Genomic DNA, 57671 nt, shown 5'->3' with positions numbered 1-57671 from the left:
ACCACCTGGATTGAAGCAGAAACGGTAAACTACAATAACCACGGCTATACCGTGAGTCTGAGCCAGCCACTCTTTTCAGCGTCTTCCTGGTTTACCTATCAACAGGGTATCGCACAGTCTGAAGTTGCCAGCCTGCAGTTCGACCAGGCTCAGCAAAATCTGATTCTGCGGGTAATTGACAGCTATCTGGGGGTGCTGCGGGCACAGACCACGCTGGAAACATCTCAAGCACAGGAGCGCGCAATCAAACGTCGCCTGGATCAGGTCAACGCGCAGTTTGATGTCGGCCTGATCGCCATTACCGATGTTCAGGAAGCTCAGGCGACCTATGACAATGCTAAGGTTGCCAGAATTCTGGCTGAAGGTGATCTGGACAACAGTTTCCAGGGACTGGAGCGACTCACGGGACAACCTGTGGGCACAATCGATCCACTCTCTAAAGAGTATCCGATTGAAAACATCTCCCCCATTGAGCCCCAGGCCTGGCTGGAAAAAGCCATGGCCGGAAACCTGTCGTTGAAAGTCGCGGAAGCGAATACTGAAGCTGCCCGGCGTCAGGCACAGGCTGCCTCAAGCGGACATCTTCCAACCCTGTCGCTAACCGCCAGCTATGACCGCGACAAAGGTAAACCAACCGGTAACAGTGGTTGGGAAGAGACCAACCAGATTGGCCTGACCCTGTCGGTACCCATTTTCTCCGGCGGTGCGACCAGCTCTAAAAGCCGCCAGGCTGAATATGGCTTTGCTCAGGCACGTTTTAATCAGGATGACGCCCTCAGAGGCGTGACCCAGGAAGTGCGTAACCTGTTGCGTAATCTGCAGACCAACGTCCTCAGCGTCGCCGCCCGTAAGCAAAGCATCCTCTCCAGCGAGACAGCCTTGCGAGCCACAGAAGAGGGCTTCAATGTCGGTACACGAAATGTTGTCGATGTGCTGCAGGCGGAGCAGCAGCTCTATTCTGCTCAGCGGGACTATGCCAATGCGCGATTCGACTATATCCAGAACCTGTTCAGCTTTAAGCAACAGATCGGCACCCTCAGCCCTGAAGATGTTATCGGTCTGGACCAGTGGATGCAGGCAAAATAAGCAAACCCGGAGTAGCAAAAAGGCTGATGGTTTAAACCATCAGCCTTTTTTGTTGCTTGATTGCGTTGTTGATTAGCAGAAACCTGCTCGTTACTCGGTAACCACGATCTCACTTAAGCCATTTTTTTCTGCAAACTGGTAAAGCTTGCCGGTTTTCTTCATCTGCAGCAAAAAAGCATCAACCTCTTCTAACCATGCCATCTCTCCTTTAGGCACAGCATAGGCGTAATAGGTTTTAGCCAGCGGCACTGGGGGAGCAAATAACACCGCCCATTCGGTTAAAGCGGTCATTCGCTTACCGTAGGGGTAATCGGTCATAAAGACATCCCCTCTGCCACTCAGCACCTCCTGCTCTCGCGCTTTAAAGCTGTCCACGACCGCCACTTCAGCATGCTTAAACGCTTGCTTAACCACAGGCTCCATATAGGTACCTTTTTGCACCACGGCGATAACGCCCACCTGGTCAATATCTTCCCAGCGGGTCACTTCAGCATTGTCTTTCGTGCCAACAGCGTAGATTCCACTGGCGAGATAAGGCTGGGAAAACTCCATGTAAGGCTTGCGGCTATCTCTAATACCGACACCGTGCATAGCGATATCACAGGCATCTTTTTCCAGATTAGAAACCAGTTGCGAAAAAGAGCTCTCAATAAATGTCAGCTTAACCCCAAGACTACTGGCCAGCTCATGGGCCATATCAATATCGATCCCTTCCAACTGCTGCGTACGGGGATTGCGATAGCTGATGGTGAAGTAATCGGGCCATATACACACTCTGATCTCACCGGTACGCTTAATTTTTTCTGCCCGTTCACTGGCGATGGCACTGTTCATTAACGCCACCAGAAGAGATAATGCTACGCAAAACAGAGTTTTTAATTTGTTGTTCATCGTTTTTAGATCCGGCTTAAACTGTCTGAAATCAATTAACTTCTAAGCGCTCATGTATTTCAAGTGTTTATCTGAGATATGATCGTATTTGTTCCGCTTCTTTGATACGAGTTGTAATTTGATGCGAAGTAGTCACCCAAAGAAGCCCCCCTCTTTTGCCAGATGGATCTATGGGGGGTTGTTAGCAACCACCCTGTTATTTATCACCGTACTCTGGTTTAGCTTTACCCAGAGTATCAATGAGCGAAATCAACGCTCGGCGCTGTATGCACGCATGATCGAGGGTACTATAAGCCGAACGCTGGAAGGCCTCGAGATCAGTCTCATTTCATTATCTGAAGACCTCAACGAAGGTGATCTGGGGCCGGGCCATGTGATCAGAATCCGCGATAAAGCGCTGAAAATGCTGAAGTTTGCCCCCCAGCTCAGACAGATTACCGTGGTCAGAGGGGAAAAAACCCTCATCGATACTCATAACACCATAGCGAAAAATATTAACCTCAATATCTTAGGGCTTAATCAGCCCGGCCACCGTTCTGCTTCATTAGGGCTGATAATCGGTAACGCATTGAAGGGGCGCTTCCTGCCTCTGCAGGGCACGTTTCCAGATGAAGCGAGTTTGCGTGAACTGATACCTGTTGCGATTGCAACCCGATCTCTTACGGGCGAGAGGTTGCTGATTATTGCAACCTTTAATCCGAACTATATTAACCGCTATATCGACGATCTTGACCTTGAGCAAAGTGACAGAGTCTACCTGACGGACCTTAGCGGTAATACGCTTATTCAACGAGGTTTATACGGCCCTAACAGACAATATATTATCCCCGAACTGCAGACAATCTTATCAACCGGCGCCGATGAGGATCTGGTCAACCACTCATTTGGCCCCATCCCCTTAAATACAACAGCAATCAGACTACTCAACAAGTACCCCCTGGCGGTTGCTATCGTGGTCAATCATCAGGGGTCTTTTCGACTTTGGCTGGAACAAAAGCGCAGCTTGCTACTGATTTTGCTTGTGTCCGTTATTATTCTGATTGTCGGCTCACTCTTTACCGTTCGTAACGGACGAAAGGCGTTGCAGATGAAAGCCGAGGTAGATCTGCTGTCAGAAGTGGTCGAACACAGCCCCACGGTTATTGTCATTACTAATCCGGATGGCGTGATTGAATACGTCAATAGCTGTTTCGAATCCGTGACGGGCTATCGTAAAGATGAAGTCATCGGACACAATCCCCGACTGCTGAAGTCGGGCGAAACATCGGACGCCGAGTATGCCAGAATGTGGCAGGCCCTCACCGCCGGTGAGACCTGGAATGGTGAATTTCACAATAAACATAAAGACGGAAGCTTATATTGGGAGCGGTCATCCATCGGCCCGCTGGTTGATGAGACGGGAGAGATCACCCACTATATCGCCCTGAAACAACCGATAACCGATGAGAAAAATGCGCAGGAGAAACTGCGACTGGCATCTGCAGTATTCAGTGTTGCGGCAGAGGCTATTGTGGTGACAGATAATCAAAATCGCATTCAGATGGTTAACGAATCATTCGAGCAGATAACCGGATACACAGAAGCCGAGGTACTGGGCAAAACACCGTCAATATTGAAGTCAGGTGAACATAGCCCGGCATTTTATCGGGAGATGTATCGCAAGCTGGAGGAGTATCGTGGCTGGGAAGGCGAAATCTGGAATAAGCGTAAAAATGGAGAGATCTATCCCCAATGGCTAACGATCTCCTCCCGCTATAGCCCCGCAGGAGTACTTGAGGGCTATGTTGCGCTGTTCAGTGATATAACCCAGCGTAAGCATAATGAAGCGATTATCATCCACCAGGCAAATTATGACGCCCTGACCGGGTTGCCCAACCGACACCTGTTTGAAGACCGCTTAAAACAGGCGCTGGCACTCTCTGATCGCAGCCGGACTCAAAGCGCCCTGCTGTTTATCGACCTGGACCGGTTCAAGTATGTCAACGACACCTTTGGTCACCTTGCCGGTGACCTGTTACTGAAGCAGGTGGCGCAACGGATTGGAGCCTGTCTGCGAAAGAGCGATACGGTTTCCCGTCTCGGAGGAGACGAGTTTGCCGTGGTCATCAACGAGCTACACAACCTGTCTGCCATAGAGCATATTGCCCAGAAAATTCTGCAGAGCCTGGCCAGGCCTTACCTGCTTGAACACAATGAAGCCTATATCTCCTGCAGTATTGGTATCGCCATCTATCCTGATAATGGCGCAGACTCAGAACGTCTGCTGCTTAATGCCGATAATGCCATGTACAAAGCCAAAGAAAGAGGCCGGAATACCCGGGAGTATTTTAACCAGCAACTCAATGAAGAGTCACAACGTCGCAGCCTGTTAGAGCAAGACCTTTACAAAGCTATCGAACGAGACGAGCTCTATCTTGTATACCAGCCAATCTGGTCGATCGACGGCTCACGAATTGAGTCTGTAGAAGCACTGATCCGCTGGCAACACCCTGAACGCGGTATCATCTCCCCCTCAGAGTTTATTCCCATCGCGGAAGAATCAACGCTGATACACACGATCGGTAAATGGGTGATCAGGGAAGCCTGCCGGTTTACCCGAACGCTTGCCGATAACGCGGGGAATCCGCCCAGGGTCAGTATCAACATTTCCAGTTGTCAGTTTCTCAGAGGCGACGTTGAGGTACAGCTGACTGAAGAGATTACCGCTCTTAAACTGGCGGGCACAGCGCTGATTGTTGAAATAACTGAAAGCATTCTGCTACTCGAAGAGCAGAAGATATACCAGCAACTGCAGTCGATAGTGGCGATGGGAATTGATATTGCAGTAGACGATTTTGGCACGGGTTATTCGTCGCTCAGCTATCTGAAGAAATATCCGGTGCAACGGCTGAAAATTGATAAGTCCTTTATTGATGACCTGGAATCCAACGAAGATACCCGTTCACTGGTATCAGGAATGATCTCACTGGCTGACTCACTATCCCTGAAAACGGTCATCGAAGGGGTTGAAACCCAGGGGCAGCTTGAGCTGCTGCGTCAGTTCGGTTCACCGATGATACAGGGTTATCTGTTAGCCAGACCGATGACCGGAGATAAGCTGTTAACCCTGCTGCAAAAGAAGGCGACAGCGGGACAATCGTAGATTTACCCTCAGATTCAATTGTTCAGGCTATCCCGAATCACATCGAGACGCTCTTTCAGCTCTTCTTGATCCTGCATCTGATTAAGTTCAACCGTGCTTTTGGCCGAGTGGGACTCGGCGCGTTGCAGCGCATTATTCAGATCGTTAAGACTAACCTTAATTGCCTGGTAGATTTTCAGGTCTACGGTGTCCAGCGTGTCCAGGGCATCAGCCGCCTGCATCATCAACGCAGGCAGTGTTTCCAGCAGGGTATGCTCAATTGATTTTTCTTCCAGTTGCGACTGCAACCGGGATCTGTCGGCCAGCCAGTTTTCCAGTTGCTGTCTCTCATCGGGGGTGAGTGCCGCAGCTACATGGGGTGCTAACCGGTCAACCTGAGCATGAAAGGAGGTCACCAGCAGCCGCTGCTCTTCGCCGGTATCGGGATCATTAAATACCCGAACACATTTTATCGTCTCTCCCAGTGTAATAAATTCCATTACTTACCTCTTTTAATATGCGCATTATTGAGATCATCTAAACAGACCTTTATGGCTGCTCTCATCGCTTTCGCTGTAGCGTGACCAAACCTGCCCATAGACAGACTCAGATTAGCAATTTCGCCAGCCCCAGGAAGGAAAAGAAACCGATAGCATCAGTAAAGGTTGTCAGTACTACACTGCCTGCAACAGCCGGATCAATAGACATGCGTTGCAGAATCAACGGAATGAAAACACCACCAATTACGCCGGTTACCAAAACGATCAGCAGGGCCATACCAAACACCGCGCCCAGCATCGGATCACCAAACCAGTATAGTGCGATAGCCGCCACCACAAGCGCCCAGACAACGCCATTCAGAAATACCACAGAGGCCTCATGGGCAATCAGCTGGGCGATATTGGTGCGGCCAATCTGATTCAGAGCCAGCCCCCGGGTAACCAGGGTCAGTGTTTGTGAACCGGCCACCCCGCCCATACTGGCAACCACTGGCATCAGTACCGCCAGGGCGATCAGTTGTTCAATTACCGCTTCAAATAAACCGATAACCCAGGCGGCAACAAAGGCAGTAATCAGATTGATCCCCAGCCAGTAACCCCGCTTGTAAGCACTGGTTAAAACCGGAGAAAACATATCCGCATTACTTTCCAGACCCGCCGAACGCAACATCTTATCGTCGGCCTGCTCCTGAATCACATCAACCACATCATCGATGGTGATACGGCCTAATAAGCGATAGTTATGATCGACCACCGGAGCGGAGAGCAGATCACAATCCTGAAATATCCGCGCCACTTTATCCTGACTGGCATCGACGGGTATCGCCTGATAGTTTTGCTCCAGAATATCAGCCACGAGGGTGTCAGTCGGCAGAGAAACCACTTCACTGAGGGGTAACACCCCTAACAGTTTATTAGTTCGATCCACGACCATTAAACTGTCTAACTGCTGGGGCATCTCGCCCTCTTTTTTCCGCAACAGTCGCAGATAGCGCAACACCGACAAGATCGACACATCGGCTCTCACCGCCGTGGTATCGGTATCCATCAAACCACCGGCGGTGTTATCAGGGTAATGTTTAACACTGTTATAGCGACGCTTACGCAGCTCGTTCATGGCGGCGATCATCGCATTGATAACCGTGCCGGGAAGGTCCTCATCAATATCGGCCAGCTCATCCGGCTGTAGCAGGAATAAACTCTCTAACAGCTGATCCTCTGGGGTGTTATCGATGAGAAACTGGCGCACTTTCCCGTGTACACTCTTGAGTACACCGGCACGTTTCTGTACATCGAGGCAGGCCCAGATATCGCAGCGATTTTCTGGCGTCGTTGCCTCAATCAGACGGGCAGTTTCACTGCTGCTGACCTCAGCCAGCAAGTTATTAAGCGTAACATCGTCCTGTCGCTCTATCGCTTCATGGATCTGATCAATACGCAGATTCACCTGAGACATTCACCCTACTCCCGTTTCATAAACGCCCTGAACGATCCAGTCAGCGGACTAGCCAGCAACATCGGCCGCCGGCTAATAATTATCCGTAACGGTGTGCTGAACACTGTACCGCGCAGCCTGCGGTAAAGATCTCTATTTTTACCTTTATTGATAATATTTTCACCTCCTGAGAGGCAGCCGTTGCCTGCGATATCGCACAACGGCATAACGGATTTAGTTGAGCCGAGGAGCAGGATAACCTGCCAGACAGATCGCCCGACCGTGATCATGCACCTCCACCAGCGCTTTATGCAGACTCTTCACTGCACAGGCATAGTCGGCCTCGTCAATCACAAACTGCATATCAACCTGCCGCATCGACTGGTGAATCGCCAGCACACTGATATTGCCTTCAGCAATCGCAGATACCGCTTTGGCGAGAATACCTGGCACTTCCATATCACTGCCAATAGCAGAAACGATGGATACCTTTTTCTGATCCAGCTCGGCCTCGGGAAAACGCTCCTCCAGCGCAGTGCGAATACGTTTTACGGTTTTCAGGTTGGTCGACAGGTAGTGAGTAATGGTGTTGGCATTGACATCTTTAGAAACAATAGGCGCACGAAAGCGTTTAATCAGGGCTAAAATTTCCCGGTCATAGTCTTCAATACTGCCCGCCATATCCTGGTCAAATAGCTCAAGCGCATAGACACCCTTGCAACCAGCAATGATCTCAACCCGGGGCGTGCTGCTAACATAGTCTCCGGTAATCAGGGTTCCGGTATGCTCCGGCTCGAAGGTGTTTTTTACCCGCAATGGTACATTATGCTGGCGCAGGCCTTTCGCAGCTTTCGGGTGGATCGCCTCCATCCCCAGATTGGCCAGCTGATCGGCGACATCATAATTAGTCCGTCCAATCGGTACCGCATTCTCCTCTCCGACAATACGCGGGTCAGCACTACTGAGGTGAAACTCTTTATGAATAACCGCTTCCCGGGCATGGGTCAGCACCGCCAGGCGGCTGAAAGTCATCTCGCTATAACCACGATCAAACGAGGACATCAGACCATCGGCACTGTGAGCATAACCGGTCACCACCGGTAGTTGCGCATCCAGATTAATATTCTGAAAGGCGGAACGGATCCGGTCATCCAGCGACACATGGCGATTAGTGTCCCAGCCGGTCAGATCGATGTAACAGGCATTCACCCCATCTCGCTTCAGCAGCTCAACCATATTCCAGGCACTATGCGCCTCACCTATGCTGGCCAGCATCTCCCGCACCGTTGCCAGATGCGCATCCAGCGCAAAGTGACCATGCATGCACAGGCTGTGCAGATCAGTGAGACATTTCTGCGCCTCCTGCAGCCGTTCATCAATAAAGTTATTCGCCCGGATCACCTGCTCGCCTTTGCCGAACAGCTGCAGGTTCAGGTCATACATCTCACATTTAAGCTGTTCCAGCGCCTGTAACCAGCTTTTATCTTCGATGCTGCTGGCAAACAAACCGTACACCCCCGGGCGTCCGCTTTTTTTATGTTCCAGCAGCTTATCCGTCATTCCACCATAGGCTGAAACAACAAATACCCGCTGATACAGGGTGTCGGGGTCAGAGGGTTTAAAAATGATATTATCCCGGACCGACACATAATCAGACATCGATGTGCCGCCGATCTTTTCTATAGTATGCATAACTCTCAAATTTTCAGGTTATAAGATGGTTGCAGACATAAATTGCCTGTTTAACGTGAGCCGTACAGGCGGCTCACAGATTAGTCGACAACCGGAAGCGCGATAATACGTTCGCGACTGCAGATATACTCTGGACGGGGAGGCTGGTCACAAAATGGCTCAACAACCCGATTGCTCAGTGCGTTATAAACAAAGAAAACGTTAGAACGCGGCTCAGGGGTGATGTTACCGTTTGATCCATGCATGACATTACAGTCAAACACAATAACACTGCCCGGTTTACATTTAACGCTGACAATTCCGCCAGATGCAGCCATCTGTTTCAGCTGATCATCCGAAGGGACACCGTATTCCTGCTTTTTCAGTGAGGCTTGAAAATGATTTTCAGGAGTCTCTCCGGCACAGGCGGCATATTTCTGGTGCGACCCCGGCAGCAGCATTAGCGGTCCGTTATAGTCGAAGTTTTCCGTCAGTGTGATCGACATACTCAGCGCCCGCATCCGCGGCATGCCATCCTCCACATGCCAGGTTTCAAAATCCGAGTGCCAGTAGAACTCCTTACCACGCAAGCCTGGCTTGTAATTCAGGCGGGACTGATGGATATACACCTCATCATTGAGAATATAGCGAGCCAGATCTGCCAGACGAGGGTCCGCCGCCAGCTTTTTAAACAACGGGCTGTTCTCATGCACCTGAAACACCGAGCGTACTTCACCACTTTCGGGTTCAGTAATGGTTTCGCCGGACTGCTCCACAGTACTATCATTGCGCAGCCGCTCCAGTTCCTGCTGAAACAGCCTTACTTCAATGGGGGAGAACAGCTCTTCCAGCACCATATAACCCTGCTCAGCATACTCATTTATCTGCTGCTCAGGGAGCGGTGCAACTCTGCCCTTAGGCGCGTAAACCGTAGGGTCCTGTCGTGGGGTAAACTGATGAACGCCCTGTCGTGAGGGGTAGGCATCTTCATGCTTTTGCTGAGCCGACATAAACATTCCTTTCATATTCATAATCAGGCCGTCACTGCTTCTGCACTCAGCTCATAAGCACCTTCCGCGTTATGCACCTCTTTGCCATTTAGTGGCGGGTTGAAGACACAGGCCATCTGCATCTCTTCAAATGCGCGTAATATGTGTTTATCGTTCTTATCCAGGACATACAGCGTGCCCGGTTTAATCGGGTATTTCTTACCCTCTGGTACGGTTTCTATCTCGCCTGCACCGGAGATGCAGTAAACCGACTCCAGATGGTTTTGATAATGCATACCAAAATCGGCATATTTATAAATAGTGGTGATATGGAAAGAGAACCCCATATTGTCATCTTTCAACAGCATCCGCGTGCTTTCCCAATTACCATCGGGCGATACGATACGACGATTACTCTGCTCGGCGGTGGCTAAATCACGTACAATCATTTTGTTTCCTCTTTATTCAGTTATTCTGCGTTTCTGTTTCGGGCGTCAGGGCGATAACCATATCTTCACTACCAGACACCGTGACCATCTCATCTGCCGGTATCAGCAAACTCTGGGCTGACGTCAGCCGATAGCGCCGGGAACGGGACACCACCCGGATCAGCCCCGAACCACTAAGACAGTGAAGCCTGTAGTTACACGCCTGCTGACGTTCGGGGAGCAGTAGCCGCTCCCTGCGGCGCCATCTTTAGCTGGCCAGACCGACCTGATCAAAGTATTTCTTCTGTTCCATAAAGCCATCCTCTTTGGCACAGACTTCACGAATAGCGTTCTCCAGAATATCGATACCGGCTTTCAGATTGTCCATGCTGATAATCAGAGGGCAGAGAAGTTTGATGACCTGGTCATCCGCACCACTGGTTTCGATCATCAGACCATTCTGGAACGCTTTAGAGGTGATCTTGTCTGCCAGTTCACCACTGACACAGTTGATACCCTGGAACATTCCCCGCCCCCGGGTAGAGAAGTTACCATCGCCATACTCTGTGGCTATCTGTTCCAGGCGTTCTGTGACATACCGGCCTTTCATCTGCACATCTTTAGCAAAGGAATCATCGGACCAGTAACAGTCAATCGCCGCTTTTGCGGTAATAAAGGCAAAGTTGTTACCCCGGAAGGTGCCGTTATGCTCACCCGGTTTCCACTGATCCAGTTCCGGACTGAACAGCACCACAGCAAATGGAAGCCCATAGCCACCCAGAGATTTTGACAGGGTAACGATATCCGGTTTGATTCCCGCCTCTTCAAAGCTGAAGTAGGTACCGGTGCGGCCACAACCGGCCTGAATATCATCGACAATCAGCAAAACATCATGCTTGCGACATACTTTTTCCAGCTGTTGCAACCAGCTGAAACTGGCAGCATTGATGCCCCCCTCACCCTGAACAGTTTCAACAATAACGGCAGCAGGCTTATCAATACCGCTACTGGAGTCGCTCAGAACCTTATCCAGATACAGGGTGGTATCAATATCATCGCCCAGATAACCGTCATAGGGCATCCGGCTGACACCGCTCAGGCTGACACCCGCTGCACCCCGATGATGCGAATTACCGGTCGCCGCCAGCGCGCCCATCGTGACACCGTGGAAGCCATTGGTAAAACTGATCACATTTTCACGGCCAGTGATATTACGCGCCAGCTTCAGCGCCGCCTCGACAGCATTCGTTCCGGTAGGGCCGGTAAACTGCATCACATAGTTAAGACCGCGGGGTTTAAGAATTTTTTCATTAAACGCTTCAAGAAACTCGCCTTTAGCCTTGGTATGCAGATCCAGGCCGTGGGTGATACCGTCGGAATGGATATACTCCAGCAGTTTCTCTTTAAACATCGGGTTATTGTGACCGTAATTAAGCGTTCCGGCGCCGGCGAGAAAATCCAGATAGCGGGTGCCATCTTCATCATAGAGATATTCTCCCTGCGCCTTATTGAAGACACGTGGAAACGAACGGGCATAGGACTGAACTTCAGATTCAATCTGTTCAAAAATTTTCATAAAAGCACTCTTAGTAAGAATTAGTGGATAATTTATATCGAACTACGAAATATTATTTTTGGACGGGTCCAATACGGACCAGGAACTCTGAATCGTGCTGATCATTAAAGTGGGTCACACGATCAAATATCAGAGCGCGCTCAAGAGGCGCATTGCACTGGTCTGCCAGACGGGTAAACAACGCCCAGGATGGAGCGTTATCTGCGGTAATGGTGGTCTCAACATGAGACACCGAACGGCTTGCAGCTGATGCCAGCAAAGTCAGTAGCATCTTTGTTGCAAGCCCACAACCACGGGCATCAGGAGAAACAGCCACCTGCCAGACAAAGAGTGTGTCAGCTGCCTGCGGCTTACGATAGCCACTGATAAAGCCAACCACCTGCCCCTGATGCTCAGCGAGTATCGAGGTCTCGGAAAAATGGCTGCACTGCAGCAGGTTGCAGTAGCATGAGTTACTGTCGAGTTCGGGGATGTGATTGATAAGTTGATTCACTGCATAACCATCAGCAGCTGTGGGGTTGCGTAAAAATACGCTTGAGATATCCATTGTCCCTCTAATATTTAGAATTACATTTATTTAGCTTTACTAATTACTTTTATATTATAAAACATACTAACAAGCGTTAAACAACCCATATATGTGGTTATTTAGAATACACCCCTCAAAAAATATATTTAGCCATACAAATTATTAGCTTGGATCAACTATGATTTTGTGGAAAAAAAGCTGCAAATTCCGTAGAATGACCAACCACTTCAAGTCAGGACAGGCCATGGAAAACAGCCAGAAAGCACTGGTACTGCTGCGTCAGATTATTCGTTCAACCGATATGCAGGATAAGGAGATCAGCCGCAGCACCGGGGTAACCCCACCACAATTAATGGTGATGCAGACGCTGCGGCAAAATACCCAGCTAACCACGGGCGAGCTGGCCAAAGAGATGGTGCTGACCCAGGCAACAGTGACCAGCATTCTGGACCGACTGGAAAAGAAAGAATTGATATCCCGCGAACGCGGCAAGGAAGACAAACGCAAGGTTTGGGTCAGCCTGACAGAAACCGGCAACGAGCTGATGAAAGGTGCCCCGACAACACAGCAGGACATCTTTGTGAGAAACTTTGAGGATATGCAGAACTGGGAACAGTCGATGATTGTGTCAAGTCTGGAGCGGATCGCCTTCATGCTTAACGCTCAGCATCTCGACGCCGCCCCCCTACTGGATATAGGCGAGCTGGACCGCTCCCAGCAGGACTACTCAAAAAACTAAGTCTCAGCAAAGCCCGTTACGAAAAAACCATTACCAAAGGCCCGCCACAGCCACTACATACCAGCCTGCACTCAATGAATAACCGGGTTCGGGCCATCATCTTCCGGCAGTAAGGGATGACCACTGCTGTCACTCCCCAGCACGCCCCGCTCCACCGCCAGCTCTAACAGCTGCGAGACAACCATCTGCGTCAGATGAGCACTGACAATCATACCGGCAGGTGGATCACCCTCAAACATTGCCTCATCCACCATCCCATCACCACGTAATCCCAACAGTAACGGATTCTCATCCACCAGCGGCGCCAGATCATCGGGAGCAAACAGCGAGTACTCTGAGGCAACCTGTAGCGCCAGGGCGTAAGCGTTCTGATGAGAGTCGGTTAAGCGCTCAGCGAAGGCCGCCTCAGCCCTATTCATCACCCCGGTGAGAAGGCTCTGACCGGGCAGCACAAGGTTCTCACGAGCAGTTTCAGAGAGACTGTAGTCCACTTCTGCGGCACGGGGCTCAGGCAATGCCAGCTCTTCAGCCTCCAGCATCAGCCGACCGTTATCATCCACAACCAACCAGCCCCGTTCCAGCGCGACATCCATCAACCCTTCCATCATCGCCGCAGCAATATTGGCACTAATAATCATGCCAACACTGGGATTATCCCGCTCTTTCTCGCTGGCAATAAGGTTACCACGGCGAGCCGCCAGCAGCGTCGGATCTTCAGCAACGATCCTGGCCAGCTCATCGGCACTCAGATAAAGCCGCTCATTACAGATCTTCTCGGCGGTTGTGTAAGGGTAACGACCCGCTTCCCGCTCCATCTGCAACAGATAGTCGGCTCGTACCTGCTCTATCAGTGTTGTCAGTCTCTGACTCATCTCTGTCTCCACACTGCAGCTGACCACAGCTTTTACCTAAATTATTTTAGCTTATCGCCCCTAATAATCGCCAATCTATAACCTATACTTAAGTTCACACCCGCTCAGCCGAAGCTATATTAAGAGGCAGGAATCGTCAGCAACACAGGGCCAGATTCCAGACCTCTATGGATCAATACAATAAGAGGATGGACCATGTTTAGTCAGATACCCTGGAGCACGTTTACTGGCGAAGAGGATGAGGAGGGGAGCATCTACATACTGTCAGATAACTAAAGCAGCCACATCAATGCGGCTGTATCAGTGATAGATGAGTCCAATCGGACTAATCAGATTGCGCTGCTGATCAAAACAGTTGCGCAACTCTGACAGCGGCCGCAGCACATAATCTTCCGGATCCACCGGCAGATCATACCAGTCCAGGGTGGAAACCCGGGTCATAAGGTCGTATTCGCCAATTAAAGCATCCAGATAGATCATCACCGCTTCAATACGCGGCTCCATCTCCAGCGATTCAGGCAGATCCTGCATATAGATATCCAGATGGTAACGTCCGGACTCTATCCGATAACCAAACCAGAACTCATCCAGCTGAAACTGTTCATCGCCAAAGTTAACCGTGGCGGGCACCGGATCATAGCGATTGTTAAACGCGACAAAACTGATTCCACCGATATCGGGTGCAGCACCAACCAGCGTTAACACTGAGCTGATCGATTCGGGATAGCCATCACAGCCGAAAATCATCTCAACGCTCCCCTCCCCCTCATCCCGCTCGAAATGAAAGGTCAGGTTAGCATCAATGCTTCTCAGGCTTTTACTGTATTCCAGTAGCAGTGTTTCATTATCAAACTGATTCTCTGACTCACTGGTCAGCAGCCGGTCAATGGTCTGCTCAACCTGCTGCCAGAAACTCTGGATCTTTTCGCTCGGTTCAATCATGTACGGGGAACAACCACTCCGGTCTGCCCCTGATATTTGCCATCACGGTCTTTATAGGACGTTTCACACACCTCATCAGCCCCCAGGAAGAGCATCTGAGCCACACCTTCATTGGCGTAAATTTTCGCCGGCAGCGGCGTGGTATTAGAAAATTCCAGCGTCACATGGCCCTCCCACTCAGGTTCAAGCGGGGTCACATTGACAATAATACCGCAACGGGCATAGGTGCTCTTACCCAGACAGATGGTCAGAACATCGCGGGGAATACGAAAATACTCAACCGTCCGCGCCAGCGCAAATGAGTTTGGCGGAATAATACAGACATCAGACTTTACATCAACAAAGCTGCCATCATCGAAGTTCTTCGGGTCGACAATGGATGAGTTGATGTTAGTGAAAATTTTAAATTCGTCAGCACAACGAACATCGTAACCGTAGCTGGAAGTACCATAGGAGATCAGTCGTTCTTCACCACGGCGACGCACCTGACCCGGTTCAAACGGTTCGATCATGCGCTGTTCGAGTGATGTGCGGCGAATCCAGCTATCTGATTTGATACCCATCTTTTCAGTTCCAGTTATAGGTTATATTGTGCGGCCGCACATAATATCGTTTTTGCCAAAAAAAAACCGCATTTTCAGAAAAAAAATGCGGTCGCCAATCATCAGAACCCAGAGGTCAAAATGAGCACCTGTTAGTCCTGACTGATTGAGATATTCGGCATTGCCTGTTGCACACCTCGACGGTCGTTCAGTGCCGCAACCACCTGACGCGCTGTTGAACGGTAGATCGCAGATTCAACCCCCTCAGGGTCTGCCACCAGCGTCGGTCTGCCACCATCAACCGCCTCGCGAATCGACATTTTAAGCGGTAACTGACCCAGTAAAGGAGCGCCATATGTACGGGACAGGCTCTCACCACCGCCACTGCCAAAGATCTCCTCAGTATGACCGCATTGGCTGCAGATATGCACGCTCATATTTTCCACAATACCAAGCACCGGAATATCCACTTTACGGAACATCTCGATCCCCTTACGGGCATCCAGCAGCGCGATATCCTGAGGTGTCGTTACAATCACTGCGCCGCTGACCGGCACCTTCTGGGAGATCGTCAGCTGTATATCACCGGTACCGGGCGGCATATCAATAAAGAGAAAATCAAGATCTCCCCAAAGGGTCTGAGTAACTAACTGCTGCAACGCACCACTGGCCATCGGACCACGCCATACCATCGGCTGCGAGTCATCAATCAGAAACGCGATCGACATCACTTCCAGACCATGTGCCAGCACCGGCTTCATGGCATTTTCACCGGAGGGCTCCGGACGGGTTGTCGGCGCAACACCCAGCATCGTCCCCATACTAGGGCCATAGATATCCGCATCGAGAATACCCACACGATAGCCTTCAGCTGCCATCGCCAATGCCAGATTAACCGTCGTGGTAGATTTACCCACCCCCCCTTTACCGGAGGCGACAGCAACAATATTCTTAATATTTTGCATGAAATAACACCTTAGCCTTTGGCTTTACTGTGCGTATAAACAATAAAAAGCATTAACCAACTATAATAGTCAGGTATTATGCATGAAGCGATAAAAAATTTCCATGAACAGAACCGCAAGCGTCATCAACCAAAGCTCCATATTCAGCATGCTGCCACGGCTTAAGATCTATTCAGCTACTCTTTATACGCTTCAACCTTAAAGGCCTCCATCGTGTACCCAGAGGTGCCAAGTTCGTGCACTGTGGTTTTAACACTGAGTTTACCGACAACCCAGATCGCATCGAAGAGGTTTTCTACATTCACGCCCGGCGCAAAGCTGACATGAATAATCTGATTGGAGGGCGGGGGTGGAACATGGATACAGGCTCCAAAATAGGGTACCAGAAAAAACTCAGATACCTTCATCCCCTCCTCCACCAGCGGAACGACAAATCCGGGAATACGGACCATCTTACCATCCATCTCCGGAACAACAGGTGCCGAGCTTAACGCCTCCATCATCGCTTTGAGCTTTATTTCAGCCATGGGATCATAATCATCCAGTGATGAAAACTGACTGGTATCAAAGATTGCCAGAGGTGAATAATCCGCAGGCATTAAAATATCCCAGTCAATTTTCTCAACTGGTTCACCATTAACGCTCTCTGCCCTTACCGGTGCAACACAGACGATGACCAAAAAAGACAACAGCGCCACTATTTTTTGCATTACTTTCCTCATTTACCCATTATTACAACCGCACCGTCATACCATCGGCGAGGCTATATCGATAAGCCCCATAACCCGGTAACAAACCGCACAACAGCCCCATTATAAAGACGAGCGATAGCAATTTAAGTTCATATAATCCAGGTAAACTTAACGCCAGAAAGAGCCCGAAATGTGTTTCAAGAAAAGGAATACAGATCCACAGCCCGCCATAGAGAAACATTAATGCCAGGATAATACCCGACAACGTCAGCCCTCCTGTTTCCAGCACTAACAACAGACAGATCTGCAAGGGCCGTGCGCCAACCGACCGTAAAACGGCCATCTCCCGGCGGCGCTCATTTAAGCTGGTCAACAGTACTGTCAGCATACCAAACAAGCCAGTAGCGACGACAAACCCTGAAATGACCAACAGAGTACTTTCAACCATACCCAGCATCCCCCAGAGTTCCTGCAAGGCTACCCCGGGCAAAATGGCCTGCAACGCCTCCTTGCGGTAGTTATTTATAGACCGCTGCAACTGAAAAGTCGACATTTTTGACTTTAATCCAACCAGAATCGCAGTAATTTGCTTTGGCTCCAGCTTGCGTTCAGACAACGGCGTCTTGCCCCCGGAGCCCGGTATATAACTACCCGACTGCCAGTCGATATGGATAGCCTCTATGGCGGCAAGGCTGACATGCAGGGTGCGATCCAGCGGCGTTCCGGTTGGTTTCAGAATGCCGACAACGGTAAAGGGCTGATCTTCATGCTTACTGAAGCTGGTATTGCCGGTGCCATGGCTAATCACCACTTGCTGCCCTAACTGATAATGCAGCTGTTGCGCCACTTCGGCCCCCAATACTACATCGTGCAGCGCTGCAAACGGTTTACCGTCACTGAACGCTAGCGGGTGTTTGCGCCCATAGCGGTAGTATTTAAAGTAGTCGGCAGTTGTACCCAACACCCGATAACCCCGATGCGAATCACCCAATGAGATAGGGATGGTCCACTCAACTTTTGGCTGAGAAGCGATCTCCTTGTAGCTCTGCCAGCTGATATTATTGGTGGCATTGCCGATACGAAAAACCGAATAAAGCAGCAGCTGAACAGACCCGGAACGCGCACCAACAATCAGGTCGGTCCCCGAGATGGTGGAACTGAAGCTCTGTTTCGCTTCCGTTCTGATTTTCTCGACCCCCAGCAACAAGGCAACGCTGACGGCAATGGAGATCACCGTCATTATCGCCGTCAGACGCCGGTTGTAGAGGCTGCGCAGTGCCAGCATCAGGATAACGTTCACAGGCGCTCCTCTGTTTGATTAATATCACCCAATGAAATTGACTGAGTAAAATGCGTTTCCAGTGAACGATCATGACTAACAAACACAAGTGTACTGTCAGACGCATCACACTCACTGATCAGCAAATTAAGAAAGTCATCACGACTATCGCTGTCCAGCGCCGATGTTGGCTCATCAGCGATAACCAGTTCAGGACTACCCATCAACGCTCTGGCGACAGCAACCCGCTGCTGCTGGCCGATGCTAAGTCGTGTAACGGCTCTGCCTTGCAACACATCCCCGATGATACCCAGGTGCTCAAGCAGGTGCATCGCGGCTTTATCGAGCGACCCATAACGCGCAGTTGCCCGCGCACTGCGTCGCTTTGAAAACCGGCAAGGCAGCATGACATTATCTAACACCGAGAGATAAGGAAGCAGGTTAAACTGCTGAAAAATCAATCCTATATGGTCTGCTCTGAAGTTGTCACGCCAGGCACTGCTCTGTCGCTGCAACTCCTGCCCCAGCACTCTGACAACGCCTTGCTGGGGGACATGTATTCCCCCAATCAGGTTCAGCAACGTACTCTTACCACTCCCGGAAGGGCCTTTCAGAAAAATCCGCTCTGAAGCAGCAATAGTCAGCTCAGGAATATTCAGAACAGGCGGACTGCCTGGCCAGCCAAACACAATATTATCAAGCCGAATGACAGGGTCCGCTATAGCGGCCAGCGGCGCGGAACTTAAAATCGTATCCATCTGTTGTCTTTATCCAACTGTTGATAACCCTGACCAGAAGGGCCAATGAGCTGTACCTGTAGCAGTTTCATCTGCGGGTAATATTTAAACAGTTCAACCGAGAAACCGTTCAGGTGTTCTGGCGACCCGCACTGGAACTGATAAGACAGCTGTAAATCACTATGGCTATGCCCCTCATGATCGTGATCTGCTTCATGATCGTGATCAGCGTCCATCATGGTTGTATGAACTTCCGCCAGATCCGGCAGACAAGCGCTCCCCTCTGGGAAAGCAAACAACGCTTCCGGCTGTTTCAATTGCCTGATAACAGAATGCAGAGTGGCTCTCTGCTGTTCATTATCAGGTGCATGCTCGAAACCGACGATATCAGCCGCTGGCGAGTTAATCTCTATCTGCAGCGTATTACCTTCCAGCACCACAGCCATACTTGCTTTGCCGTGTTCATGGCTTTCGAACTGCCGTTCAATCCCTTCTGCAGCAACAACCGGTGCAATCAGTGATAATAATATTCCACTCAACAGCCTCATTTTCCATACCCTTCGCTATGACAAAAAAATCAATGTTACAATATAACATATCTAAAAGGTAATAAATTGAACTGGCCCGAAAAACACGATCAAACACAACACAGAAAGTACAAGGCACTTTGACCGGGCTTTTAGCAACAAACGGATATGAAAGTAACAGCCAGAAAACCAGGAAAAACAACAGAGAAGAAACCGGGTCTGTTGAGGACCCGGCTTATAACGATAACCGCTAAGCTGAAGCTAACAACTGTTCAGCAACCGACTTAGCTTCCGGGTAGTTCGTTTTTCCACTGCCCAACAATGGAATCTCACTCACCCGAAACACCTTCGCCGGCAACATCAGTGGCGGGAACCCCTGACTGGTCAGATAGCTTCTGAAGCTGTCCGGGTCAACATCCGCATCCAGCAGCAAAATAATCTGCTCACCTTTACGCTCATCCGGCAGATTAATCGCGACCAGTGAGGCCTCGTCGTCTGCAAGATGCTTTCTCACCTCCTGCTCGACAGCTCCCAGACTAATCATCTCCCCACCCAGCTTGGCAAACCGGGAGTAGCGATCAACAATCGTGAGAAATCCATCCTCATCCAGATGCCCCTTATCGCCACTTTTATACCAGCGCAGGCCATCCATTTCGACGATTACCTCGGCGGTTTTTTCCGGATTATTCAGATAACCTTTCATGATCTGGGTGCCCCCAATCAGAATAAGACCATCTTCTCCGGTTGGCAGCTCCTCCAGAGTAACCGGATCAACAATACGGAAAGTCGAACCCGGCAGTGCCAGCCCCACCGTGCCGGGACGGCTTCCCACCTGAACAAACCAGCCATCCACCGACAGATGATCCGGCAGGTTAACACTGGCAACCGGCGTTGTCTCTGTAGAACCATAACCCTCAATAACCGGCACTCTGAAACGGGCTTCGAACGCCTGCTGCACCGCTGGGTCGAGTCGCTCAGCACCCGCAACCGCCACCCGGATAGACTGAAACATCAATGGATGAAGCTTCTTACTGCGGGTGTAGAGACGCAGAAATGTTGAGGTTGCACAGATCAGGGTTGCCCGGTATTTAGTCACCCCTTTACCGATATTTACCGCATCGGTTGGGTCCGGATGACAGACCACAGGCAACCCCTCTATGAGCGGCAGGAAGGTGGTGACAGTCAGACCAAAGGCATGAAACAGCGGTAACGTCGCCATAATGCAATCATCTTCACGGACATTCAGCACATCAGCAATCTGACGCAGGTTGGCGAGAATGTTCCGGTGACTGAGCATCACCCCTTTAGGTGCACCTTCGCTACCGGAAGAAAACAGGATCGCAGCGGTATCCTCCAGCTTCGTGCCCGCTCCAAACCACCACTGCAACAGAGTGGTTGGCAGCACACTCAGCAAGCCCATTGTCGCCAGCGCTTCGGTTTTACCAATCCCGGCCTTGAGGTCTTCCATATAGATGACCTGACGCCCCGCAAACAGCGCGTCAGGGTCAAGCCCACGGGCTTTAAGTTTGTTAACAAATTTATGCGCCGTGACAACCGTCTTTACCTCAGCCTGTTCCAGTGCTGTCAGCTGTGCCGACTCAGTCGCGGTAAAATTAATATTTACCAACGTCCGTCCGGCAAACAGCGCCGCCAGATTGGCAATCGCTCCGGCACTGGAGGTTGGCAACAGCAGCCCTATGCGCTGCCCCGGTGTATTCTTCAGCCGCTGGCTAAATAACACCACAGCGGTCAGTAAGCGGCGATAACTTAACGGTTCCCCCTGAGCATCGGTGATCGCCATATCCGACATAGCACTCTTTGCACTATGAATAAAACTCTGCGGCAGCGGCAGAAGTGTGCCGGTATAGCGTTCCCAGGTATGAATCGACAGCTCAGTGACTTTCTTTTTAACCTCGGATGCAGTGCTGCGAACCGACATCGGCTGACCATAAGCAACGATCACATCACGCTTCAGGCCGCCCCGGCGAATCATTTTCATCTTATCGGTGGAACGGGAGAAACGGCTACCCCATAATCCGCGCAGATAAAAAGGAACAATAACCCCTTCAGCCTCTTCACAGGCACGCTCAAAACCCTTTTTAAACTCACCGATCTGACCGGTGTGACTGATCGCCCCTTCGGGGAACAGACACACCACTTGTCCAGCACTGATCAGCTCACCGACCGTTTGCAACGCCTCACGACTATGACCACTGGAGATCGGAATCACCCGGTACATCGACATAAACCATTTCAGATACCAACGCTCATAGATTGAACGCTCCATAACGAAGTGAATATGACGGGGACAGGCCATCTGAATCATCGCCCAGTCCAGCCAGCTGATATGATTACCCAACAGCAGCACCCCCTGCCCAGCGCGGGGCAGGTTTTCAAACCCCAGTACCTGCAGGTTGTATTTACGCTTGATCAACCCCGCCACCAGCACCCGCACCAGCGCTTGTGGCAACATCCTGATAGCAAATAGCGCGGCGACAACAGCCATCAAAGCAAGCAGCCAGAGCAACCATAGACCATCAATCCCGGCCCAGGCGAACAACACGGTCAGTGAGAGAAAGCCGAGCATCGCTATGTTCTGAATGAAATTACTGCCCGCCAGCACCTTGCCGGTCTCTTTGCCACTGGCATTGAACTGAATCAGTGCCTGTAACGGGACATTCAGCAGCGCACCACAGAGACCGATCAGAAAGAATGCCATCGCCTGATAGAGCACCGAGGAAACCTGCGGCAACAGCACCAGCCCTGCCGCTACACCAGCGGCCCCCAACGGGATCAGGCCGATATTGATATAATGGGGCGACCAGCGTCCGGCCAGCACCGAACCCACCATAATCCCCACACCCGCCAGTGCCATAGTACCCTGAATGATAAAGGTGTTATGGATGCCATGATGAGACTCAGCCACCGCAGGAAACACCGCCAACATCACCTGGCTCACCGACCAGAACAATGCCACTCCGATAATGGATAACCAGATAGTCCGGTTATGGTAGATCATCGACAAATTACGGGTCAGCGTCTTACCGCTGCGGTAGGCCTGCCAGTCATAGCGAACCTGATGGTCTGTTTCACGGGTTTTCGGCAAGCGATACGCCAGCACCAGCTCAAACACCGAACCGATCACCAGCAACCAGCCTAACGGCGCTATCATCTCCAGGCTTTGCTCTGGCGAGAGTTGATAGGCACCATCCACAAGAATTTCAAACAGCAAAGAAAAGACGGCAATACCGGACAGAATAGCCACCATGGTAACCGCCTGAACCCAGCCGTTACCCTCCGTTATATTCTCTTCGCCGACTAACTCACGAATAAAACCGTATTTAGCGGGCGAGTAAAACGCGCTTTGCAACGCCAGAATAAAGGTGAGCGCAAAAGCGGCAATAAACCACCCCTGAAAATAGCACAGTGTAATTAACAGGGTAGCGCCAACGGCAGCCCAGGCGGAATATTTCATCACCCGGTTTTTCGGGTATTTATCCGCAAGAAACCCCGCCGGGGTAAATAGCATGATGAACGGCAACAAAATCAGTCCATTGACCACCGCCGTCAATACGATCTGCAGATCACCGTCATAGGCTTTAAACAGTGTGTTTTGGATAATAATCTTATGCCCAAGATCGACAAAGGCATTAATAAAGGCGATGGCAATAAACGCCAGAAAGCCATTGATGCGAAGAAGTGCTGACATCCTACTCTCCCTGATAGAACGATGAGGCAACTGATAATGCCGACAACAGGGTCACCGACGCTGAAATTTTAGTTCTGAGCATAATACTACCTCCCGATAAAATGATCTCGAAAGTATCTTTTTATCGTTCAGGCAACACTATCTCCGCAACAACCGTATCAAATTATAATACTTTAAGTGCTAAATACCCGATCAACCACGACAACATTCTTACGCTTATTTATCCCTTTACGCCCCCTGTTTGCGCGTCAGATAAACACCACACTCCAGATGATGGGTATAGGGGAACTGATCAAACAGCGCGAAACGTTGCAGCCTGTGGGTAAGGGTAAGCTGCTTCAAGTTCTCATGCAGGGTTTCCGGATTGCAGGAGATATAGACAATATTATCGTACTCAGCCACCTGCTTAACGGTTTCATCATCCAGACCACTGCGTGGAGGGTCCACCAGCACAGTACTGAAATTATAATCAGCCAGATTAACACCACTCTGCTTCAGTCGACGAAACTCACGCACCCCCTGCAACGCCTGCGAAAACTCCTCGCTGGACATCCGCAGGATTTTCACATTATCAACCTGGTTAGCGGCAATATTATACTGCGCGGCATCGACAGAGACTTTGGCGATCTCGGTCGCGATGACCTTATCGAAGTTTTGCGCCAGCGCCATAGTGAAGTTGCCGTTACCACAATACAGCTCCACCAGATCCCCTCCCGCATCACGGGTGACATCCAGAGCCCATTCCAGCATCTTAACGCACACCCCTCCATTGGGTTGGGTGAAGCTGTTTTCCACCTGTTTATAGATCAGTTCACGGCCACCAACCGGCATCCTCTCCAGTGCATAATCCTGATCCATTACGATCTTGGTTTTACGACTACGGCCGATAAAATGGATACCGAAATGATCTTTGAGCTTTTTCGCCTCCTCAATCCAGGCCTCATCAAGTGCTTTATGGTAAAGCAGACTAACAATCACCTCACCGGACAGCGTGCTGAGAAAATCCACCTGAAACAGGCGACGACGCAGCAGCTCATTGGGACGCAGATAATCCAGCAGTTTAAACATCACCTGCTGAATCGGCTCAGAGACCATAGGGCAGGTTTCCAGGCGGCTATGCTGATGCTTATCGCCGGGCTGGAACATCACATAGTAGAGATCATCACCTTCGTGCCAGACACGAAACTCGGCGCGCAGGCGATAGGCTGTTTTTGCCGACTCAAACAACTCAATGCCGGGCAGACTGAAGTCAGCAAACTGCTGTTCGATATCAGTTTTTTTTTCGCTCAGCTGAGCATCATACTGGGACGGATCAACAACAGGCAGCGCCATCTAAACCTCGGAATTTTGCAACAAAACAGGCCGCGCATTCTATCAGCCTGCCCCGATCACTCCAAGCATTCCCTTATTTTTAGCCGCCGACGCCGGGATCGGTTTAAAAACCACTGCCAGACCCGGAATAGAGTTGCGATGCAAAATCTTCAGACATCTGCTGCCAGTGAGACAGTTTGTTCTGCAACCCCAGACGGGTGACATATTTTTCGCTGACCTGACTACTGATACGACAGTCATTAATATTGACCACATCAGGCAGAATGGAGTCCGCCAGATGTACTGCGGTTAGCGGGGTGAATTTTTCACTCGATGTGGCATTGGGATTGGAATGATAAAGCACCGCCTCTACCACCTCCGGCGGCAGGTTCCAGAGCCCCAGCATATAGGCTCCGACCTCCATATGGGTGACTCCCAGCCGGAGTTTCTCAATTGCATACAGCGGGTGATTCAACCGTGCCGCTTCCTGAAGCACCTCACTGTAATGATCAGCTTCACGGGTTGCGATCACCAGCATGCCAATATCCTGAAGCAGTGCCGCCAGAAACGCCTTATCGGCAATGTCCGCATTAACACGCTGCTCTCGACAGATCGCCCGGGCAAACCGGCCAACCACCATGCAACGATCAAAGAGGTTTTCGAAGGAGAATCCCGCCCAATTCCGGTCCTGTGGAAAATGTTCAAATATGCGCGAGACCAGAAACAGGTCGCGAATCTGCCGCACCCCAAGAATCACCACCGCATCTTTGATTTTAAAAACCTTACTACTGAGAGCAAAGAAAGCAGAGTTCACCAGCTGCAGGATTTTCGCACTCATCGCCGGATCACGCTCGATGATGGCAGCAATTTCGGCTGCACCGTTGATATCCGATGCCAGCGCATCGTTCAGCGCGACGTAAACCCCCGGCAAAGAGGGCAACCGCTCAATCGCACCGACATACTCCCTGACCGCCGGTTTATTACTTGACTGAATCAGCCGCAGACTCTGGCCGACCTCATGAAACAGTTCGGTAACACCCGAAGTAAACAGCAGTGAACGATGACAAAGCTCAGAGGCTTTAGCTACCTGATAGTTCTGCAGCCCATCATTCAGCATAATCCGGATAATGCCTGGATGCTTCGCCACAACCTTGCGCAGCCAGTTGTAACGAAACTCAAAATCATCCTGACTCAACTGAACAACGATAACCTGATAATCCAGTCTGCCGAGCATCTCCATCGCCTGTTCAGGCTGTTTAGCCAGGTCGATAGAAACCTTGCCTTGCAGTTCTACCGGAACATTGTTCAGATCAGCCAGCGGCTTACCGAGCCAAAGTACCGCAATCTGATCTTCCTTAAGAATATATTCGAACATAATTCTCTCCATCTGTTCACTAGAGCGACTCCTTCCACTCAACTCCATAACCTACTCACCCTCTGTCCAGTGGCAGGCGAAACAGATCTGTGTCTTAGCAAAAATTTTCAGTTTATCCTGAGCATGCCTCTAGCCTTTACTTTAGTACAAAGCCAAAAGACTCAGTATAGCCTTAAATAAGCGGCACTCCCTGAGTGAAATACCCAGAACTGAGGTCAAGAACAAGGTCAGAAACCGGCATCTCAGGAGAATATCCCGACCCGCTGTTCAAGCCCAATCTAACAGCCTTAAGTAGGTTGTAGTCCTTTTTAAAAAAACTGTCTACGCAGTGTTACCCACAATAGTCATAAAATGAAGCCCGGGGATTCCTTTCTATTCATCCACCGCAGACAAAAAATCCCCACTCCTTGCTGTAATTTCAGTCATTTAAGAGTAAAATTTCGCGCTTATCTCTGCAACCTAGACCTGCTCTGAATCATGACTGACACACAACGTAAGATTCTTGTTACCAGCGCTCTGCCCTATGCCAACGGCCCAATTCATCTGGGCCACCTGGTAGAGTACATCCAAACTGACATCTGGACCCGCTTCCAGAACCAGCGCGGCAACCACTGCACCTATGTGTGTGCGGATGATGCCCACGGCACCCCTATTATGCTCAAGGCAGACCAGATGGGGGTTACACCAGAACAGCTGATCAGTCAGGTGAGCCAGGAACACCAGCGTGATTTCGCAGGTTTCATGGTGGGCTTTGATAACTACTACTCCACCCACTCTGAAGAGAACAAGCACTTTGCCTCGCTGATCTACACCCGTCTGCGTGATGGCGGTCATATCGCTAAGAAGACGATCACCCAGGCGTACGATCCGGAAAAAGAGATGTTCCTGCCAGACCGCTTCGTTAAGGGCGATTGTCCGAAGTGTGGCGCGCAGGACCAATATGGCGACTCCTGTGAGGTTTGCGGTGCAACCTATAGCCCGGTTGAACTGAAAAACGCTTATTCTGCGGTATCCGGCGCCAAGCCGATTGAAAAAGAGTCTGAACATTACTTCTTCAAACTGGCCGACTTTGAAAACACCCTGCGCAGCTGGGTCGACAGCTGCGTGCAGGAACAGATGATTCATAAACTCAATGAGTGGTTTGAGTCGGGACTGCAAAACTGGGATATCTCCCGTGACGCACCGTACTGGGGGTTTGAAATCCCTGATGCTCCGGGCAAGTATTTCTACGTCTGGCTGGATGCCCCTATCGGCTATATGGCCAGTTTTAAAAACTGGTGCGATAAAAACGCCGTCGACTTCGATGAGTACTGGAACGAAGCCTCCGACACCGAGCTGTATCACTTTATCGGGAAGGATATCGCCTACTTCCACACCCTGTTCTGGCCCGCCATGCTGGAAGGGGCGGGTTTCCGTAAACCGACTAAAGTGTTCTGCCATGGATTCCTGACGGTTAACGGTCAGAAGATGTCCAAATCCCGTGGCACCTTTATTATGGCGGAAACCTACCTGAAGCACCTGCGCCCGGAATATCTGCGCTACTACTTCGCAGCGAAGCTGGGTTCCGGTATCGATGATATCGACCTGAGCCTGGATGATTTCCGCATGCGGGTAAACGCCGACCTGGTCAACAAAGTCGTTAATATCGCCTCCCGCTGCGCTGGCTTTATCCATAAGAAGTTTGCAGGCCAACTGGCTGACACACTGGCAGAGCCTGCCCTGTATGACGAAGCAGTCGCGTCTGGTGAGCTGATTGCCAACGCCTATGAAGCCCGTGAATACGGCAAAGCGATGCGGGAGATCATGCATCTCGCTGATAAAGCCAACCAGTATATCGATGCCGCTGAACCCTGGGTGCTGGCAAAACAGGAAGGTAAAGAACAAGACGTACAGAACTGCTGCACCATGGGCATCAACCTGTTCCGGGTGATCATCTCCTACCTGGCACCGGTCCTCCCTCAGGTGGCTGAAGACACTGCCGCGTTCCTGAATATCGACGGTTTTGCCTGGGATGCCGTTAAAACACCGCTGCTGAATCATAAGATCAACAAGTTTAAACCGCTGATGCAGCGTATTGAGGAAGACAGCGTTAACGCCATGATCGAAGACAGCAAAGCAACCCTGGCAGCAATCGCCGCGACGACACCGGCAGCGCCTGTAGCAGTGAAAACAGAACTGGAGAAAAATCCGGTCGCGGATGAGATTACCTTTGATGACTTCGCCAAGGTTGATCTGCGGGTTGCCCGCATCGCGAAAGCGGAACATGTCGAAGGCGCCGATAAATTGTTAAAACTGACATTGGATCTGGGTGGAGAAACCCGCAACGTGTTTGCCGGTATTAAGTCCGCCTATAACCCGGAAGACCTGGAAGGAAAGCTGACCGTGATGGTGGCTAACCTGGCTCCGCGTAAGATGAAGTTCGGTATGTCAGAGGGTATGGTGCTGGCGGCAGGCCCGGGTGGTAAGGATCTGTGGATTCTCGAACCCCATGAAGGGGCTCAGCCCGGCATGCGGATTATGTAAGAGTGTCCCTGGTATCGAATTACTGCGTTGCAGATTAATTTCTGATTGCTCATGTACAACAGTACACTCCGAATCATGAATTAGTCTGCGCCTTGTACTCCAACACCAATGACTACTCTTAACGTTATCTTTAATGGTTTGTCTTAGTTATCCTGAAAGGCACTTTGTGAGTGCCTTTTTTATTGGAGTCTGAAATGGCGCAGGAAATTGAACGCAAGTTTCTCGTAAATATGGATAAAGTCGACCTGCCAGCTCAGGGACTGACCATCTGTCAGGGTTATATCAAGACCGCTGATAAAACCACGGTGCGGATTCGCATTATGGGTGATAAAGCGTTTCTCACCCTTAAAGGCGAAACTAAAGGGATCTCCCGCAGTGAATTTGAATATGAGATTCCGGTAAGCGATGCCCGGCAGATGCTGAATGAGTTATGCACCGGCCCGGTAGTGGATAAGACCCGTTATCTGATCTCCCATAAAAGTCACCTCTGGGAACTGGATATCTTTGCCGGAGACAATCAGGGGCTGGTCGTCGCAGAGGTCGAACTGGACAGTGAGGATGAGCAACCTGAACTTCCGGACTGGGTGACCGAAGAGGTTACCGGCGACAAACGCTATTACAACTCCAACCTGCTCACCCACCCTTTCAAGAACTGGTAACCCGATGACCACACCACACCCGTTTGAACACCTGACACCCAGTTTTATTCAGGACGCCATTGAAAGCCTGGGGTATCTCTGCGATGGACGGGTATTTGGCCTTAACAGCTATGAAAATCGTGTCTATCAGGTCGGTATAGATGAAAGCGAGCCATTGATCGCCAAGTTTTATCGTCCGAATCGCTGGAGCCGGGAGCAGATTCTGGAGGAACACCAGTTCTGCTTCGAACTGTTAGCACAGGAATTACCCGTGGTCGCCCCTCTGGTTCGCGACGGCGAAAGCCTGTTTACCTATGGCGACTTTATGTTTGCCCTGTTTCCCCGCAAGGGCGGTCACGCGCCCGAACTGGATAATATGGATAACCTGTTTACCCTGGGCCGGATGCTCGGCCGGATTCACACTATCGGTGCCAGCCGTCCGTTTATCCACCGTCCAGAGATCGATATCGCCAGCTACGGACACGAAAGCGTGCAACTGATCAGCGAACAGTTCATTCCGGCGGAACTGAAAACCTCTTACGATACCCTGACGGCCGACCTGCTAAAGCTAATGGAGGAAAACTGGCAGATCTGTGAACCGATCAACCGCATCCGGGTGCATGGCGACTGCCATATCGGCAATATGCTCTGGCGCGATGACGCCCCACATTTTGTTGATTTTGATGATGCCCGTATGGCACCCGCCATTCAGGATATCTGGATGCTACTGTCAGGCGAACGAGAGAGTCAGCAAGCACAGCTCTTGGAAATCATCGAAGGATACAGCGAGTTTTGTGATTTCAATCCAGCACAGCTAAGACTCACCGAAACCCTGCGTACCCTGCGAATTATGAACTACGCCGCCTGGATCGCCCGCCGCTGGGAAGACCCGGCCTTCCCCCATAACTTCCCCTGGTTCAACACCGTACGCTACTGGAGCGAACATATCCTGGAACTGAGGGAGCAGCTATTCGCCCTGCAGGAAGCACCGTTACAGCTGTATAACTAGAAGCGCTTTTCAAAAAGCTCTGCTAAGCAGCGCATCGAACAGACGCATGTTATCTAAGCCGAAAATCTAACCAAGTAGTCAGGTCGGGCAATTCAGATAATACACAGCGTTTTACTCATCGCCGGTAATCTGATTACCACCCTGCTTTTTAGATTGCTGAAGACAGATCTCAGCACGACTGAACATCGACTCGGCGCTATCCTCCTCTCCCGTCAGGGTAGCAACACCGATACTGACGGTAAAACGCACATCGGTTCCCGAATGCGGTGCTGACAGTTCAGACACCATATGACGTACCCGCTCTGCGGCCAGGATGCCCTGCTCAGCGTTGGTTTCCGGTAACAGGATGGCAAAACCATCTTCGCCGACCCGGGCAAGGAAATCTGCGGTGCGTTTCAGGCTATTGAGGGATTCAGCTAAACGCTTGAGAATCTGATCACCGACATCCCAGCCTCGCTGATCATTGATCAGTCTCAGGCTATCAATATTGATCAGCATCAGGCTGCAGATCCAGTCATAACGTACGGCCTGGGCGATAGATTGCGCCAGCACCGGCATCAGCGCCCGACGGTTGTACATGCCAGTCAGCAGATCGCGTTGTACCTGAGAGTTCTCCCGCTGGGCCATTTTGCGCCGGCTGATATCCTCAATACGACAGACCACACTGGGCTCATCACCAGCAGATGGAGCCATCCGTACTTCAACCCAGCAGGACTCAACCATCCCTTGCTGTTGCAGGAAGACGATCTCGGTCGGGTCAAACAGAATCTCTTTCACCATTAGCTGATTCAGGCTTAAAGACTGATCAACCATTCCCTGTAACAACGAAGCAATCGCACCGGGGAAAAGGTCGCTGAGGTTTTTGCCTATCAGCAGTTCGCTGCCTCCCCAGGGGATCGGCGATTCATTATGAGAGGAGAAAATGATGTTACCCTGCTGACTTAAAATCAGCACATCTTCAGACAGGACATTGAGCAGGGCATCAATACGGGTTTGAAGAAGGTTGGCATTTTTCATTCGTCACTCCACAACAGATAGGTGTCAAAAATTGGCTGTAAAATCGCTAACAACTCCCTCCTTATAACATAGGCGAGAGAACTATCTGAAGGGGCGGTTACCATTCTGTGTAGATAAGTCAATTTTAATGAAAAAAAACCCGCCGAAGCGGGTTTCTGATAACTGATTATTCTATACAGTAACACTTCAGCGGCGGAAAGCCGTTGAACTCAACCGAGCTGTAACTGGTGGTATAAGCACCGGTCGAAAACCAGTAAAGCCGGTCACCGATCTCAAGTGAGAGGGGCAGCTCATACTTATAGTTTTCGTACATAATATCCATGCTATCGCAGGTTGGCCCCGCCAGCACAACCTCTTCACCCTCACCTTCGCGTTCAGTTTCCAACGGAAACTTAATCGCCTCGCCCAGGGTTTCGATCAGGCCATTAAACAGACCGACATCGGTGTATACCCAGCGGTTCAGGGCCGTATGCGATTTGCGTGAAATCAGCACAACTTCACTCACCAGCAAGCCGCTGTCACCCACCAGAGAGCGACCCGGTTCGAGAATGATCTGCGGAGGGTTATCGCCGAAATCTTCCATCAGATAACGGGTAATCTCCTCACAGTAGACCGAGAAGTCGTTCGCCTTAGTCAGGTACTGGGCAGGAAAGCCCCCGCCCATGTTGATCATACGCAGCTCGATACCACACTCTTCCCGCAGCCGCTCGAAAATGACCTTAACCTTAGCAATAGCCGCATCCCAGACATCAATAAGACGCTGCTGCGAACCGACATGGAAAGAGATGCCATAAGGCTCCAATCCCAGCTTTTTCGCCAGAATAGCCAGATCAAGCGCCATATCCGGGTTACAACCAAACTTACGGGACAGTGGCCAGTCAGCGCCCTCTGCACCTTCGGTCTGGATACGAATATAGATACGGGAGCCAGGAGCATACTGGGCAATGTTTTCCAGATCGGCTTCTGAGTCAGTGGCGAACAGGCGCACACCCTTGTCGTAAAAATAGCGAATATCATCACGCTTTTTAATCGTGTTGCCATAACTGATGCGATCAGGCGATACGTTATGCGACAACACCTGATCCAGTTCATAGATGGACGCGATATCAAAGCTTGAACCCAGTTCTGCCAACAGCCCGACAATCTGAGGATGTGGGTTAGCCTTAACCGCGTAATAGATCGAGGCAAAGTCAAAACCGTTCTTCAGTTCCTGATATTTTTCTGCAACGGTTTGCAGATCAATCAACTGGAAAGGAGTCTGATACTGATCGGCAGCTTGCTTCAGGCGTGCCCATTTTTCAGCAGAGATATGATCCGGCAATTTCATCACTATTTTTACCTGTACTCCTGCCGGTATCTCCGGCGGAAAGAGGAGTTATTCACTCCATTAGAAAACGCGCAGTATAGTTTAAACGCACCCTCTGTAAAGTGAATTTTCATGCTCAGACAATATATTTTTACTTATAATTAAATGATCAGTTCGCTGCCCTGCGTTATGATTTTTTCTATCTCTGCGAAGGACTTCGCTTCGTACATTATCTCAAACCCGACCTTGAGTTTACGGGAGATATCGCTGGCAGAAATGATGCCCCGAATACGTCTGATTCCCAGTTCGGTCTGATCAACAACCAACAGATGCTGATCACCTGAATTTTTCAAAGTGAGCATAATATCGCCAATTCTGGAATGGCTGATCTGATCAAAGGTCAGTGAACGCAGATACTGCTTTTGCAGCATAATATGCCCTACATTCACCTCATCCCGGGTGACACCGTGGTTTTTCATATGAACGATCACTTTGCTGCCCGCGATATCCTGGGCACTGATGACCCCCACAAACCGACCTGCCAGCGTGATAACAAACAGCATACGCACATGCTGGCTTTTCATCCGTTCCAGCGCATCATCGACGGCAACACCTTCGGTCACTGTGATCGGCACGGTCTGACTAAAATCGGTCATTACTTCGCTGGCGGGACTTCGCAAACTGATCGGTTCCTGATTTACCTCTGGGGTAAGCAGATGCTCAACATCACAATTATCCTGCAAACGTAAAGGGTAAAATTCCTGAAACACAGGCACCTCCGGTTGTTATTTTTATATTGTAGCTACAGGATAGTTCTGTTTTGCGATGCTATGCCAGTTTCTGCCGGGATATAGCTCCTTAAACCATTAAAAACTCAGACAAACTGTCAGCCCCAGTCCGGCAATAAACACCAGTGATACAACACTGTATGTGATCAGTAGGGGGTTGTTATCACCATCCTGATGTACTGAACAGTCCCAGAACGGCCGACGCGCCTCCCGCAAAGCCTCTGCGCGGGTCAGGCCAATGTCACTAAGCGCCCGGGCATCAAGTTGAGTGAGTAAACGTCTGCTGTAATAGGTTTGCCGGTATTGCTTTAACCGGGAAAGAATTTTGCACATGATGAAGCCCTCCATATTCAGAGCTTCAGTTTATGAATATTTCTGATACCATTACAGATTCACCAATAAATACATAAAGCCAGCACAGATCTGAAAATGCTTAATCTGTAATGGTTTAAACACAAAAATCTGTACTGTTTTTTACACTGTAGCGGGACATTCTGATGAAACTGTATGAGCAGGTAGCAACAACCCTGAAGGACCGGATCGAACTGGGCTATTACCACGTCGGTGATAAGCTACCCTCAGTGCGGGGTTTAAGTCAGGAACACGGCGTCAGTATCTCCACCGTACAGGAAGCCTATGGCCTGCTGATTGATGATGGCGTAATCGAATCGCGTCCCAAGTCAGGCTATTACGTACTGCGCCGACAGGCCCCGCCAGAACTACCCGCCACCAGCAGCCCGGCCCCTCAGCCACTGGTGGTAGCCCAGTGGCAAAAACTGCAACATATGATCAATGAATATGGCAGCCCGGCCACCACCAAGCTGAGTCTGGCACTACCCGACACCCGGGCAGCCACCCTGAAGCCATTAACCCGGCTGATGTCCGAACTCAGCCGCAACGCCAACAGCCATGTGCTTGATTATGAACTGGCAGCAGGCTCTGATCCGCTGCGTCACCAGATCGCCCGGGTAATGGTCGATTCTGGTTGCCGCGTTCATCCTGACGAGATCATCATCACCTCTGGCTGTCAGGAAGCTCTCTCCTGCAGTCTGCGCGCAGTGACTGAACCGGGTGATATTGTGGTGGTCGACTCCCCCAGCTTTTTTGGCTCAGTCCAGGCGATCAAAATCAACGGCGTCAAAGCCCTTGAGATACCCACGCATCCGGAGACGGGAATCTCTCTGGAAGCGCTGGAGATGGCATTTGAGCAGTGGCCGATCAAAGCCTGCCTGCTGACACCAACCAACAATAACCCGCTCGGTTATTCCATGCCGGACAAAAATAAACTGCGCTTGCTGGAACTGCTGAACCGCTACGATGTGCCGCTGATTGAGGATGATGTGTACGGCGACCTCAGCTACACCCTGCCACGACCTAGAACCATTAAATCGTTTGATACTCAGGGTCGGGTGATCCTCTGCTCCTCATTTTCCAAGTCAATCGCCCCAGGCATCCGCGTCGGCTGGATCGCCCCCGGTCGTTATCGGGAGCATATTATGATGGTAAAATACCTCTCCAGCCTTTCCACCCCCAAACTGACGCAGATGGCGGTGGCTGAATTTATCGCCCAGGGCTATTACGAAAAACACCTGCGGCGGGTTCGACGCGACTATCAACGTGACCGCGACGCAATGATCGGTTGGTTAAAGCGGGAGATGCCAGAAGGCACCCGTATCAGCTACCCCCAGGGCGGCTATCTGTTATGGGTGGAACTCCCGGATCAGATTGATTCGCATGAGCTGAACCGGCGTGCTAAAGAGGAAAGCGTCAGCATCGCCCCCGGCACACTGTTTTCCGCCTCGGGTAAATACCGGAACTTTATGCGCATCTGCTGCGTTAACAGCTCCAACCCGGCCCTGGAAAAAGCGGTGACGATATTGGGTCGTTTATGTAAAGAGATGCTGGCAACCGCTCTGCTGCCTGAGGAGTAGACCAATACAGCCAGATTGCACTTGAAAACATCTCATGATTTTTCCTCCAAAGTCTGCAATTCTTGACTACACTTTTTCTATATGTCAGGAGGCAGTATGTTAGGAAAACGGCTGCCGTGTGTATTATGACAATCCAAGGGGGATTGAATGTGGATGGATATAACCTGGAGTCACGTGTAAAAAGTCTCGAGGTGCTCACCTCTCTGCTTCTAGCAATTACAAACAACATACATCAGGGATCACCTGCACCACTAGAAACAATCAGAAACCTGCTTAACGCTCACCCGGATATACTCTCAGAGGAGTTGCTTAACTACATGGAAGAGCTTGAGAATACAGCCAGACTGCTGCAACAGCAGCGTCACTAATCATCGTTTTCACTGCGTTGCATCTTTAATCAACCTTAGCTATATCACTGCGGCGATAATCTATTTATCGCCCCAGTATGACTCACGCCATAAAAGCTGTTCGGTCTCAGACATAAATGTCCAGATTAACAATCGGCTTACTTTCATCCCCTGAGACATAGCCACCACCTGAACCCGTTTCGCCCCGGCACTTTTTAGTTCGCGTTTAAGGCGGGTGATGTTTTCCTGTTTTGACACCAGACAGCTAAACAGATAGCACTGTTCGGCAACCTCTTTGCTTTGAAAAATCATCCGCTTTAAGAACGCCAGCTCACCACCACTACACCAGAGCTCATTGCTCTGACCCGCAAAATTCAATGTAACCTTGTCATCACCTTTACCCAGGTTGCGCAGCTTGCGTCGGCTAACCGCTTCAGCCTCCTCCGCAGAGCCGTGAAAAGGAGGATTACACAGGGTGAAATCAAACCGGTCTGAGGGTTTTACGACCCCTCTGAATATCTGTCGGGCATCACTTTGCAAGCGACACTCAATCTGTCCTCTAAGTGTCGTATTTGCCTCACTGATCAGGGCTGCTGTCTTGATCGCCACCGGATCTATATCGGTGCCGACAAACTGCCAGCCATAGCTGCGGCTGCCGATAATGGGGTAGATACAGTTTGCCCCGACTCCGATATCGAGCCCGGTTATGGTTCGCCCTCTTGGCACTACGCCCTCATTATCAGCAGCCAGCAGATCAGCCAGATAATGGATGTAATCTGCCCGGCCGGGAATGGGTGGACAGAGATACCCCGGGGGGATATCCCAGAAACTGATGCCATAACTTTGCATCAGCAACGCTTTGTTCAGCGCTTTTACAGCAGCAGGATCGTGAAAGTCGATTGTCTGGCTGCCAAATCGATTGACGGCGACATAGGGCTTAAGCTCAGCACACAGCTGGCAGAGCCTGTCAAAATCATAACGCCCCTGATGAGGGTTTCTCGGATGTAAGCGAGAGGTCTGTTTCGCTTCACGATGATGTGCTTTAGCCATAGCCGGAATAACTCTGCGATAAAAGTACTGCATTGTATCCTAAGTCAGGCAGAAAGCGCGCTATCAACGGATCTCAATATAAGGCAACCAGCGTTTATCCAGATCAGCTTCATCAATATCATATTCGCCGATCGGAGGCTGGCTCAGATCATCAGGTGGCGAGGCGAGTTTGTTCAGATCAAGAGCCTGTGCTGTGCCATGAACTCCCTGATCAGTCAGTGCCATTTTGTAGTAGATACCATTCCAGAAATTCGCACCGAACGCTTCAGGCTGTTTAAACATGAACAGCAGATCATGCTCCAGCCAGCGCAGATCATCGCTGGTTACTGTCCGCGGTTGGCTATAGGGGTAAGGGATAAAACACCAGAGTTCCGGCCCTTCAAGACACTTCATCTCTTTCATAGAGAGGAAATAGTCCTTAAACAGGTGGTGATCCAGGGTGATCGTATAACTCAACTGATCATGTTCACCAGCGGTCAATACCAGCTCGCCAATACGTTGCTCACTGCCATCTTTCTGTTGCAGATAGATCTGTTTGACGCCTTCACTCAAACTGGCCGCAGCGACAGATGTCACCAGGCAAAACAGAGAAAAAAACAGCATCAATCCAGCAGATAATTTTTTCATCACGGCGCTCCTGACTATTGTTCTTCAAGTTTAGGAGGCTGAAGCGGAAGCACTATGGTACTTCAGTACTGTTTTATTACTCGGTAACGCTGAACTTTGAACCCAATATGGATACAATGCCTGACCTTGCCGATTGTCAGCCATAAATATAAATAAACTGTGTTTACAGAAGGTCGTTAATGAATACTGAATACCTGAAAGGATTCCTGCTCACCTCACTGGGGGTACTGGTATTGAGTTTTGATGCCCTGCTAATCCGGCTGATACAGGTGGAACCCTTCAGCCTGCTGTTCTGGCGCGGCCTGCTGCTCAGCCTGATGGTCGCGCTCTGGTGTCGCTACCGCTACCCGGGACAACCACTGTTTTATCGCGACTGGGCCTACATCCGTTCAGCACTGTTTTACAGTATCTGCTCTATACTGTTCGTCGCTGCGATCCATCACACCTCGGTGGCCAATGTTTTGGTTATCATCAGTGCCCAGCCACTGTTTGCGGCGATTATCGCGCGGCTGTTTATTGGTGAACGCTCAGCCCCCATCACCTGGGTTGCGATAGTGATCTCCATGCTGGGCATCGGCTGGGTGATGAAAGACTCCTGGTCAAGCCCCAACCTCAAAGGCGACCTGATGGCACTCTTTTGTGGCATCGCTCTCGCGGCTAAGTTTGTTAACGACCGCGCCGTAAAACATCGGAATATGACCCCTGCACTGATATTCTCAGGCCTGCTGGTGAGCCTGATCAGCCTTTTCTTTGACTCTCCTCTGGCACTGACCGGTACCGATTGGGGCTGGATGTTGGTCTTGTGTGTTATCGTGATACCCACCGCTTTTATCCTGATTACCATAGGCCCAACCCTCATTTCAGCGGCAGAAGTGGGTATGCTGATGTTACTGGAAACGGCCTGCGGACCACTGCTGGTGTGGGTATTTATCGGTGAAACCCCCAGCATGGCGGCATTTCAAGGCGGCACGCTGGTGATAGTCACCCTGCTGGTTCATGGCTATCTCCGCTGGCAGAGATAGCAACGACAGACCCTCTGTCTGAAAAAACATTTGCATCAGCCCTGCTGAATCGTAAGAATAAGAAAATTAGTTTAGATATTAAGAATCTCATATGCGTAAATTCGAAGACTCTCTGCCACTGCAACTACTCAAAGCCCGTGAAGCAACCATGGCTTTTTTTCGACCATTGCTTCAGGAAAACAATATCACTGAACAGCAATGGCGTGTTCTCAGAGCACTCAAAGCCTATGAGGAACTTGAATCAAAACAGCTTGCTGAGCACTGCTGTATTCTCAGCCCCAGCCTGACAGGTATTATCAAACGCCTTGAGCAGCAGGGTTATATCAAACGGAAAAAATCAGAAGAGGATCAGCGACGCACGCTGTTGAGTCTGACCGATAAGGCGCTTGACCTGTTTAAACGTTTAAGCCCGGATGTTGAAGCACGCTATAAAGCGTTCACTGAACGTTATGGCGAGAAGAAACTGGAACAACTGACTCACTTACTAAAAGAGTTGACCGAACTTGAAATCTGAATTGCGTGCAGCCTGGCTGAGCTATAACTTTCAGAAAATATAAAATACTTGCTTAACACCGCCTTCATGCTGAAGTGGCGTAATCGCCACCTCAGCATCAGCTGCCTGATAAAGCGGTAACGGGATCAGCGCTGCAGACCACCAATACAGATGTACTTTGTTTCCAGATAGTCATCCAGACCATATTTAGACCCTTCACGGCCCTGACCGGACTCTTTCACACCGCCAAAAGGGATCACTTCAGAACTGATAGCCGTCTCATTCACCCCGACCATGCCGTATTCGATCCCTTCAGATACACGCCAGATACGCCCAACATTTTCGGTATACACATAGGCCGCCAGACCAAACTGAGTGTCATTGGCCATCGCAATCGCCTGCTCCTCGGTGCTGAACTTAAACACCGGCGCAACCGGGCCGAAGATCTCTTCAGAGAAGATACTCATCGCGTCATTTACGTTAGTCAGTACCGTTGGCTCATAGAAGCAGTTACCCAGTTCTGACGGCTTACCGCCGGTGACGACAGCAGCGCCCTGCTTCACTGCATTCTGCACAATAGCATCGATATCGCTGAGGGCTTTCTTAGAGACAACAGGACCGTGAGTGGTATCAGCATCAAAGCCATACCCCAGTCGGAACTCTTTTACCGCCGCAGCAAACTTTTCCACGAAAGCATCGTAGATCCCCTCCTGCACCAGCAGTCGGTTAGCACAGATACAGGTCTGGCCGGAATTACGGTATTTAGACACCAGCGCGCCTTTAACCGCCAGATCCAGATCCGCATCATCAAAAACAATCACCGGTGCGTTACCCCCCAGCTCCATTGAGGTACGTTTAACGGTATCGGCACACTGCTTCATCAGCAGTTTGCCCACCGGAGTAGAACCGGTAAAGGTCAGCTTCTTAACCGTCGGGTTAGAGGTCATCTCACCACCCACGGATGAAGAACGTGAGCTTGGCAGCACGCTGAACAGACCCGCAGGCAGGCCCGCACGGTTCGCCAGTTCCGCCAGCGCCAGCGCAGACAATGGTGTTTCTGCTGCCGGTTTCAGAACGATGGCACAACCAGCGGCCAGCGCAGGCGCAGCCTTGCGGGTAATCATCGCATTGGGGAAGTTCCATGGCGTAATCGCCGCCACGACGCCAACAGGCTGTTTAATCACGATGCTGCGGCGATCACTGGCGGAAGGCAGTACGTCACCATAGATCCGCTTGCCCTCTTCGGCAAACCATTTCAGATAGGATGCACCGTAAAGCACTTCACCTTTGGATTCGAAAACCGGCTTGCCCTGCTCGATCGTCATGATCGCTGCCAGATCATCAATATTGTCGATAATCAGAGCATGCCAGCGCTCCAGTATCTCGGAACGCTGTCCTGCTGGACGGGCTTTCCACGCCTGCATGGCGGCATCAGCCGCAGCAATCGCACGGGCAGTTTCGGCTTGTCCCACACTGGCGACTTCGGCAACAACATCACCGGTAGCCGGGTTCAAAACCGCAAAAGTGTCACCTTCATCACCATCTGTCCACTGCCCGTCTATAAACGCCTGAGTCTTCAGCAACGAGGAATCTTTCAGTTCTAATTTCATAGCTATCTCTTTTAACGTTGTCGGGCAGCTAAGTCCCGGTGGAATCAATTATTTTTGTTATAATACACAACACTACTTAACATGTTAAGTTTTTTTATATTTACTCTGTCCCGGTAAACCCGCTTCATACGATGGCTTTGATGGTAATGCTGCGCTACAAGCACCGGACTTTCCGCTAACGCCGAACACCATCTACCTTGATCGCCTGGCCGGTGATGCAGCGCAGCTGCTGTGAAACAAAGAACAACCTGGCATGCGCGATATCAACCATACGGTTGATTACTTTCAGCTTAGAATCCGGGTCGAATAAAGGCGCAGTCAGTCTGGTTATTACCCCTTCAATAACCACCTCCTGCCAAAAAAAACAAAGAATCCCCGGAGGATCATGTCGATGACACAACACTTTAAACAAAAGCTCTCTGCTGTAGCGCTGGGCTCAGCGATTGCCCTGGCTTCAGGCTCTGCTTCAGCCTATAACCTGTATAACGAAAACGGTTCTGAGCTAAACCTGGATATCGAAGCGGTTGTGGGCACATTCAGTAGTCAGGAAAACTACTTTGGCAAAGCAGGCAACGGCTCAGACTGGCAGGAAGCCTATTTGAAGGCGGGTTTCAGTGGCAGTCATCAATATAATGACACCACTACCCTGTATGGCGGACTGAACTTTGTCTCCAGTGGCAGCTGGGGTGACGGAGACCCTGCCGCAAACACCGATGGCAGTGAACGTCGTACCGCGGTTGAAGATGCCTATCTTGGTATCCGCAGTGGCATTATTGATGTTTCTGCGGGTCGGCAGAACATCACCATTGGTGATGGTTTCCTGATCAATGGCGATGCCTTGAACGTTGGTAAAGGAACAGGGGTGCCCGGTTTTGCTGAAAGCCGTGGTGGTGCCTACTGGCTTGCGGGCCGTAAAGCCTTTGATGAAACCTTCTGGGTGAAGATTGGTGGCGAACAGGGTTTCCGCTCTGACCTGTTCTGGTTTAAGTCCGACAATCTGATGCAGGACAATGCTGAGATGGCCGGTATCAACGTCGAATACACCAATGATATTGGCACCTTTGGTGTGATGCACCTGAAGGGACTGGACGCCAATCAGGTCGCCGCAGATCGCAAAGGCCAGACAACTAACAGTGTTCGCTATCAGGGTAATGCCGGCGTTGAAAACCTGTTTCTGTCAGCCGAGCTGGTGAATCAGGAAAGCGGTTCCGGTGTCGATGCTGACGCCTGGTACGCAGAAGCGGGCTGGACCTTTGCTGATGTCGCCTGGTCGCCACAACTGAGCTACCGTTACACCAAATATGATGACACTTTCGACTCGCTGTTCTTTGGCTTTAACCGTGGTTACGGCACCTGGTTCCAGGGTGAAGTGGCTGCCAACTACGCTGGCCCCTTTGGCTCATCCGCGACCATTCAGCATGTTGCACTGAAAGCATCGCCAACTGAAATGCTCTCTGTCGGCGCGCTCTATTTTGACTTCAGTGATTCAACCACCTTTGGTTCAAACTCTGAGGGACAGGAGCTGGATATCTATGCAGAGTGGGTCGTGAATGATCATCTGATCATCAGCCCGCTGATCGGTCTGTACACACCCGACAGCAACAACACCACGCAAACCAGTTCGAACGATGACAACCTGTACGCGCAGGTGATCGCGATTGTACCTTTCTGATACCCCCTTCATCAGAAAATACAACCCAGCCGGGATTAGCGTCCCGGCCCTTTTTTATAAGCAGGTGAAAGTAGATGAACGACTACAAATTACTTATCAATGGTCAGTGGGTTGAAGGCGCCTGCGAACCGTTCAAAGTGATCAACCCGGCGACACTGGAAACGGTGGCGACCTGTGCCAACGGTACCACAGAGCAGTTAGATCTGGCGGTACAGGCGGCGCAATCGGCGTTTAAAAGCTGGCAACATGTCTCCCATGCAGAGCGTAAAGCGATTCTCCACCGTATTGCTGACGAGATTGCCGCAAACCGTGATGAACTGGCCGCACTGATCGTTGCTGAACAGGGTAAACCGTTTGGTCTGGCCATCGGTGAAGTTGAGGGCGGTATCGCCTGGACCCGCTATACGGCAGAAACGGAGATTCCCGTTGAAGTCTTTGAAGATACGGCAGATAAACTGATAGAGGGTCACCGTAAACCGCTGGGTGTAGTGGCCTCAATTACGCCATGGAACTGGCCCTTCATGATCGCCATCTGGCATATCATGCCTGCCCTGCGCACCGGGAACACGGTGATCAGCAAGCCCTCCGGGCTGACCCCGCTGAGCACCATTAAGCTGGTTGAGATCATCAACAACCACCTGCCTGCCGGTGTGATCAATATCGTCACCGGAGAACGGGGTATCGGCAGCGGTATCACCGCTCATCCGGGTATTAATAAGATTGTCTTCACCGGCTCCACGCCAACCGGACAATCGGTGATGCGCAATGCCGCGGATAACCTCAAACGTCTGACGCTGGAACTGGGTGGCAACGATGCCGCTATCGTGCTTCCGGGCACCGATGTTGGCAAAGTGGCACCCGCCATCTTTGGCGCGGCATTCCTCAATATGGGGCAGACCTGTGGCGCGCTGAAGCGTCTCTATGTTCATGAGTCGCTTTATGAAGAGATGAGTGCTGCCCTGGCTGATATTGCTAAACAGCAGGTCGTCGGCAACGGTATGGACGAGGGTGTGAACTTCGGCCCGGTGCAAAACCAAGATCAGCTGGACCTGGTAACCGGGTTAGTTGAAGACGCTAAAATCCGCGGCGCACGCATTCTTTGCGGCGGAGCGCCACTGGATAAGGTCGGTTATTTCTATCCGCCAACCATTGTCGCCGACATCTCAAATGAAGCGCCGCTGGTACAGGAGGAGCAGTTCGGCCCGGTACTGCCGGTGATTAAGTACGCCGATGTTGAAACCGCCATCGAGATGGCCAACGGTATCGAGATGGGTCTTGATGGTTCGGTCTGGGGGCCGGATACCCAAGAGGCGACCACTATTGCTTCCCGCCTTGAGTGTGGCACCACCTTTGTTAACACCCATGCCGAGATTCAGCCCAATGTGCCTTTTGGCGGCTGCAAGATGTCAGGCTTTGGGGTCGAGTTTGGTCTGGAAGGCTTGCTGGAATATACAGCGATGCAAGTTGTGCACATTAAAAAATAATTAGCAGGTATTGGCAATGTTTGAAAAATATAAAACCGCTCAGAAGCGTTTCTGGCACCCAATGGGACCACCCACACCCGGTAATAATGGAGACACGCTGATTATTACCTCGTCCGATGGTAACTACGTCACAGATGTTGATAACAATCGGTTACTGGATGGCGTTGGCGGCCTGTGGAACGTCAATATTGGCCACAATCGTGTCGAAGTCAAAGCCGCCATTAACAAGCAGATGGACGAGCTGGCGTATTACCAGATGTTCGATGGTATCGCTCACCCCCGGGTATACGATCTTGCTGATAAACTAATCGAGATGTTTCAGCCGGAGGATATGTCCCGGGTGCTGTTCAGCAGCGGTGGTTCCGATGCGGTTGAGACGGCCCTGAAGCTGTCCCGTCAATACTGGATTGCCGCGGGTGAACCGAAGCGCACCAAGTTTATCTCCCTGCGTAATGCCTACCATGGTGTGCATATGGGCGGTACTTCTGTTGGCGGTAACAATGTCTACCATATGAACCACGGCCCGCTGCTGGCGGGCTGCGTGCAGGTGGATACGCCCTGGTTGTATCGCAACCCCTGGGATTGTGAAGACCCAGAACAGCTGACTAAACACTGTATCCGTCAGCTGGAAGAGCAGATCCAGTTCCATGGTCCTGACAGTTTTGCGGCGTTTATTGCCGAGCCGGTTCAGGGGGCTGGCGGTGTTATTGTGCCACCCGATAGCTATTGGCCAGCCGTACGCGAGCTGCTGAACAAGTACAACATTCTGCTGATCGCCGATGAAGTGGTCACCGGTTTTGGTCGCTCCGGCTGCATGCTGGGGTCACGGGGATGGGGTGTTGTGCCTGATATTCTCTGTCTGGCAAAAGGGATCTCTGCCGGTTATATCCCATTGGGGGCAACTGTTTTCAATAAACGGATTACCGATGCTATCGAAAACAGTCAGGACTTCAGCGGTATGATCATGCATGGCTACACCTATTCCGGCCACCCGACCGCCTGTGCGGCAGCACTCGCCGTGCTCGATATTGTCGAGAAAGAGGATCTGCCGGGTAATGCGAAAAAAGTCGGCGCGCATCTGAAAGAGGCGTTACTGCCGTTGGTTGAAAAGTTTGCCCATCTGGGTGAAGTGCGTGGAAAAGGCCTGATGCTGGCACTTGATCTGGTGGTTGATAAAGCGACCCGTGAGCCGGTCAATCCGATGGAAGGCTATGCTAACCGCATCGCTGAAGCGGCCAAACAGAACGGCGTACTGGTGCGCCCGGTGGGCACGAAGATTATCCTTTCCCCTCCTCTGACGCTGACCATTGAGGAAGCCGATAAGATGGCTGCGGCACTGGAAATTGCTTTCAGTAGCGTTAACTAAACGCATATCAGCTGCGACGCAACGGTTGATCTCCTACTGGCAAACCCGCCGGTAATTTCAGGCTAACCCGATATCGGGTTAGCCTTTTTTTGTGACAACCGCTTACGCCGGTTGATCCGCAGCGTCAGCTTTATCTGAATCAGATGAAACTATCCTGGCCGCAATGCGGTTAGCCGCACTTTTTACCAGCTCAATCACCGCTTCATGGCGGAGTAACTGAAAGCTGGATGTTCCCCCTACGGCGGCGATACTGCCCAGAATATCCTCTGTCCCTGGCTTGATAATCGGCGCGGCAATACCGGTCAGCCCGGAGTTGAGTTCATCATGGGTAATGCAGTAACCATCCTGACGAATGGAACGGGTAACCTGGGAAAAACTCTTCCAGGTAAAGTCATACTCATCACTGTTCTCTATCGCTTCATGGAACAGTTTTTTCAGCTTACGACCCTTTTGATAAGACACCAGCACTTTAGACTGAGCCCCTTTAAACAGCGGTAGCGGCTGTCCCCGGCCAAATGAAAAACCGGCTTCTGTGTCTGGTGAATTGATATAGGTGTTGATGATATGGCCATCATAAAACACACTGATATAGACATTCAGACCGGTGGTTTTACACAGCTCAGAAATAATGTCCCGACCGTTTGAGAGCAGCGGATCGTAGCGGCGCATCATCCAGTCCAGCTCGATAATCCTTGGCCCCAGGGTATACTGCCCATCCACCCGGCTCAGCAATCCTGATTCGCACAACTCTTTTACATAACGATAGGCCGTCGCCCGGGAAAGCCCCATGCCATCGGCAATTGAATCCACATCTAACAGCAGCGAATTTGGTCCGAACATATTCAATACATTCAGCATCTTGCTAAGGCTTGTCATCTTGACTCCTTTCAAAGATGTGCGGTTCTGTCTATAAACTGCACAGTTTATTAATTCTTACCAATTTATGCCCTTAATTATAGTATACAATTTTTCGAAAATCTCATTATTGGAGAATAGCTGCCAGATAAAAGCGTCTCTTAACGTAAAAAAAGCCCGTATATGATAATTCGGGATAGTTATCAGTTCGTTTCTGACAGAGCTGAAAGTATGACCAACTGACTATTTCTTTAATCAAACCCCGATAGCCCGCCCTGGTAAAAACCAAGTGTGCGCTCCGTTGATAGTGCACTCCATCAGCGTATCCTCTTTGATAGGTACGTCAGCTTACAAAGCCGGTCACCGGCTTCAGAAAAGATCTTTCTGGCCGGATCATAATGCCTGGCAGATAGCGAAACGTCAGAATGGGCGGGAGATCAGGTATTAGTCTATTCACTGACAAACCTGCAAACAGGAACATGGACGTAGTTTCGGAGAGTACATCCTGCATTGCCGGATCTTTCAATGCCTGACATCGTTGCCAGCGGATAAGGTCAATACACCTCTAATCATGAAGATGAGGGTTATCACATCCCGGGGCTGGGGACTGAATCAAAGTCTCTCTGACAGTCCCTCCCCGACAGAAACCTTAATAGGTTTTATAAGGCAAGAACTTACCCGAGAAAACGACATTCACCCGGTCACCGTTGGGGTTGGGTTCCCGCTGAATGTCCATTGAGAAGTCGATTGCACTCATAATGCCATCGCCAAACTCTTCATGGATCAGTTCCTTAATGGTCATACCATAGACATTTACCAGCTCATACCAGCGATAGATCAACGGATCTGTTGGCACCTCTGTCGGTAAAGACCCTTTGTAAGGGGTGATTTGAAGCCAGGCTATCGCTTCGTCAGTTAATTCAAAGATCTCACCTATTTTTGAGGCCTGCTCTTTATCAAGGGCCATCTGCCCGAGACACGCGGCAGTTGTCCACTCTTTCGATAAACCGACGGCCTCAGCGACAGCGCTCCACTTGATACCTTTGACAACTTTCTGAGAAAGGATCAGCGCAGTTACTTCTTCACGGCTACTTATCATAATAATGACTCCTTATATGATCGTTCTATTGAGTAAGATTGTGGATTTGAACCATAAGCACAGCGACCGTTACCGCGAGCATCAGTGAGATACTTTTCCAGAACAGTAACGGGTTACGATCCAGCAGTGATGGACGGGTTTCGCTAAGAAACTTTTGGTTTGGATACCGGAGGTCATAAAGAAACTCCGAGAGTTCTCCATAACGTTTAAACGGGTTGGGATTGAGCGCTTTGCGCAAGGTATAGTCGATCCACCTGGGGATCTCACGCTCATCATCAAGCACACTGTGGTACTTCAGTCGTTTCTGTGCAGACACTGTGCGCGACTTCGCCACCTGAGTATCGTAGGGGAAGCGACCTGACAGCATATGGTAAGTGAGTACAGCCAGTGAAAACTGATCCGAGCGGCGGGAAACGATCTCTCCAACAAAATATTCGGGCGCCATATACAACGCGGTACCCTGCATCTCATCCTGTTCCAGGGTATTTTCTGCTTCGACAATACCGGCGATTCTGACACCACCAAAATCGATGATCTTCACTGTGCCGCTGGTGTCGATCATGACGTTATCAGGCTTAAGATCCTGATGCAGAATCTCCATGCGATGCATCGCCTGTAAGCCTTTCGACACCTGCTCGATGATACCCCGCACGGTTTCCATATCCGGGCTCGGGTTATCTATCAGCCACTGTTTAAGGGTAATACCCTCGATATATTCCGTCACACTGTAAAGATAGTGACGCTGGCGGTTCTGTAAGCCTGCTTTCATCACATGGGCGTTATTGATCCGCCGCGCAACCCACTCTTCCATCAGAAACCGTTCCAGATAGGCGGGATTGTTGCGCAGTTCAACAGAGGGGATTTTGATGACAACACGTGAACCGTCCTCAAGATCTTCCGCCAGATAAACATGGCTGCGACTGTTGGCATGCATCTCTCGCAGGATCAGATAACCATCAAACGTCTGGCGGGCATGCAAAACCGGTGGCAGCTCCAACTCTTCGACCTGCTGCTGCAGCGTACTTACCTCCATAGAAGGCAGCTGATCGACCCTGGCAATCTGCAATGTCAGGTTATCATCACTCCCTTGTGCCAGGGCTCGCTGAACCAGTGTTTCGGCAGCCAGGTTCAGATCATCGGCATGTTCACTGAGGACTTCCAGAACATCCTCAGTGTCAATAAACTCATAAACTCCGTCCGTACAAAGCAGGTAATAATCACCCGGTTTTAGTGCCACCGTCTGGTAATCAAACTCCACATCCAGATCAACACCCATTGCCCGGCTGAGATAACTTTTCTCTTTTGAAATCCAGCTGCGATGGTCTTTGGTTAGCTGCTCCAGTCCCTGACCACGCAACCGATAAATCCGGCTATCACCGGCATGAAACAGATGCACCGTCGATGCTTTAAAAACAGCCGCACTCAGGGTGCAGACATAACCTTTATCTTTGTTATAACGAAACTCACTACGTTGCGTCTGGGAACATAACCAACCATTGACCGATTCCAGTACTCTCAAGCCAGACGTGTAAACCGTCCAGCTATCTGACGTACAGAAATAGTCATTCAGAAAGCTTTTTACCGCGGTTTCACTGGCAATCTGGCTGACACGACTGGTACTGATACCATCTGCCAGAACCAATGCGGCACCTTTGAGACTCAGCTGCGGTTCGCGTGGAATAACGGCGCCATGAAAATCCTGATTGATCTCTTTGACACCTTTATCACTGAACTGCCCCAGGCTGAGCTTAAGTTGGCTATTCATATAACCTGCGATTCTCCCAGAAATCAGGGGATAATTGAGAAGACAACTCAATAGTTATCAACCCTGAACAAAAAATCCCGGTGAGCGAAACAATCACCGGGATTTTTACTGGTCATTCAACTGTTTAAATACCCGGATTACAGAGCAGCGATTGTATGAGCAGACGCTTTACGGCTTTTGCTCTCTTTAACATGAGTCAGATACAGCGGCAGACCCACCAGCAGGAATCCACCGGCCAGGTTACCCAAAGCCGTTGGCAGCTCGTTCCAGATGATGTAATCCATAAGAGTGAAGTCGCCCCCCATGATCATAGAGAACGGGAACAGGAACATGTTAACAATTGAGTGTTCAAAGCCCATGAAGAAGAACAGCATGATCGGCATCCACATCGCAGCCATTTTTGCGCCTGCAGACGTAGAGATCATCGCACCCACAACCCCCATGGATACCATCCAGTTACACAGCATGCCGCGAATAAAGATAGTAAACCAGCCACCAACACCCTGTGCCTGATAGCCCAGCGTCCGGGCTTCACCAATCTTGCTTACCTTTTCAGCCATCGCACCACCATCGGTCTGATAACCGTAAGTCAGAATAAACGAAGCAAAGAACGCAACCATCAATGCGCCGGACAGGTTGCCGAGAAATACCAGCCCCCAGTTACGCATCAGACCACTCATGGTACAGCCAGGCCGTTTATCGATCAGTGCCAGCGGTACCAGTGTAAAGACACCGGTCAGCAGGTCAAACTTGCACAGGTAAAGCATGATAAATCCAACCGGGAACAGCAGTGCCCCCACCAGAGGCTGTCCAGTTTTAGTTGCTACGGTGATAGCAAAAAAAGCTGCCAACGCCAGAATCGCGCCCGCCATAAATGCGCGGACATAGGTGTCTTTGGTGGACATGAAGATTTTCTGCTCACCTGAATCGACCATTTTGGTCGCAAATTCACTCGGTTCTAAGTAAGCCATAGTTTTGCCTCATTCAATTAAGTAAAGTTTTCTCATCTGTTTGCCGCGTTCAGCAGGGCAAAAAAAAGCGTCCACCCCTCTATCACCTGTAGTGATAAGGGATGGACGCCTTTGTCCGAATTTTTTAAATTGTATGGCCGAATATTACAACGACTGACTTAACTACTGCAGAATCAGTACCAGAAGTTTAAAAGGTCCGTTTAAACAACAGGTTAAGAAAACCGTATTTGAAAAAACGTGTTCCTCTTGCCATTCAATGGTGCAGACGCACAATCGTTGTGCACTAAATACCGGCACCGGGATCAACAGGCCGCGGCTTATTCGTCGATTGATTCTTCAGGCAGCACCAGACTGAGAATAATCGCCGCCAGTCCCCCGGTGGTAATCGGAGAGCTGAAGACGCTCTGAACCATCTTCGGCAACTGATCGAGCAATCCGGGTGTCATGGATACCCCTAAGCCCGTACCAAACGCCACAGCCATAATCAGCAACTTACGACGATCAAGATGTTCTGAGGCAATAATTTTAATCCCAGCAGCCGCCACAGTGCCAAACATAACCAGCGTTGCACCACCCAGTACCGGTTTTGGAATCTGTTGCAGCACCCCACCAATCACCGGAAAAAGTCCCAGCAGAATAAGAATCCCCCCGATATACAGAGCCACATATTTACTGGCTACACCTGTTAACTGGATGACCCCATTATTCTGGCTGAACGTCGTGTTGGGGAAGGTATTAAACACCGCCGCCAGAAACGAGTTAAAACCATCGGCAAACACACCTCCCCGAACCCGGGAAATGTACTCCTCACCCGCTATCGGCTGCTTCGACACCATGCAGTTCGCGGTAATATCCCCGGTCGACTCTATTGCTGTGATCAGATAGATCAGCGCAATCGGCAGGAATGCGCTCCAGTCAAACGAGAAACCATATTTAAAGGGTACCGGAATACTGATCGTTGGCAGGCTGCCCAGATGAGCAAAGCTGATCTTCCCCATAAATCCGGCGATGATCATGCCGATCACCAGGCCGATCACTATCGACGACAGGCGGATCCAGCTGTTGCTGGAACGGTTGAGGGCAATAATGCTCACCAATACGATGCCCCCCAGCATCAGATTTGTCGGAGCACCAAAATCTTTCGCTTTAAATCCTCCGGCCAGATCGGTCATACCCACTTTAATCAGACTCGCCCCAATGATAGTAATCACGATACCGGTGACCAGAGGGGTGATCACTCGCTTCAGCTTATGAATAAACTGGCTCAGAAAGATCTCAATAAAAGCACCCAGCATACACACGCCAAAAATAAGGGAGAGAATCTCTTCCGGGCCGCCTCCCTGACCTTTGGCAATAAAACCAGCAGCCAGTACCGAGCTGAGAAACGCAAAGCTGGTGCCCTGCACACAGATCATCCCAGCGCCCATACCCAGAGGCCGCTTAGCCTGAATAATGGTGCCGACTCCCGATACCATCAAGGCCATGCTGATCAGATAGGGGACATGTTCGCCCAATCCCAGCACCCCGCCAATAATCAGGGTTGGGGTGATAATACCGATAAAACTTGCCAGAACATGCTGTAAAGCGGCAAAGCCTGATTCTAAAACCCCGGGTTTTGAATCCAGTGAATAGATCAGGTCGTTAGAGTGCTGTGTCGACATAAGGCCTCCTTGTTTCGTGGCAGGGTAAACGACCCTGCCAGTGCACGGTCAGTTTCAGAAGTGCCATTTCAGCAGCAGAGAAGCACAACGCTCATCGGTTGTACTGCCATACTTATTGTTCCAGTAGGCGTACTCGACACCCACATACAGAGGCGATTTCAGGCCCAGGTTTTTACCCGCATTCCATTTGATCTGAGGGGTAAAGTTCATCTCAGACTCATTGGTTTTACTGCTGGTACTCCAGTCGAGAAAGCCGTCGATCAGAAACTCCTGACTACCCGCTTCAATCGGGTAGGCCCAGGTCAGCGTGAGCTGTTCATCATTATCGGCAAGATCGTTATAGGCTTTGTATACACTGGCATTGAAGTAACGGAACCCCGGCACATCCAGGCTGACGCTCACCCCATAGAGATAGTTATCAAAGCCATCACCGGCCTCCCAGGTGCCGGTCAGAAACAGATCCTTTACCGGCCCAAAGGAGAGATCACTACCGGTCACATAGCCCAGACTCAGTCGCGGGGAAAACTCACCGTAATAGCTGCTTTTACCATTCTCTGGCATGGTGCGGTCGATAAACAGAAAGGTGTCACCCCAGTTATGACCGGACGCATTTTCCAGCGTCACAACATCCATATTACCGGTCGGTGTGAATTTATAGTCATCACCTTTCAGGTAGCTGAGGCTGGTGTTGGTCCAGAGCATCTCGGCGGAAGCAGGAGCGGCGATAAAAGCGCTTGCGGTTAAAGTAGCCAGTGCGAGTTTACGTTTCATAGTGATCATCCTATTACTTCTATTATTTAGGTTTAAAGCTGCCCGACAGGACTGTTTATGCCTACGTAACAGCAAAAAACTGGCCAATCGGTCAGAAAAGTACAGAATTGATTTTAAACTCCTTTAAAAACAGCTAATTAAAATAATTCAGTTCACCTGTCGCAGCTCCTTTCCTGCTTTTCGCAGCGCACAACAATAAAGCGTTCTCTAAACCTGATGACAAAACATGTCTACTTTTGGTGCGAAAAATAAGTACAAAGTTTTCTTATAATGTATACAAAATTAAGAAATTAAGATTACAACACCGCTTATAAAACAATATATGTTTGGCAAATAAAGGCGAAACGACTCCCCCCTCCTCCCGCCCAAAAAAGCCAGGATCACGTATATACGCGCTAACGATGGCCTCTGCCGATTTTCGGCCAGCCCCTCCCTGCCATCAGCACTGTGGCTTTTTTTGGATACATTTTTACATCTCAGACAGGGATGAAAAAAAATTCATTCGCACTCTTTTATTTTTTATGACCGGCGGTCACAATATGACTGCCAGTTCTTATAGTTGAATAATGTGATGTCTGATCGTAAATCGAGAGAGTTTAAGCGCCGTGAACGGGATATTCTCGACTGCACTCTGAAGTTACTTTCCGGGGAGCAACGGGAAATACTCAGCGTCGATAAAATCGCGCAACATACCGGTATTGGTAAGGGCACGGTTTACAAACACTTTGCATCTAAAGATGACATCTATGCACGTCTGCTGTTAGATAATTACCAGTCAATTCTGGCGGAGTTTAAACGCATTGCGACAGACGATACTTTAACCGGGGTGCAACAGATGCGTGGCATGCTGCTATATGCATTTCAATATCACCGGGATAACGTTGCTCATCAGCATATGCATGTTCATTTTATCCAACGAGCTTCCCGTGAACGTATGAGCGCAACTTATCAACAGCAGCTTGATTACGCCGAAGAACAGTTTATCGAGGCGTTTGGACAGGCGGTTTATAAGGGCGTGGTCGAAGGTGACGTCAATCCCGATATGCCCAGAGAAGCAATGATGGCGGGTATGAACGCAACGTTCGAAGGCGCTATTGTAACGCTGCAGGAGGGCGGCAGTTTTAAGCAACGCCAGCTGGAAACGGCAGAACAAAAAAGCACCTACATAAATCTCGTGGTTGATTACATGATCGCAGCGCTTATCCAGCAGCCGACAGACAGGAAAAAAGATGAATAAATCAGTATTGATGGCAGCGCTTGTGGTGATCGGCATGAGCATCTGGATGGTCTCCGGCATGCAGGATGACACCGCCGCCGCGACGAAGCCCGTGCCCAGCTCACCGGCTAAAGCGTTAATGAAAGTTAAGGTAAAACATTCCCGTGCCCAGAGCGTTGAGCAGTTTGTGCGGGTGCAGGGGCATGTTGAAGCTAACCGCACCATTCAGATTAAGGTGGAGATTGATGGCCGCGTGGCCGCGTTAACCGCCATTGAAGGTCAGCGCTTGCAAGCGGGGGAAAAACTGCTGCAAATCTCTCCTGAGTACCGCTCAGCACAACTGGCTGAAGCCGATGCAGTACTGAAACAACGCAAAAGTGATCTGGCTGGCAGCATGAATCTGCAACAGCGAGGTTTGCAGTCCGACAGTAAAGTGCTGGCCGACCAGGCTGCCGTACAAGCCGCTGAGGCCCAACTGGCGATGATACGCCATGAATTACGGGAAACTCAGGTATATGCACCATTCGCCGGGGTATTAAATAAGCGCATGGTTGAACTGGGTGACTACCTGCAGGCCGGTGATGTACTGGGTGAGCTGGTAGATGATGAAATCGTCAAAGTCACCGGCCAGGTTCCGCAACACAGCGTTGGTCGCCTGACAGAAAACCAGGCGGTTACGGTGATACTGAGCAATGCCCAGGAGATGACCGGCAAACTGAGCTTTATTTCACCAGTGGCCGATTCTGTTACCCGTAGTTACCGGGTTGATGTACAGATACCTAATCCACAACACCAGCGCATTATTGGCTTATCAGCAACCCTGTTACTGCCCGCAGGAAAGTCCATGGGGCATCTGTTACCCGGCTCAGTATTAGGGCTGAACAGCGCAGGAAGCCTGCAGGTTAAACTGGTCAATGATGAAAACCGGGTTACCGTAGCCCCAGTTGAGATCATCCGTACTGACACCAACGGCTTCTGGATTGGTGGCCTTGATGAAACGATCCGGATCATTACGACAGGGCAAGACTTTGTTGCTGCCGGTGAAGAGGTTGATCCGGTCAGCGATGCAGATACAGCACCAGAGCAGGCCAACAAAACCGCAATGCAGGAGCCTTAAGCGATGATTGCAGCACTGGTGGCCGCAGCGATAGACCGAAGCCGCACAAGCATTCTTATTCTGTTGTTCTTTCTGATCGGTGGTCTGGCTGCATTTCAGAGCATTCCCAAAGAAGCTGACCCTGATGTGGCGATTCCGATTATCTATGTCTCTATTGGCTATGAAGGCATCTCCCCCGATGATGCGGTACGTCTGCTCGTTCGGCCGATGGAAAAAGAGCTGAAGTCGATCGAGGGCGTTAAAGAGATGCGTTCGGTGGGCTCTGAAGGCCATGCATCAGTAACCCTTGAGTTCGATGCGGGCTTCGACAGTGATACTGCGCTGCAGGATGTGCGAGAGAAAGTCGATATCGCTAAAGGCAACCTGCCTTCCGATGCTGACGAACCACAGATTCATGAGGTCAATGTCGCCTTATTTCCAGTGCTGAACATTGCAATCTCAGGCTCGCTGTCTGAGCGCTTGAAACTGAAAGTGGCTAAAGACCTCAAAGATGAGATCGAAGGCGTTGCTGGCGTTCTGGAAGTGGATATCGGTGGTGAGCGTGAAGAGCTGATGGAGATTGAGATTGAGCCGCAGCTGCTGGAAAGTTATCAGCTGGACTTTGAGACCGTCCTGAACACTGTGGCACTCAACAACCAACTGGTAGCAGCCGGTGCGGTCGATACCGGCAGTGGACGACAGGTATTGAAGGTGCCGGGCGTGGTAACGGATCTGCAGGACATGCTCAGCATGCCGATCAAATCGGTCAATGGCACCGTGGTTACCGTAGGTGACGTCGCCACCATCCGTCAGACCTATAAAGACCCGCAAGGGTTTGCCCGGGTCAATGGTGGCGCTGCGATGGTGCTGGAAGTGAAGAAGAAAGTCGGCGCAAATATTATCGACACCATCGAAGCGGTACAGGCGATTGTTGCCGAGCGCAGCCAGTTCTGGCCACAGGGTTTGCAATATTCCTACATCCTGGACCAGTCTACACAAATTAAAAGCATGCTCCGGGACCTGATGAACAATGTCCTCAGTGGCATTATTCTGGTGATGGTTGTGGTGCTGGCGGCGATGGGGCTGCGTACATCATTACTGGTGGGCCTGGCGATTCCCGGTTCATTTCTGTCGAGCATGATGATTCTCAACCTCTTGGGCTTCACTCTTAACATCGTGGTCTTGTTCAGCCTGATTCTGGTGGTCGGCATGTTGGTCGATGGCGCTATCGTTGTGGCCGAACTGGCAGAGCGACGCATGAGTCAGGGGCTCAGTGCCCGGGAGTCCTTCCGTTATGCGGCAACCCGCATGGCCTGGCCCGTTATTGCAGGCACAGTCACAACGCTGGTGGTATTCATGCCGCTGATGTTCTGGCCCGGGGTTATCGGCGAGTTCATGAAATACCTGCCTGCCACCGTGGTGATCTGTCTGACAGCCTCTCTTTTTATGGCACTGATTTTTATGCCCGTACTCGGTGCAGTCAGTGCCCGCCGCAGGCAAACCAGCAACACTGCCGATGATGAATATGCGCTCCCCCAAACACCCGTTAACCGCGCCTATACCCGGCTTATGGCCAGATTGCTGCACCACCCTATTGCGGTTTTTGTCGTCGTTTTAATAGCGATTGGCAGTAGTTACGGGGCTTACACCCTGTTTGGTAAAGGGGTCGAGTTTTTCCCCGATGTTGAACCAGAGATGGTGCTGATAAACCTTCACGCCCGCGGCGACCTGTCCATCTATGAGAAAGACCGGCTGTTAAAGCAAGTCGAAGAGCGGGTTATGGATCTGCCGGGGTTTAAGTCGATCTATGCCCGAAGCTTCAATCAGCCCGCAAATGAATCGGCGGAGGATGTCATTGGGGTGATTCAGTTTCAACTGGATGACTGGGATAAGCGCGAAAAAGCCGCCGATATTCTGGCCCAGATGCATAAAAGAACCGCAGATCTGCCCGGTATAATCGTGGAAACCCGCAAAGCGGAAAACGGCCCTAATGCGGGAAAACCGATCAAACTGCTAGTCAGTGGTTACGACAGTGAGGTGCTCTACAAAACGGTCGGCGATATCCGCCGGATGATGAGCGAGATGGGCGGCTTTTCCGCCGCCGAAGACGACCGTCCACTACCGGGAATAGAGTGGCGCATTCTGGTCAACCGGGAAGAGGCCGACCGCTATGGTGCCAGTATTGCACTGGTGGGTCAGGCTGTCCGCTTGATTACCAATGGTATTAAAGTCACCGACTACCGGCCGGAAACATCCGATGATGAAGTGGATATCATGATCCGTTTTCCGGAAGACAAGCGCAATCTTGATCAGCTGATGCAGATGCAACTGAATACCCGCTATGGCATGGTGCCGATGTCGAATTTTGTTGAGCTTAAACCCGCCCCTAAAACCGGAGTTTTAAAACGGGTTGATAGCCGCCGGGTGATTACCATTCAGGCCGATGCTGAAGAGGGTAAACTGGTGAATGATCTTGTAGTCGCGATGCAGAAGCGTCTGGCGTTGCATAAATTCGATCCACAGATCCGTCTGACGTTTAAAGGAGAGGATGAGCAACAGAAAGAAACCGGAGAGTTCCTGATCAGCGCCTTTGGCACAGCGTTGTTTCTGATGGCACTGATTCTGGTCACCCAGTTCAACAGCCTGTATCAGGCTGGATTAGTGCTCTCAGCAATAGTCTTTTCCACTGCCGGGGTATTGCTTGGTCTGATGGTAGCGGGTCAACCCTTTGGTATTGTCATGGTCGGTGTCGGCATCATCGCCTTAGCGGGTATCGTTGTGAACAACAATATTGTACTAATCGATTGTTATAACGACCTGCGTAAACAGGGAAGATCACCCTATGATGCGGCGCTGCAAACCGGCAGTTTGCGTCTGCGGCCCGTCGTACTCACCGCGGTCACCACGGTGCTCGGCCTGATGCCGATGGTACTGTCGATGAATATCGACCTGATCAACCGCGATATCAGCTTTGGTGCCCCCTCCACCCAGTGGTGGACCCAGCTGGCCAGTGCCATCGCCGGAGGCTTGTCGTTTGCAACGATCCTGACTCTGTTTTTAACGCCCTGCCTGTTAGTGCTGGGAGAGCGCAGCTGGCTGCGCCGTAAACAACCACAGCTTGACGCTACAACTGAGCAGATCCGCTAAGTGCCAGCCGAGAAACGAAAAAGCTCTGCATTTTACTGCAAGGCTTTATCGAAAAAATAAGTGGTCCCCGGACTCGGAGCAATGGCCGAAGGCCATTACAACATCGCTGCTTTTCGGCGATGGCCCGAAGGGGAGGAGCGCAGCGACGAATAATCGAACCGGTTCGAGGACGAGCTGCGATACTCCAGATACGACAAAGCCCCGCTATGAAACGAGGCTTTATCATAAAAATGGTGCCCGGACTCGGAGCAATGGCCGCAGGCCATTACAACATCGCTGCTTTTCGGCGAT

General features: G+C 50.6%; 50 protein-coding genes (1 of these 50 running past the window's edge). 16 read left to right on the top strand and 34 right to left on the bottom strand.

From position 1 onward, the window contains the following. Window positions 1-1086: the 3' portion of a TolC family outer membrane protein gene (locus ACQY8X_RS07385; protein ID WP_428034505.1), read on the top strand. Its footprint begins 225 nt before the window's first position; 1086 of the gene's 1311 nt are visible here — the last part of the coding sequence; its start codon lies beyond the left edge, outside the window; the stop codon is at window positions 1084-1086. 90 nt (window positions 1087-1176) lie between these two features. Here ACQY8X_RS07385 and ACQY8X_RS07380 read toward each other — a convergent pair whose 3' ends face one another. After that, window positions 1177-1977, bottom strand: a complete 801-nt coding sequence (locus tag ACQY8X_RS07380; protein WP_428034504.1) for an ABC transporter substrate-binding protein — start codon at window positions 1975-1977, stop codon at window positions 1177-1179. A gap of 121 nt (window positions 1978-2098) precedes the next feature. Between ACQY8X_RS07380 and ACQY8X_RS07375 the strand changes: the two genes are divergently transcribed. Further along, on the top strand, window positions 2099-5119 hold the full coding sequence (locus tag ACQY8X_RS07375) for a sensor domain-containing protein (protein WP_428034503.1): 3021 nt from the start codon (window positions 2099-2101) through the stop codon (window positions 5117-5119). A gap of 14 nt (window positions 5120-5133) precedes the next feature. On the opposite strand, the gene ACQY8X_RS07370 is transcribed toward ACQY8X_RS07375, so the two are convergent. The 8 genes from ACQY8X_RS07370 to ectA all read right to left on the bottom strand — a co-directional run bounded on the left by ACQY8X_RS07370 (window position 5134) and on the right by ectA (window position 12244). Beyond that, a complete protein-coding gene (locus tag ACQY8X_RS07370; RefSeq protein WP_428034502.1) occupies window positions 5134-5598 on the bottom strand; it encodes a hypothetical protein in 465 nt (154 codons plus the stop codon). A 106-nt stretch (window positions 5599-5704) separates the two neighbouring features. Continuing rightward, window positions 5705-7054 carry a magnesium transporter gene (gene mgtE, locus ACQY8X_RS07365; RefSeq protein WP_428034501.1) on the bottom strand — a complete coding sequence of 450 codons (1350 nt, stop codon included), beginning with the start codon at window positions 7052-7054 and terminating at the stop codon, window positions 5705-5707. 213 nt (window positions 7055-7267) lie between these two features. Further along, a complete protein-coding gene (locus tag ACQY8X_RS07360; protein ID WP_428034500.1) occupies window positions 7268-8725 on the bottom strand; it encodes an aspartate kinase in 1458 nt (485 codons plus the stop codon). Between the two features lie 80 nt (window positions 8726-8805). Continuing rightward, window positions 8806-9714 carry an ectoine hydroxylase gene (gene thpD, locus ACQY8X_RS07355; protein WP_428034499.1) on the bottom strand — a complete coding sequence of 303 codons (909 nt, stop codon included), beginning with the start codon at window positions 9712-9714 and terminating at the stop codon, window positions 8806-8808. A 23-nt stretch (window positions 9715-9737) separates the two neighbouring features. Next, window positions 9738-10142 carry an ectoine synthase gene (locus tag ACQY8X_RS07350; protein WP_428034498.1) on the bottom strand — a complete coding sequence of 135 codons (405 nt, stop codon included), beginning with the start codon at window positions 10140-10142 and terminating at the stop codon, window positions 9738-9740. 16 nt (window positions 10143-10158) lie between these two features. Next, window positions 10159-10293 carry a hypothetical protein gene (locus tag ACQY8X_RS07345; RefSeq protein WP_428034497.1) on the bottom strand — a complete coding sequence of 45 codons (135 nt, stop codon included), beginning with the start codon at window positions 10291-10293 and terminating at the stop codon, window positions 10159-10161. A 96-nt stretch (window positions 10294-10389) separates the two neighbouring features. After that, window positions 10390-11697 (bottom strand): diaminobutyrate--2-oxoglutarate transaminase, encoded by a 1308-nt coding sequence (ectB, locus tag ACQY8X_RS07340; RefSeq protein WP_428034496.1) that lies wholly within the window; start codon window positions 11695-11697, stop codon window positions 10390-10392. 52 nt (window positions 11698-11749) lie between these two features. Then, window positions 11750-12244 carry a diaminobutyrate acetyltransferase gene (gene ectA / locus ACQY8X_RS07335; RefSeq protein ID WP_428034495.1) on the bottom strand — a complete coding sequence of 165 codons (495 nt, stop codon included), beginning with the start codon at window positions 12242-12244 and terminating at the stop codon, window positions 11750-11752. 226 nt (window positions 12245-12470) lie between these two features. On the opposite strand from ectA, the gene ACQY8X_RS07330 reads away from it, so the two are divergent. Then, complete coding sequence (locus ACQY8X_RS07330) at window positions 12471-12965, top strand: MarR family winged helix-turn-helix transcriptional regulator (protein ID WP_428034494.1); 495 nt, start codon at window positions 12471-12473, stop codon at window positions 12963-12965. A gap of 71 nt (window positions 12966-13036) precedes the next feature. On the opposite strand, the gene ACQY8X_RS07325 is transcribed toward ACQY8X_RS07330, so the two are convergent. The 11 genes from ACQY8X_RS07325 to ACQY8X_RS07275 form a co-directional block, all read right to left on the bottom strand. Beyond that, window positions 13037-13837, bottom strand: coding sequence for a hypothetical protein (locus ACQY8X_RS07325; protein ID WP_428034493.1), 801 nt, complete (start codon window positions 13835-13837; stop codon window positions 13037-13039). 300 nt (window positions 13838-14137) lie between these two features. Further along, the gene (locus ACQY8X_RS07320) at window positions 14138-14779 is read right to left on the bottom strand and encodes a hypothetical protein (RefSeq protein WP_428034492.1); all 642 of its coding nucleotides are present in this window, start codon (window positions 14777-14779) and stop codon (window positions 14138-14140) included. Next, on the bottom strand, window positions 14776-15342 hold the full coding sequence (gene dcd, locus ACQY8X_RS07315; RefSeq protein WP_299199611.1) for a dCTP deaminase: 567 nt from the start codon (window positions 15340-15342) through the stop codon (window positions 14776-14778). The genes ACQY8X_RS07320 and dcd overlap by 4 nt, the downstream gene beginning before the upstream one ends. A 131-nt stretch (window positions 15343-15473) precedes the next feature. After that, window positions 15474-16286: an iron-sulfur cluster carrier protein ApbC gene (apbC, locus tag ACQY8X_RS07310; RefSeq protein ID WP_428034491.1), complete on the bottom strand. Its 813-nt coding sequence runs from the start codon at window positions 16284-16286 to the stop codon at window positions 15474-15476. Between the two features lie 176 nt (window positions 16287-16462). Then, window positions 16463-16996 carry a DUF3299 domain-containing protein gene (locus ACQY8X_RS07305; RefSeq protein WP_428034490.1) on the bottom strand — a complete coding sequence of 178 codons (534 nt, stop codon included), beginning with the start codon at window positions 16994-16996 and terminating at the stop codon, window positions 16463-16465. Window positions 16997-17018: 22 nt separating this feature from the next. Beyond that, on the bottom strand, window positions 17019-18278 hold the full coding sequence (locus tag ACQY8X_RS07300) for an ABC transporter permease (RefSeq protein ID WP_428034489.1): 1260 nt from the start codon (window positions 18276-18278) through the stop codon (window positions 17019-17021). Next, window positions 18275-19015: an ABC transporter ATP-binding protein gene (locus ACQY8X_RS07295; RefSeq protein ID WP_428034488.1), complete on the bottom strand. Its 741-nt coding sequence runs from the start codon at window positions 19013-19015 to the stop codon at window positions 18275-18277. Before ACQY8X_RS07295 ends, ACQY8X_RS07300 begins: the two co-directional genes overlap by 4 nt. Beyond that, the gene (locus tag ACQY8X_RS07290; protein ID WP_428034487.1) at window positions 19000-19533 is read right to left on the bottom strand and encodes a DUF2796 domain-containing protein; all 534 of its coding nucleotides are present in this window, start codon (window positions 19531-19533) and stop codon (window positions 19000-19002) included. Before ACQY8X_RS07290 ends, ACQY8X_RS07295 begins: the two co-directional genes overlap by 16 nt. 238 nt (window positions 19534-19771) lie before the next feature. Next, window positions 19772-23230 (bottom strand): acyl-[ACP]--phospholipid O-acyltransferase, encoded by a 3459-nt coding sequence (locus tag ACQY8X_RS07285; protein ID WP_428034486.1) that lies wholly within the window; start codon window positions 23228-23230, stop codon window positions 19772-19774. A gap of 228 nt (window positions 23231-23458) precedes the next feature. Beyond that, window positions 23459-24562, bottom strand: a complete 1104-nt coding sequence (gene trmA, locus ACQY8X_RS07280; RefSeq protein ID WP_428034485.1) for a tRNA (uridine(54)-C5)-methyltransferase TrmA — start codon at window positions 24560-24562, stop codon at window positions 23459-23461. A 103-nt stretch (window positions 24563-24665) separates the two neighbouring features. After that, window positions 24666-25916 carry an HDOD domain-containing protein gene (locus ACQY8X_RS07275; RefSeq protein ID WP_428034484.1) on the bottom strand — a complete coding sequence of 417 codons (1251 nt, stop codon included), beginning with the start codon at window positions 25914-25916 and terminating at the stop codon, window positions 24666-24668. Between the two features lie 477 nt (window positions 25917-26393). On the opposite strand from ACQY8X_RS07275, the gene metG reads away from it, so the two are divergent. The 3 genes from metG (at window position 26394) to ACQY8X_RS07260 (ending at window position 30086) form a co-directional block, all read left to right on the top strand. Beyond that, window positions 26394-28439, top strand: a complete 2046-nt coding sequence (gene metG, locus ACQY8X_RS07270) for a methionine--tRNA ligase (protein ID WP_428034483.1) — start codon at window positions 26394-26396, stop codon at window positions 28437-28439. Between the two features lie 194 nt (window positions 28440-28633). After that, window positions 28634-29098, top strand: a complete 465-nt coding sequence (locus ACQY8X_RS07265) for a CYTH domain-containing protein (protein ID WP_428034482.1) — start codon at window positions 28634-28636, stop codon at window positions 29096-29098. 4 nt (window positions 29099-29102) lie between these two features. Then, window positions 29103-30086 (top strand): serine/threonine protein kinase, encoded by a 984-nt coding sequence (locus ACQY8X_RS07260; protein WP_428034481.1) that lies wholly within the window; start codon window positions 29103-29105, stop codon window positions 30084-30086. A 111-nt stretch (window positions 30087-30197) separates the two neighbouring features. Here ACQY8X_RS07260 and ACQY8X_RS07255 read toward each other — a convergent pair whose 3' ends face one another. The 4 genes from ACQY8X_RS07255 to ACQY8X_RS07240 all read right to left on the bottom strand — a co-directional run bounded on the left by ACQY8X_RS07255 (window position 30198) and on the right by ACQY8X_RS07240 (window position 33530). Then, on the bottom strand, window positions 30198-31103 hold the full coding sequence (locus ACQY8X_RS07255) for a diguanylate cyclase (protein ID WP_428034480.1): 906 nt from the start codon (window positions 31101-31103) through the stop codon (window positions 30198-30200). Window positions 31104-31269: 166 nt separating this feature from the next. Beyond that, the gene (locus tag ACQY8X_RS07250; RefSeq protein ID WP_428034508.1) at window positions 31270-32430 is read right to left on the bottom strand and encodes a type III PLP-dependent enzyme; all 1161 of its coding nucleotides are present in this window, start codon (window positions 32428-32430) and stop codon (window positions 31270-31272) included. Between the two features lie 140 nt (window positions 32431-32570). Beyond that, on the bottom strand, window positions 32571-33179 hold the full coding sequence (locus ACQY8X_RS07245) for a CBS domain-containing protein (protein WP_428034479.1): 609 nt from the start codon (window positions 33177-33179) through the stop codon (window positions 32571-32573). Window positions 33180-33275: 96 nt separating this feature from the next. Further along, entirely contained in the window at window positions 33276-33530 is a 255-nt protein-coding gene (locus tag ACQY8X_RS07240) for a DUF1127 domain-containing protein (protein WP_428034478.1), read from the bottom strand. Window positions 33531-33694: 164 nt separating this feature from the next. On the opposite strand from ACQY8X_RS07240, the gene ACQY8X_RS07235 reads away from it, so the two are divergent. Both ACQY8X_RS07235 and ACQY8X_RS07230 read left to right on the top strand, forming a co-directional pair. Next, window positions 33695-35128, top strand: a complete 1434-nt coding sequence (locus ACQY8X_RS07235; RefSeq protein ID WP_428034477.1) for a PLP-dependent aminotransferase family protein — start codon at window positions 33695-33697, stop codon at window positions 35126-35128. 149 nt (window positions 35129-35277) lie between these two features. Continuing rightward, complete coding sequence (locus tag ACQY8X_RS07230) at window positions 35278-35496, top strand: hypothetical protein (RefSeq protein WP_428034476.1); 219 nt, start codon at window positions 35278-35280, stop codon at window positions 35494-35496. 60 nt (window positions 35497-35556) lie between these two features. Here ACQY8X_RS07230 and rlmF read toward each other — a convergent pair whose 3' ends face one another. Beyond that, the gene (gene rlmF / locus ACQY8X_RS07225) at window positions 35557-36558 is read right to left on the bottom strand and encodes a 23S rRNA (adenine(1618)-N(6))-methyltransferase RlmF (RefSeq protein ID WP_428034475.1); all 1002 of its coding nucleotides are present in this window, start codon (window positions 36556-36558) and stop codon (window positions 35557-35559) included. Between the two features lie 30 nt (window positions 36559-36588). Continuing rightward, window positions 36589-37152, bottom strand: coding sequence for a hypothetical protein (locus ACQY8X_RS07220; RefSeq protein ID WP_428034474.1), 564 nt, complete (start codon window positions 37150-37152; stop codon window positions 36589-36591). Between the two features lie 179 nt (window positions 37153-37331). On the opposite strand from ACQY8X_RS07220, the gene ACQY8X_RS07215 reads away from it, so the two are divergent. Then, window positions 37332-38174: a DMT family transporter gene (locus ACQY8X_RS07215; RefSeq protein ID WP_428034473.1), complete on the top strand. Its 843-nt coding sequence runs from the start codon at window positions 37332-37334 to the stop codon at window positions 38172-38174. A gap of 91 nt (window positions 38175-38265) precedes the next feature. After that, window positions 38266-38688: a homoprotocatechuate degradation operon regulator HpaR gene (gene hpaR, locus ACQY8X_RS07210; protein WP_428034472.1), complete on the top strand. Its 423-nt coding sequence runs from the start codon at window positions 38266-38268 to the stop codon at window positions 38686-38688. A gap of 125 nt (window positions 38689-38813) precedes the next feature. Here hpaR and ACQY8X_RS07205 read toward each other — a convergent pair whose 3' ends face one another. Next, entirely contained in the window at window positions 38814-40277 is a 1464-nt protein-coding gene (locus ACQY8X_RS07205; RefSeq protein WP_428034471.1) for a succinate-semialdehyde dehydrogenase, read from the bottom strand. Window positions 40278-40662: 385 nt separating this feature from the next. Here ACQY8X_RS07205 and ACQY8X_RS07200 point away from each other — a divergent pair, with 385 nt between their 5' ends. From ACQY8X_RS07200 to ACQY8X_RS07190, 3 genes are all read left to right on the top strand, one after another. After that, window positions 40663-41949 carry a hypothetical protein gene (locus ACQY8X_RS07200; RefSeq protein ID WP_428034470.1) on the top strand — a complete coding sequence of 429 codons (1287 nt, stop codon included), beginning with the start codon at window positions 40663-40665 and terminating at the stop codon, window positions 41947-41949. Between the two features lie 74 nt (window positions 41950-42023). Beyond that, window positions 42024-43433, top strand: a complete 1410-nt coding sequence (locus ACQY8X_RS07195) for an aldehyde dehydrogenase family protein (RefSeq protein WP_428034469.1) — start codon at window positions 42024-42026, stop codon at window positions 43431-43433. 16 nt (window positions 43434-43449) lie between these two features. Beyond that, window positions 43450-44799 (top strand): aminotransferase class III-fold pyridoxal phosphate-dependent enzyme, encoded by a 1350-nt coding sequence (locus ACQY8X_RS07190; RefSeq protein WP_428034468.1) that lies wholly within the window; start codon window positions 43450-43452, stop codon window positions 44797-44799. A gap of 102 nt (window positions 44800-44901) precedes the next feature. Here the strand turns inward: ACQY8X_RS07190 and ACQY8X_RS07185 are convergent, their stop codons facing one another. The 6 genes from ACQY8X_RS07185 to ACQY8X_RS07160 all read right to left on the bottom strand — a co-directional run bounded on the left by ACQY8X_RS07185 (window position 44902) and on the right by ACQY8X_RS07160 (window position 51921). Next, on the bottom strand, window positions 44902-45675 hold the full coding sequence (locus ACQY8X_RS07185; protein ID WP_428034467.1) for an IclR family transcriptional regulator: 774 nt from the start codon (window positions 45673-45675) through the stop codon (window positions 44902-44904). Between the two features lie 628 nt (window positions 45676-46303). After that, window positions 46304-46753, bottom strand: a complete 450-nt coding sequence (gene cynS / locus ACQY8X_RS07180) for a cyanase (RefSeq protein WP_428034466.1) — start codon at window positions 46751-46753, stop codon at window positions 46304-46306. A gap of 25 nt (window positions 46754-46778) precedes the next feature. After that, entirely contained in the window at window positions 46779-48518 is a 1740-nt protein-coding gene (locus tag ACQY8X_RS07175) for a protein kinase domain-containing protein (protein ID WP_428034465.1), read from the bottom strand. Between the two features lie 137 nt (window positions 48519-48655). Further along, on the bottom strand, window positions 48656-49489 hold the full coding sequence (locus ACQY8X_RS07170; RefSeq protein WP_428034464.1) for a formate/nitrite transporter family protein: 834 nt from the start codon (window positions 49487-49489) through the stop codon (window positions 48656-48658). Window positions 49490-49806: 317 nt separating this feature from the next. After that, entirely contained in the window at window positions 49807-51150 is a 1344-nt protein-coding gene (locus tag ACQY8X_RS07165) for a uracil-xanthine permease family protein (protein ID WP_428034463.1), read from the bottom strand. 54 nt (window positions 51151-51204) lie between these two features. Then, window positions 51205-51921 carry an outer membrane protein OmpK gene (locus ACQY8X_RS07160; protein WP_428034462.1) on the bottom strand — a complete coding sequence of 239 codons (717 nt, stop codon included), beginning with the start codon at window positions 51919-51921 and terminating at the stop codon, window positions 51205-51207. Between the two features lie 571 nt (window positions 51922-52492). Here ACQY8X_RS07160 and ACQY8X_RS07155 point away from each other — a divergent pair. From ACQY8X_RS07155 to ACQY8X_RS07145, 3 genes are read left to right on the top strand one after another with little or no spacing between them, the layout of a single operon-like run. Then, window positions 52493-53158: a TetR/AcrR family transcriptional regulator gene (locus ACQY8X_RS07155; protein WP_428034461.1), complete on the top strand. Its 666-nt coding sequence runs from the start codon at window positions 52493-52495 to the stop codon at window positions 53156-53158. Next, entirely contained in the window at window positions 53151-54254 is a 1104-nt protein-coding gene (locus tag ACQY8X_RS07150; RefSeq protein WP_428034460.1) for an efflux RND transporter periplasmic adaptor subunit, read from the top strand. Before ACQY8X_RS07155 ends, ACQY8X_RS07150 begins: the two co-directional genes overlap by 8 nt. Window positions 54255-54257: 3 nt before the next feature. Then, window positions 54258-57380 (top strand): efflux RND transporter permease subunit, encoded by a 3123-nt coding sequence (locus ACQY8X_RS07145; RefSeq protein WP_428034459.1) that lies wholly within the window; start codon window positions 54258-54260, stop codon window positions 57378-57380. 95 nt (window positions 57381-57475) lie between these two features. Here ACQY8X_RS07145 and ACQY8X_RS07140 read toward each other — a convergent pair. Further along, the coding region (locus ACQY8X_RS07140) for a hypothetical protein (protein ID WP_428034458.1) at window positions 57476-57671 on the bottom strand (196 nt) is incomplete at its 5' end.

The sequence above is a fragment of the Amphritea sp. genome, assembly GCF_050300915.1.
Lineage (GTDB): Bacteria > Pseudomonadota > Gammaproteobacteria > Pseudomonadales > Balneatricaceae > Amphritea.
This window is presented reverse-complemented; position numbering and strand designations above follow the sequence as displayed.

Excerpts from the sequence above, each read along its gene's own strand:
- ACQY8X_RS07380 (WP_428034504.1), bottom strand. The coding sequence starts at position 1,977 with ATGAACAACAAATTAAAAACTCTGTTTTGCGTAGCATTATCTCTTCTG.
- ACQY8X_RS07375 (WP_428034503.1), top strand. The coding sequence starts at position 2,099 with ATGCGAAGTAGTCACCCAAAGAAGCCCCCCTCTTTTGCCAGATGGATC.
- ACQY8X_RS07370 (WP_428034502.1), bottom strand. The coding sequence starts at position 5,598 with ATGGAATTTATTACACTGGGAGAGACGATAAAATGTGTTCGGGTATTT.
- mgtE (WP_428034501.1), bottom strand. The coding sequence starts at position 7,054 with ATGTCTCAGGTGAATCTGCGTATTGATCAGATCCATGAAGCGATAGAG.
- ACQY8X_RS07360 (WP_428034500.1), bottom strand. The coding sequence starts at position 8,725 with ATGCATACTATAGAAAAGATCGGCGGCACATCGATGTCTGATTATGTG.
- thpD (WP_428034499.1), bottom strand. The coding sequence starts at position 9,714 with ATGTCGGCTCAGCAAAAGCATGAAGATGCCTACCCCTCACGACAGGGC.
- ACQY8X_RS07350 (WP_428034498.1), bottom strand. The coding sequence starts at position 10,142 with ATGATTGTACGTGATTTAGCCACCGCCGAGCAGAGTAATCGTCGTATC.
- ectB (WP_428034496.1), bottom strand. The coding sequence starts at position 11,697 with ATGAAAATTTTTGAACAGATTGAATCTGAAGTTCAGTCCTATGCCCGT.
- ectA (WP_428034495.1), bottom strand. The coding sequence starts at position 12,244 with ATGGATATCTCAAGCGTATTTTTACGCAACCCCACAGCTGCTGATGGT.
- ACQY8X_RS07330 (WP_428034494.1), top strand. The coding sequence starts at position 12,471 with ATGGAAAACAGCCAGAAAGCACTGGTACTGCTGCGTCAGATTATTCGT.
- ACQY8X_RS07325 (WP_428034493.1), bottom strand. The coding sequence starts at position 13,837 with ATGAGTCAGAGACTGACAACACTGATAGAGCAGGTACGAGCCGACTAT.
- ACQY8X_RS07320 (WP_428034492.1), bottom strand. The coding sequence starts at position 14,779 with ATGATTGAACCGAGCGAAAAGATCCAGAGTTTCTGGCAGCAGGTTGAG.
- dcd (WP_299199611.1), bottom strand. The coding sequence starts at position 15,342 with ATGGGTATCAAATCAGATAGCTGGATTCGCCGCACATCACTCGAACAG.
- apbC (WP_428034491.1), bottom strand. The coding sequence starts at position 16,286 with ATGCAAAATATTAAGAATATTGTTGCTGTCGCCTCCGGTAAAGGGGGG.
- ACQY8X_RS07305 (WP_428034490.1), bottom strand. The coding sequence starts at position 16,996 with ATGCAAAAAATAGTGGCGCTGTTGTCTTTTTTGGTCATCGTCTGTGTT.
- ACQY8X_RS07295 (WP_428034488.1), bottom strand. The coding sequence starts at position 19,015 with ATGGATACGATTTTAAGTTCCGCGCCGCTGGCCGCTATAGCGGACCCT.
- ACQY8X_RS07285 (WP_428034486.1), bottom strand. The coding sequence starts at position 23,230 with ATGTCAGCACTTCTTCGCATCAATGGCTTTCTGGCGTTTATTGCCATC.
- trmA (WP_428034485.1), bottom strand. The coding sequence starts at position 24,562 with ATGGCGCTGCCTGTTGTTGATCCGTCCCAGTATGATGCTCAGCTGAGC.
- ACQY8X_RS07275 (WP_428034484.1), bottom strand. The coding sequence starts at position 25,916 with ATGTTCGAATATATTCTTAAGGAAGATCAGATTGCGGTACTTTGGCTC.
- metG (WP_428034483.1), top strand. The coding sequence starts at position 26,394 with ATGACTGACACACAACGTAAGATTCTTGTTACCAGCGCTCTGCCCTAT.
- ACQY8X_RS07265 (WP_428034482.1), top strand. The coding sequence starts at position 28,634 with ATGGCGCAGGAAATTGAACGCAAGTTTCTCGTAAATATGGATAAAGTC.
- ACQY8X_RS07260 (WP_428034481.1), top strand. The coding sequence starts at position 29,103 with ATGACCACACCACACCCGTTTGAACACCTGACACCCAGTTTTATTCAG.
- ACQY8X_RS07255 (WP_428034480.1), bottom strand. The coding sequence starts at position 31,103 with ATGAAAAATGCCAACCTTCTTCAAACCCGTATTGATGCCCTGCTCAAT.
- ACQY8X_RS07250 (WP_428034508.1), bottom strand. The coding sequence starts at position 32,430 with ATGAAATTGCCGGATCATATCTCTGCTGAAAAATGGGCACGCCTGAAG.
- ACQY8X_RS07240 (WP_428034478.1), bottom strand. The coding sequence starts at position 33,530 with ATGTGCAAAATTCTTTCCCGGTTAAAGCAATACCGGCAAACCTATTAC.
- ACQY8X_RS07235 (WP_428034477.1), top strand. The coding sequence starts at position 33,695 with ATGAAACTGTATGAGCAGGTAGCAACAACCCTGAAGGACCGGATCGAA.
- rlmF (WP_428034475.1), bottom strand. The coding sequence starts at position 36,558 with ATGCAGTACTTTTATCGCAGAGTTATTCCGGCTATGGCTAAAGCACAT.
- ACQY8X_RS07220 (WP_428034474.1), bottom strand. The coding sequence starts at position 37,152 with ATGAAAAAATTATCTGCTGGATTGATGCTGTTTTTTTCTCTGTTTTGC.
- ACQY8X_RS07215 (WP_428034473.1), top strand. The coding sequence starts at position 37,332 with ATGAATACTGAATACCTGAAAGGATTCCTGCTCACCTCACTGGGGGTA.
- hpaR (WP_428034472.1), top strand. The coding sequence starts at position 38,266 with ATGCGTAAATTCGAAGACTCTCTGCCACTGCAACTACTCAAAGCCCGT.
- ACQY8X_RS07205 (WP_428034471.1), bottom strand. The coding sequence starts at position 40,277 with ATGAAATTAGAACTGAAAGATTCCTCGTTGCTGAAGACTCAGGCGTTT.
- ACQY8X_RS07200 (WP_428034470.1), top strand. The coding sequence starts at position 40,663 with ATGTCGATGACACAACACTTTAAACAAAAGCTCTCTGCTGTAGCGCTG.
- ACQY8X_RS07195 (WP_428034469.1), top strand. The coding sequence starts at position 42,024 with ATGAACGACTACAAATTACTTATCAATGGTCAGTGGGTTGAAGGCGCC.
- ACQY8X_RS07190 (WP_428034468.1), top strand. The coding sequence starts at position 43,450 with ATGTTTGAAAAATATAAAACCGCTCAGAAGCGTTTCTGGCACCCAATG.
- ACQY8X_RS07185 (WP_428034467.1), bottom strand. The coding sequence starts at position 45,675 with ATGACAAGCCTTAGCAAGATGCTGAATGTATTGAATATGTTCGGACCA.
- cynS (WP_428034466.1), bottom strand. The coding sequence starts at position 46,753 with ATGATAAGTAGCCGTGAAGAAGTAACTGCGCTGATCCTTTCTCAGAAA.
- ACQY8X_RS07175 (WP_428034465.1), bottom strand. The coding sequence starts at position 48,518 with ATGAATAGCCAACTTAAGCTCAGCCTGGGGCAGTTCAGTGATAAAGGT.
- ACQY8X_RS07170 (WP_428034464.1), bottom strand. The coding sequence starts at position 49,489 with ATGGCTTACTTAGAACCGAGTGAATTTGCGACCAAAATGGTCGATTCA.
- ACQY8X_RS07165 (WP_428034463.1), bottom strand. The coding sequence starts at position 51,150 with ATGTCGACACAGCACTCTAACGACCTGATCTATTCACTGGATTCAAAA.
- ACQY8X_RS07160 (WP_428034462.1), bottom strand. The coding sequence starts at position 51,921 with ATGAAACGTAAACTCGCACTGGCTACTTTAACCGCAAGCGCTTTTATC.
- ACQY8X_RS07155 (WP_428034461.1), top strand. The coding sequence starts at position 52,493 with ATGTCTGATCGTAAATCGAGAGAGTTTAAGCGCCGTGAACGGGATATT.
- ACQY8X_RS07150 (WP_428034460.1), top strand. The coding sequence starts at position 53,151 with ATGAATAAATCAGTATTGATGGCAGCGCTTGTGGTGATCGGCATGAGC.
- ACQY8X_RS07145 (WP_428034459.1), top strand. The coding sequence starts at position 54,258 with ATGATTGCAGCACTGGTGGCCGCAGCGATAGACCGAAGCCGCACAAGC.